Annotated in this window: 57 protein-coding genes and 2 pseudogenes (2 of these 59 cut by a window edge); 23 read left to right on the forward strand and 36 right to left on the reverse strand. The window is 62.6% G+C overall.

What is annotated here, in order from left to right; all coding sequences use genetic code 11:
* The 12 genes from paaZ to paaA form a co-directional block, all read right to left on the reverse strand.
* Nucleotides 1-1,787: the 5' portion of a phenylacetic acid degradation bifunctional protein PaaZ gene (gene paaZ / locus ASE26_RS25045; RefSeq protein WP_057247133.1), read on the reverse strand. Its footprint begins 259 nt before the window's first position; 1,787 of the gene's 2,046 nt are visible here — the first part of the coding sequence; its start codon is at nt 1,785-1,787; its stop codon lies beyond the left edge, outside the window.
* 13 nt (nt 1,788-1,800) lie between these two features.
* Nucleotides 1,801-2,418, reverse strand: a complete 618-nt coding sequence (gene paaY / locus ASE26_RS25050; RefSeq protein ID WP_057247134.1) for a phenylacetic acid degradation protein PaaY — start codon at nt 2,416-2,418, stop codon at nt 1,801-1,803.
* A gap of 2 nt (nt 2,419-2,420) precedes the next feature.
* Nucleotides 2,421-3,626 carry a 3-oxoadipyl-CoA thiolase gene (pcaF, locus tag ASE26_RS25055; protein WP_055929082.1) on the reverse strand — a complete coding sequence of 402 codons (1,206 nt, stop codon included), beginning with the start codon at nt 3,624-3,626 and terminating at the stop codon, nt 2,421-2,423.
* Entirely contained in the window at nt 3,623-4,939 is a 1,317-nt protein-coding gene (gene paaK / locus ASE26_RS25060; protein WP_055929081.1) for a phenylacetate--CoA ligase PaaK, read from the reverse strand. The genes pcaF and paaK overlap by 4 nt, the downstream gene beginning before the upstream one ends.
* Nucleotides 4,940-4,956: 17 nt before the next feature.
* The gene (paaI, locus tag ASE26_RS25065; RefSeq protein ID WP_055929079.1) at nt 4,957-5,403 is read right to left on the reverse strand and encodes a hydroxyphenylacetyl-CoA thioesterase PaaI; all 447 of its coding nucleotides are present in this window, start codon (nt 5,401-5,403) and stop codon (nt 4,957-4,959) included.
* A complete protein-coding gene (gene paaH / locus ASE26_RS25070; protein ID WP_055929077.1) occupies nt 5,396-6,949 on the reverse strand; it encodes a 3-hydroxyacyl-CoA dehydrogenase PaaH in 1,554 nt (517 codons plus the stop codon). Before paaH ends, paaI begins: the two co-directional genes overlap by 8 nt.
* Before the next feature lie 2 nt (nt 6,950-6,951).
* Nucleotides 6,952-7,743, reverse strand: a complete 792-nt coding sequence (paaG, locus tag ASE26_RS25075) for a 2-(1,2-epoxy-1,2-dihydrophenyl)acetyl-CoA isomerase PaaG (RefSeq protein WP_055929074.1) — start codon at nt 7,741-7,743, stop codon at nt 6,952-6,954.
* A 65-nt stretch (nt 7,744-7,808) separates the two neighbouring features.
* Nucleotides 7,809-8,885 carry a 1,2-phenylacetyl-CoA epoxidase subunit PaaE gene (gene paaE / locus ASE26_RS25080; protein WP_055929071.1) on the reverse strand — a complete coding sequence of 359 codons (1,077 nt, stop codon included), beginning with the start codon at nt 8,883-8,885 and terminating at the stop codon, nt 7,809-7,811.
* A gap of 4 nt (nt 8,886-8,889) precedes the next feature.
* Nucleotides 8,890-9,435 carry a 1,2-phenylacetyl-CoA epoxidase subunit PaaD gene (paaD, locus tag ASE26_RS25085; protein WP_055929068.1) on the reverse strand — a complete coding sequence of 182 codons (546 nt, stop codon included), beginning with the start codon at nt 9,433-9,435 and terminating at the stop codon, nt 8,890-8,892.
* On the reverse strand, nt 9,435-10,187 hold the full coding sequence (gene paaC, locus ASE26_RS25090; protein WP_055929065.1) for a 1,2-phenylacetyl-CoA epoxidase subunit PaaC: 753 nt from the start codon (nt 10,185-10,187) through the stop codon (nt 9,435-9,437). The genes paaD and paaC overlap by 1 nt, the downstream gene beginning before the upstream one ends.
* Nucleotides 10,188-10,197: 10 nt before the next feature.
* Complete coding sequence (gene paaB / locus ASE26_RS25095) at nt 10,198-10,482, reverse strand: 1,2-phenylacetyl-CoA epoxidase subunit PaaB (protein WP_055929062.1); 285 nt, start codon at nt 10,480-10,482, stop codon at nt 10,198-10,200.
* A gap of 11 nt (nt 10,483-10,493) precedes the next feature.
* Nucleotides 10,494-11,483: a 1,2-phenylacetyl-CoA epoxidase subunit PaaA gene (gene paaA / locus ASE26_RS25100; protein ID WP_055929059.1), complete on the reverse strand. Its 990-nt coding sequence runs from the start codon at nt 11,481-11,483 to the stop codon at nt 10,494-10,496.
* Between the two features lie 122 nt (nt 11,484-11,605).
* Between paaA and paaX the strand changes: the two genes are divergently transcribed.
* Together paaX and ASE26_RS25110 are read left to right on the forward strand one after the other, a co-directional pair.
* Nucleotides 11,606-12,529 (forward strand): phenylacetic acid degradation operon negative regulatory protein PaaX, encoded by a 924-nt coding sequence (gene paaX, locus ASE26_RS25105; RefSeq protein WP_055929057.1) that lies wholly within the window; start codon nt 11,606-11,608, stop codon nt 12,527-12,529.
* 191 nt (nt 12,530-12,720) lie between these two features.
* Nucleotides 12,721-13,848: a M14-type cytosolic carboxypeptidase gene (locus tag ASE26_RS25110; RefSeq protein ID WP_055929054.1), complete on the forward strand. Its 1,128-nt coding sequence runs from the start codon at nt 12,721-12,723 to the stop codon at nt 13,846-13,848.
* A 3-nt stretch (nt 13,849-13,851) separates the two neighbouring features.
* Here ASE26_RS25110 and ASE26_RS25115 read toward each other — a convergent pair whose 3' ends face one another.
* Nucleotides 13,852-14,586, reverse strand: a complete 735-nt coding sequence (locus tag ASE26_RS25115) for a helix-turn-helix transcriptional regulator (protein WP_055929051.1) — start codon at nt 14,584-14,586, stop codon at nt 13,852-13,854.
* A 132-nt stretch (nt 14,587-14,718) separates the two neighbouring features.
* Between ASE26_RS25115 and ASE26_RS25120 the strand changes: the two genes are divergently transcribed.
* Both ASE26_RS25120 and ASE26_RS25125 read left to right on the forward strand, forming a co-directional pair.
* Entirely contained in the window at nt 14,719-15,117 is a 399-nt protein-coding gene (locus ASE26_RS25120) for a hypothetical protein (protein ID WP_057247135.1), read from the forward strand.
* 3 nt (nt 15,118-15,120) lie between these two features.
* Entirely contained in the window at nt 15,121-15,900 is a 780-nt protein-coding gene (locus tag ASE26_RS25125; protein ID WP_057247136.1) for a DUF2145 domain-containing protein, read from the forward strand.
* On the opposite strand, the gene ASE26_RS30940 is transcribed toward ASE26_RS25125, so the two are convergent.
* Nucleotides 15,901-16,074: a hypothetical protein gene (locus tag ASE26_RS30940; RefSeq protein ID WP_156410006.1), complete on the reverse strand. Its 174-nt coding sequence runs from the start codon at nt 16,072-16,074 to the stop codon at nt 15,901-15,903.
* Nucleotides 16,075-16,173: 99 nt separating this feature from the next.
* Here ASE26_RS30940 and ASE26_RS25130 point away from each other — a divergent pair, with 99 nt between their 5' ends.
* Nucleotides 16,174-17,223 carry a hypothetical protein gene (locus ASE26_RS25130; RefSeq protein WP_057247137.1) on the forward strand — a complete coding sequence of 350 codons (1,050 nt, stop codon included), beginning with the start codon at nt 16,174-16,176 and terminating at the stop codon, nt 17,221-17,223.
* Here the strand turns inward: ASE26_RS25130 and ASE26_RS25135 are convergent.
* From ASE26_RS25135 to ASE26_RS25145, 3 genes are read right to left on the reverse strand one after another with little or no spacing between them, the layout of a single operon-like run.
* The gene (locus tag ASE26_RS25135) at nt 17,162-17,719 is read right to left on the reverse strand and encodes a PH domain-containing protein (RefSeq protein WP_055929037.1); all 558 of its coding nucleotides are present in this window, start codon (nt 17,717-17,719) and stop codon (nt 17,162-17,164) included. The genes ASE26_RS25130 and ASE26_RS25135 overlap by 62 nt on opposite strands.
* 45 nt (nt 17,720-17,764) lie before the next feature.
* Nucleotides 17,765-18,343: a DUF4241 domain-containing protein gene (locus ASE26_RS25140; RefSeq protein WP_057247138.1), complete on the reverse strand. Its 579-nt coding sequence runs from the start codon at nt 18,341-18,343 to the stop codon at nt 17,765-17,767.
* Nucleotides 18,344-18,355: 12 nt separating this feature from the next.
* Nucleotides 18,356-19,186: a type 1 glutamine amidotransferase domain-containing protein gene (locus ASE26_RS25145; RefSeq protein WP_057247139.1), complete on the reverse strand. Its 831-nt coding sequence runs from the start codon at nt 19,184-19,186 to the stop codon at nt 18,356-18,358.
* 98 nt (nt 19,187-19,284) lie between these two features.
* Between ASE26_RS25145 and ASE26_RS25150 the strand changes: the two genes are divergently transcribed.
* Both ASE26_RS25150 and ASE26_RS32210 read left to right on the forward strand, forming a co-directional pair.
* A complete protein-coding gene (locus ASE26_RS25150; protein WP_057247140.1) occupies nt 19,285-20,184 on the forward strand; it encodes a LysR family transcriptional regulator in 900 nt (299 codons plus the stop codon).
* A 35-nt stretch (nt 20,185-20,219) separates the two neighbouring features.
* A pseudogene (locus ASE26_RS32210) lies at nt 20,220-20,330 on the forward strand (hypothetical protein); the annotation flags it as partial.
* Nucleotides 20,331-20,374: 44 nt separating this feature from the next.
* Here the strand turns inward: ASE26_RS32210 and ASE26_RS31735 are convergent.
* A complete protein-coding gene (locus ASE26_RS31735) occupies nt 20,375-20,617 on the reverse strand; it encodes a hypothetical protein (protein WP_057247141.1) in 243 nt (80 codons plus the stop codon).
* An 89-nt stretch (nt 20,618-20,706) separates the two neighbouring features.
* Here ASE26_RS31735 and ASE26_RS25160 point away from each other — a divergent pair, with 89 nt between their 5' ends.
* A complete protein-coding gene (locus tag ASE26_RS25160) occupies nt 20,707-22,107 on the forward strand; it encodes a PLP-dependent aminotransferase family protein (RefSeq protein ID WP_200960842.1) in 1,401 nt (466 codons plus the stop codon).
* Nucleotides 22,108-22,872: 765 nt separating this feature from the next.
* On the opposite strand, the gene ASE26_RS25165 is transcribed toward ASE26_RS25160, so the two are convergent.
* Nucleotides 22,873-23,964, reverse strand: a complete 1,092-nt coding sequence (locus ASE26_RS25165) for a TRAP transporter substrate-binding protein (protein WP_055929021.1) — start codon at nt 23,962-23,964, stop codon at nt 22,873-22,875.
* A 51-nt stretch (nt 23,965-24,015) separates the two neighbouring features.
* Nucleotides 24,016-25,368: a metalloprotease PmbA gene (gene pmbA / locus ASE26_RS25170; protein ID WP_055929018.1), complete on the reverse strand. Its 1,353-nt coding sequence runs from the start codon at nt 25,366-25,368 to the stop codon at nt 24,016-24,018.
* Between the two features lie 94 nt (nt 25,369-25,462).
* On the opposite strand from pmbA, the gene yjgA reads away from it, so the two are divergent.
* The 3 genes from yjgA to ASE26_RS25185 are packed head-to-tail and all read left to right on the forward strand — an operon-like array spanning nt 25,463 to nt 27,337.
* A complete protein-coding gene (gene yjgA, locus ASE26_RS25175; RefSeq protein ID WP_055929016.1) occupies nt 25,463-26,071 on the forward strand; it encodes a ribosome biogenesis factor YjgA in 609 nt (202 codons plus the stop codon).
* Entirely contained in the window at nt 26,064-26,672 is a 609-nt protein-coding gene (gene mog / locus ASE26_RS25180; RefSeq protein ID WP_057247142.1) for a molybdopterin adenylyltransferase, read from the forward strand. Before yjgA ends, mog begins: the two co-directional genes overlap by 8 nt.
* Entirely contained in the window at nt 26,669-27,337 is a 669-nt protein-coding gene (locus ASE26_RS25185) for an alpha/beta hydrolase (RefSeq protein WP_055929009.1), read from the forward strand. Before mog ends, ASE26_RS25185 begins: the two co-directional genes overlap by 4 nt.
* Before the next feature lie 102 nt (nt 27,338-27,439).
* On the opposite strand, the gene ASE26_RS25190 is transcribed toward ASE26_RS25185, so the two are convergent.
* The 3 genes from ASE26_RS25190 to ASE26_RS25200 are packed head-to-tail and all read right to left on the reverse strand — an operon-like array spanning nt 27,440 to nt 29,230.
* The gene (locus tag ASE26_RS25190) at nt 27,440-27,994 is read right to left on the reverse strand and encodes a nucleotidyltransferase family protein (protein WP_057247143.1); all 555 of its coding nucleotides are present in this window, start codon (nt 27,992-27,994) and stop codon (nt 27,440-27,442) included.
* Entirely contained in the window at nt 27,995-28,441 is a 447-nt protein-coding gene (locus tag ASE26_RS25195; protein WP_057247144.1) for a MarR family winged helix-turn-helix transcriptional regulator, read from the reverse strand.
* A gap of 33 nt (nt 28,442-28,474) precedes the next feature.
* Nucleotides 28,475-29,230, reverse strand: coding sequence for an alpha/beta fold hydrolase (locus tag ASE26_RS25200; RefSeq protein WP_200953785.1), 756 nt, complete (start codon nt 29,228-29,230; stop codon nt 28,475-28,477).
* 251 nt (nt 29,231-29,481) lie between these two features.
* Here ASE26_RS25200 and ASE26_RS31285 point away from each other — a divergent pair, with 251 nt between their 5' ends.
* Nucleotides 29,482-30,048, forward strand: a complete 567-nt coding sequence (locus ASE26_RS31285; protein WP_055929001.1) for a hypothetical protein — start codon at nt 29,482-29,484, stop codon at nt 30,046-30,048.
* Here ASE26_RS31285 and ASE26_RS25210 read toward each other — a convergent pair.
* The 4 genes from ASE26_RS25210 to ASE26_RS25225 form a co-directional block, all read right to left on the reverse strand.
* Nucleotides 30,040-32,250 carry a xanthine dehydrogenase family protein molybdopterin-binding subunit gene (locus tag ASE26_RS25210; protein WP_055928998.1) on the reverse strand — a complete coding sequence of 737 codons (2,211 nt, stop codon included), beginning with the start codon at nt 32,248-32,250 and terminating at the stop codon, nt 30,040-30,042. The two genes, ASE26_RS31285 and ASE26_RS25210, sit on opposite strands and share 9 nt — an antisense overlap.
* Nucleotides 32,247-33,233: a xanthine dehydrogenase family protein subunit M gene (locus ASE26_RS25215; RefSeq protein WP_055928995.1), complete on the reverse strand. Its 987-nt coding sequence runs from the start codon at nt 33,231-33,233 to the stop codon at nt 32,247-32,249. Before ASE26_RS25215 ends, ASE26_RS25210 begins: the two co-directional genes overlap by 4 nt.
* 11 nt (nt 33,234-33,244) lie before the next feature.
* Nucleotides 33,245-33,835 (reverse strand): (2Fe-2S)-binding protein, encoded by a 591-nt coding sequence (locus tag ASE26_RS25220; protein ID WP_057247145.1) that lies wholly within the window; start codon nt 33,833-33,835, stop codon nt 33,245-33,247.
* A gap of 80 nt (nt 33,836-33,915) precedes the next feature.
* Nucleotides 33,916-34,470 carry a carboxymuconolactone decarboxylase family protein gene (locus ASE26_RS25225; protein WP_055928988.1) on the reverse strand — a complete coding sequence of 185 codons (555 nt, stop codon included), beginning with the start codon at nt 34,468-34,470 and terminating at the stop codon, nt 33,916-33,918.
* Nucleotides 34,471-34,566: 96 nt separating this feature from the next.
* On the opposite strand from ASE26_RS25225, the gene ASE26_RS25230 reads away from it, so the two are divergent.
* Nucleotides 34,567-35,904 carry an aspartate aminotransferase family protein gene (locus ASE26_RS25230; protein ID WP_055928985.1) on the forward strand — a complete coding sequence of 446 codons (1,338 nt, stop codon included), beginning with the start codon at nt 34,567-34,569 and terminating at the stop codon, nt 35,902-35,904.
* 29 nt (nt 35,905-35,933) lie between these two features.
* On the opposite strand, the gene ASE26_RS25235 is transcribed toward ASE26_RS25230, so the two are convergent.
* Genes ASE26_RS25235 through ASE26_RS25245 form a run of 3 tightly spaced genes read right to left on the reverse strand, consistent with a single transcriptional unit; the run spans nt 35,934 to nt 39,488 of the window.
* Nucleotides 35,934-36,779, reverse strand: coding sequence for a fumarylacetoacetate hydrolase family protein (locus tag ASE26_RS25235; protein ID WP_055928982.1), 846 nt, complete (start codon nt 36,777-36,779; stop codon nt 35,934-35,936).
* Between the two features lie 30 nt (nt 36,780-36,809).
* Complete coding sequence (locus ASE26_RS25240; RefSeq protein WP_229207114.1) at nt 36,810-38,102, reverse strand: MFS transporter; 1,293 nt, start codon at nt 38,100-38,102, stop codon at nt 36,810-36,812.
* Between the two features lie 9 nt (nt 38,103-38,111).
* Nucleotides 38,112-39,488, reverse strand: coding sequence for a KamA family radical SAM protein (locus tag ASE26_RS25245; protein WP_057247146.1), 1,377 nt, complete (start codon nt 39,486-39,488; stop codon nt 38,112-38,114).
* A gap of 171 nt (nt 39,489-39,659) precedes the next feature.
* Between ASE26_RS25245 and ASE26_RS25250 the strand changes: the two genes are divergently transcribed.
* Both ASE26_RS25250 and ASE26_RS25255 read left to right on the forward strand, forming a co-directional pair.
* A complete protein-coding gene (locus tag ASE26_RS25250; protein ID WP_055928975.1) occupies nt 39,660-40,109 on the forward strand; it encodes a cache domain-containing protein in 450 nt (149 codons plus the stop codon).
* 9 nt (nt 40,110-40,118) lie between these two features.
* A complete protein-coding gene (locus ASE26_RS25255; protein WP_057247147.1) occupies nt 40,119-41,843 on the forward strand; it encodes a methyl-accepting chemotaxis protein in 1,725 nt (574 codons plus the stop codon).
* Here ASE26_RS25255 and ASE26_RS25260 read toward each other — a convergent pair.
* Nucleotides 41,772-42,341: a DNA-3-methyladenine glycosylase gene (locus tag ASE26_RS25260; protein ID WP_057247148.1), complete on the reverse strand. Its 570-nt coding sequence runs from the start codon at nt 42,339-42,341 to the stop codon at nt 41,772-41,774. The genes ASE26_RS25255 and ASE26_RS25260 overlap by 72 nt on opposite strands.
* Before the next feature lie 122 nt (nt 42,342-42,463).
* Between ASE26_RS25260 and ASE26_RS25265 the strand changes: the two genes are divergently transcribed.
* From ASE26_RS25265 to ASE26_RS25280, 4 genes are all read left to right on the forward strand, one after another.
* On the forward strand, nt 42,464-43,330 hold the full coding sequence (locus ASE26_RS25265; RefSeq protein WP_057247149.1) for an HDOD domain-containing protein: 867 nt from the start codon (nt 42,464-42,466) through the stop codon (nt 43,328-43,330).
* A gap of 5 nt (nt 43,331-43,335) precedes the next feature.
* Entirely contained in the window at nt 43,336-44,451 is a 1,116-nt protein-coding gene (locus ASE26_RS25270) for a hypothetical protein (protein WP_057247150.1), read from the forward strand.
* 42 nt (nt 44,452-44,493) lie between these two features.
* Nucleotides 44,494-45,672, forward strand: a complete 1,179-nt coding sequence (locus ASE26_RS25275; protein ID WP_057247151.1) for a tetratricopeptide repeat protein — start codon at nt 44,494-44,496, stop codon at nt 45,670-45,672.
* Between the two features lie 123 nt (nt 45,673-45,795).
* Nucleotides 45,796-47,712 carry a CocE/NonD family hydrolase gene (locus ASE26_RS25280; RefSeq protein ID WP_057247152.1) on the forward strand — a complete coding sequence of 639 codons (1,917 nt, stop codon included), beginning with the start codon at nt 45,796-45,798 and terminating at the stop codon, nt 47,710-47,712.
* 8 nt (nt 47,713-47,720) lie between these two features.
* On the opposite strand, the gene ASE26_RS25285 is transcribed toward ASE26_RS25280, so the two are convergent.
* Nucleotides 47,721-48,320: a YdeI family protein gene (locus ASE26_RS25285; protein ID WP_057247169.1), complete on the reverse strand. Its 600-nt coding sequence runs from the start codon at nt 48,318-48,320 to the stop codon at nt 47,721-47,723.
* Nucleotides 48,321-48,407: 87 nt separating this feature from the next.
* Between ASE26_RS25285 and ASE26_RS25290 the strand changes: the two genes are divergently transcribed.
* Nucleotides 48,408-49,268 (forward strand): alpha/beta hydrolase, encoded by an 861-nt coding sequence (locus ASE26_RS25290; RefSeq protein WP_057247153.1) that lies wholly within the window; start codon nt 48,408-48,410, stop codon nt 49,266-49,268.
* Nucleotides 49,269-49,316: 48 nt separating this feature from the next.
* Nucleotides 49,317-49,562 carry a DUF3297 family protein gene (locus tag ASE26_RS25295; protein WP_055928946.1) on the forward strand — a complete coding sequence of 82 codons (246 nt, stop codon included), beginning with the start codon at nt 49,317-49,319 and terminating at the stop codon, nt 49,560-49,562.
* Here ASE26_RS25295 and ASE26_RS25300 read toward each other — a convergent pair.
* The 3 genes and pseudogenes from ASE26_RS25300 to ASE26_RS31740 form a co-directional block, all read right to left on the reverse strand.
* Nucleotides 49,553-49,888 carry a carboxymuconolactone decarboxylase family protein gene (locus ASE26_RS25300; protein WP_055928944.1) on the reverse strand — a complete coding sequence of 112 codons (336 nt, stop codon included), beginning with the start codon at nt 49,886-49,888 and terminating at the stop codon, nt 49,553-49,555. The two genes, ASE26_RS25295 and ASE26_RS25300, sit on opposite strands and share 10 nt — an antisense overlap.
* A gap of 48 nt (nt 49,889-49,936) precedes the next feature.
* Nucleotides 49,937-51,208, reverse strand: a complete 1,272-nt coding sequence (locus tag ASE26_RS25305) for a glycosyltransferase (protein ID WP_057247154.1) — start codon at nt 51,206-51,208, stop codon at nt 49,937-49,939.
* A gap of 384 nt (nt 51,209-51,592) precedes the next feature.
* A pseudogene (locus ASE26_RS31740) lies at nt 51,593-52,159 on the reverse strand (NUDIX domain-containing protein); the annotation flags it as partial.
* Nucleotides 52,160-52,216: 57 nt separating this feature from the next.
* On the opposite strand from ASE26_RS31740, the gene ASE26_RS25315 reads away from it, so the two are divergent.
* The gene (locus ASE26_RS25315; RefSeq protein ID WP_229208210.1) at nt 52,217-53,005 is read left to right on the forward strand and encodes a YebB family permuted papain-like enzyme; all 789 of its coding nucleotides are present in this window, start codon (nt 52,217-52,219) and stop codon (nt 53,003-53,005) included.
* On the opposite strand, the gene ASE26_RS25320 is transcribed toward ASE26_RS25315, so the two are convergent.
* Nucleotides 53,002-53,526: a DNA-deoxyinosine glycosylase gene (locus ASE26_RS25320; protein WP_057247156.1), complete on the reverse strand. Its 525-nt coding sequence runs from the start codon at nt 53,524-53,526 to the stop codon at nt 53,002-53,004. The genes ASE26_RS25315 and ASE26_RS25320 overlap by 4 nt on opposite strands.
* Nucleotides 53,527-53,603: 77 nt before the next feature.
* Here ASE26_RS25320 and ASE26_RS25325 point away from each other — a divergent pair, with 77 nt between their 5' ends.
* Nucleotides 53,604-53,888 carry the 5' portion of a DUF962 domain-containing protein gene (locus tag ASE26_RS25325; RefSeq protein WP_057247157.1) on the forward strand. It continues 153 nt past the right edge of the window, so 285 of the gene's 438 nt are visible here — the first part of the coding sequence; the start codon lies at nt 53,604-53,606; its stop codon lies off the right edge, out of view.

Genomic DNA, 53,888 nt, shown 5'->3' on the forward strand with positions numbered 1-53,888 from the left:
GCCGCCGACAGCACGAAGTAGCCGTGGGCGATGCGCTTGCCGAACTGGGTATCCCTGGCCGCGATCTCGTCGAAATGCATGTAGAAGTAGTCGCCCGAAATGCCGCCGAAGTTGACGATGTCAGCCTCGCTCACGGTGCGGCGATGGGTCAGCAGCGAATCGCAGATTTCCAGGTCTTCAAAGCACTTGCGGAACGGATGGATATCGCCTTCCCTGACTGCGCCGCCGCGCACGTACTCGCCGGTGATGGCAGTCAGCATGGTCGGCGAGCCCTGCACAGCAGCGCGCTGCAGGAAGTGGCGCACTGCGCGGATGCCGCCCAGTTCTTCACCGCCGCCGGCACGGCCAGGACCGCCGTGTTTCAGCTGCGGCAGCGGCGAGCCGTGTCCGGTGGAATCGACAGCGGATTCACGGTCCAGCACATGCACGCGGCCGTGCGATGCGGCAGCAATCGGCACCGCGTAAGCAGCGATAGCAGGGTCCTTGGTAATCAGCGAAGACACCAGGGAACCTTTGCCGCGCGCCGCCAGTTCCAGCGCTTCATCGATGGATTCGTAGGTCATCATGGTGCTGACCGGGCCGAAGGCTTCCACCTCATGTACCGCGTCGTTGCTTAGGGCGTTGCGGCACAACAGCAGGGTTGGCGGGAAGAAGGCCCCATTCTCGACTCCCTCGCCGACCAGCTTCAGCGCGCCAGCACCGCCGAACAGGATCTCATTGCCCTTCGCCAGTTGCGTCACGCGCTCAGCGACGTCGCGCTGCTGGTCTTTCGAAGCCAATGCGCCCATGCGCACGCCTTCCACCGACGGATCTCCCACCACGACTTTGGCCAGGCGCTCGCGCAGCTTCTCCGCCACCGCGTCCGCATGCTGGCGCGGCACGATGATACGGCGTACTGCGGTACATTTCTGGCCCGCCTTGGTGGTCATTTCACGCTGTACTTCCTTCACGAACAGGTCGAACTCCGGATCGTCCGGCGTGACGTCCGGCGCCAGGATGGCGCAGTTCAGCGAATCGGCTTCGGCGGTGAACGGCACCGAATTGGCAATCAGGTTGCGGTTGGAGCGCAGCTTGGCAGCCGTATCGGCGGAACCGGTGAAGGTGACTGCGTCCGCGCCGCCCAGGCGGTCCAGCAGGTCGCCGGTGCTGCCGATCACCAGTTGCAGCGAGCCTTCCGGCAGCAGGCCGGAATCGTTGATCATGCGGATCAGGGCTTCGGTCAGATAGGAAGTCGCGCTGGCAGGCTTGCCGATGCACGGCATGGCCGCCAGGAAGGATGGCGCGAACTTTTCCAGCAAGCCCCAGATCGGGAAGTTGAAAGCGTTGATGTGCACGGCAATGCCGCCGCGCGGCACCAGGATGTGGGTGCCGGAGAAGCCGCCGCGCTTGCCCAGCGCCATGGCCGGGCCTTCGTGCAGCACGTTCGACGACGGCAGCTCGCGGCTGCCCATGCTGGCATAGGCGAACAGGGTGCCGATGCCGCCTTCCACGTCGACCCAGCTATCCGGGCGGGTGGCGCCGGTCAGGTGCGAGATCGCGTACAGTTCCTCCTTGCGCTCCATCAGGTACATCGCCAGGGCTTTCAGGCGCTGGGCGCGGGTCTGGAAGTCCAGCTTCATCAGGGCCGGGATACCGGTCTTGCGGCCGTAATGTACGGCTTCGGCGAAATCCAGCTGTTCGGCGTGGGTGTGGTAGATGACGCGGTTGTCCAGGGCGCTGTGCAGCGCGGTTGCCGCTTCCTTGCCTTGCCAGCGGCCGCCGATGAAGCTTTGCAGGGTGTGTACCATTTGTAGTCTCCGATTACTGTTTATTGTCGAATGCTTGCTTGTGCAGGTGCATTGGCAGCGAAGTGTCCCATTGCATGCGCTGGCGGCCAGGCGCCGCCTCGGTGTGGGGCTGGCACTCCACCATCGTCTGCATCGAGCGCACGGCCAGCTCGTGGTACTGGCCGGTGCCCAGCGTCTTCCACGCGATCTCGCTGTCGCTGACCTGGCGCAGGATCCGGGCCGGTGCGCCGACTACCAGGCTGCGTGGCGGGATATCCATGCCTGCCTTGACGAAGGCCGCGGCGCCCACAATGCTCTCGGCGCCGACCACTGCGTTATCCATCACCACCGCGTTCATGCCCACCAGTGCATTGCGGCCGATGCGGCAACCATGCAGCACGGCGCCGTGGCCGATATGGCCATCCTGCTCGACCACCGTGTCGCCGCCCGGGAAGCCGTGCATCACGCAGGTGTCCTGCACATTGGCGCCCTCTTCCAGGATCAGGCGCCCAAAGTCGCCGCGCAGCGACGCCAGCGGCGCTACATAGCAGCGCGGACCGACGATCACGTCGCCGATCAGCACCGCGGTCGGGTGCACGTAGGCCGTCGGATGCACAACCGGCCGCACGCCATTGATTTCGTAGCAAGGCATGGTCAGACCCGCTCGATCACCAGCGCGATGCCCTGGCCGACGCCGATGCACATGGTGCACAGTGCGTAGCGGCCGCCGGTGCGCTCCAGCTGGTTCAACGCCGTGGTCACCAGGCGTGCGCCCGACGCGCCCAGCGGGTGGCCGATGGCAATGGCGCCGCCATTCGGGTTGACGCGGGCATCGTCGTCTTTCAGTCCCAGGTCGCGCGTCACGGCCAGGCCCTGCGCGGCAAAGGCTTCATTCAACTCAATCACATCCATCTGCTCGATGGTCATGCCCAGTTGCGCCAGCAGCTTCTTGCTGGCCGGCGATGGGCCGAAACCCATGATGCGCGGCGCCAGGCCGGCAGTCGCCATGCCAAGCACCTTGGCACGCGGCTTCAAGCCGAACTTGTCGACTGCCGCGGCCGACGCCAGCAACAGCGCGCAGGCGCCGTCGTTGACGCCGGAGGCGTTGCCGGCGGTGACCGTGCCGTCCGGCTTGACCACGCCCTTCAGCTTGGCCAGTGCCTCGATGGTGGTGTCGGGACGCGGGTGTTCGTCAGTGTCGATGACTTTTGGATCGCCTTTCTTTTGCGGAATGGTGACCGGCACGATCTCGCCTTTGAAGAAACCTGCCGCGTGGGCGGCTGCCCAGCGCTGCTGGCTGCGGATGGCGAAAGCATCCTGGTCGGCGCGTGCAACCGCCCATTGCTCGGCCACGTTCTCCGCCGTCTCCGGCATGGAGTCGATGCCATACTGCGCCTTCATCAGCGGATTGACGAAGCGCCAGCCGATGGTGGTGTCCTCGATTTTTGCACTGCGCGAGAAGGCGCTATCGGCCTTGCCCATCACGAAGGGCGCGCGGGTCATGCTCTCGACGCCAGCGGCGATCAACAGCTGTGCTTCGCCTGACTTGATGGCGCGCGCCGCGATGCCCACGGCATCCAGCGAAGAGCCGCACAGGCGGTTGATGGTATTACCGGGCACTTCCACCGGCAAACCCGCCAGCAGGCCAGCCATGCGGCCCACATTGCGATTGTCTTCGCCGGCGCCGTTGGCGCAGCCGCAGTACACGTCGTCCACCTGCTTCCAGTCGACGGAAGGGTTGCGCGCCATCAGGGCAGCGATCGGAATTGCAGCCAGGTCGTCGGCGCGTACGCCAGCCAGCGCGCCGCCGTAGCGGCCGAATGGTGTGCGAACGGCGTCGCAGATGAATGCTTCGGTCATTGTTGTTCCTTAGGTCGTTTATCGATTACTCGTTTGGCCTTGCCGGTCGCGGTGCGCTCGATGCCGCCCACGCCTACCAGTGTAACGGTCGTACTCACGCCGACATTGGTCTTGATACGTTGCTCCAGTTCGCGCGCCACGTCGCCGGCATCGGCGCGGGCCAGCCCGGCGCGCAGCTCCACCAGCACTTCCAGCTTGTCGAGGTGGCCGTCGCGGGTCACGACGAGCTGGTATTGCGGCTCGAGCTTGGGCAGCTTGCAGATCTGTTCTTCGATCTGGGTCGGGAAGACGTTCACGCCGCGGATGATCAGCATGTCGTCCGAACGGCCGGTGATCTTGCCGATACGGCGCATGGAGCGCGAAGTCGGCGGCAGCAGGCGGGTAAGGTCGCGCGTGCGGTAGCGGACTACCGGCATGGCTTCCTTGCTCAGGGAAGTGAATACCAGTTCGCCCTCCTCGCCGTCCGGCAGCACTTCGCCGGTTTCCGGGTCGATGATCTCGGGATAGAAATGGTCTTCCCATATCACCGGGCCGTCTTTCGATTCGATGCATTCGCTGGCCACGCCCGGCCCGATCACTTCCGACAGCCCGTAAATGTCCACCGCGTCGATGCCGGCACGGCGTTCGATCTCGCCGCGCATGGCGTTGGTCCACGGCTCGGCGCCGAAGATGCCGACCCGCAGCGAGGATTCGGCGCAATCGAGTCCCTGGCGCTGGTATTCCTCGACGATATTCAGCATGTAGGACGGCGTCACCATGATGATCGATGGCTTGAAGTCCTGGATCAGCTGCACCTGCTTTTCAGTCTGGCCGCCGGACATCGGGATCACCGTGCAGCCGAGGCGTTCGGCGCCGTAGTGCGCCCCCAGGCCGCCGGTAAACAGGCCATAGCCGTAGGAGATGTGCACCATATCGCCGGCGCGGCCGCCGGCGGCGCGGATGGACCGCGCCACGACGTCGGCCCACATGTCGACATCGCGCTGGGTGTAGCCAACCACGGTCGGCCTGCCGGTAGTGCCGCTGGACGCATGCACCCGCACGACTTTTTCGCGCGGCACGGCAAACAGGCCGAAGGGATAGTTGTCGCGCAGGACCTTCTTGTCCGTGAACGGGAACCTGGCCAGGTCGGACAGCGACTTCAGGTCGTTCGGATGCACACCCTTCTCGTCAAAGGCCTTGCGGTAGTGCGGCACGTTTTCATAAGCGTGCATCAGCGACCATTTCAGGCGTTCCAGCTGGAGCGACTGCAATTCATCACGGCTGGCGCGCTCGATCGGCTCCAGGTCGGAAGGGGCGGGAATGCGTTGGACCACGGTGCTACCTCCATCAACTAGCTACGGGTTGGAACCACCTCTCCGGACACGCGGTGAGATTTTCCGCGGAAGGTGGCGATCATCTTGCCCTCCTGGTTGCAGACGGTGACATCGTAGATGCCGGTCTTGCCCACCAGCGTGCGCTCAACCGCCTCCGCCGTGAGCAAGTCATCCATCCGCCCCGGGGCGAGGTAGTCGATCGTGCAGCCCGCGCCAACCGTCGTGTGGTTATGGCTGTTGCACGCGAATGCGAAAGCACTATCGGCCAACGCAAAGATAAAACCGCCATGGCAAGTCTGGTGCCCGTTCAGCATATCGCTCCGCACCGGCATGGTCATGCGCGCATATCCGGGGCGGATTTCTACCAACTTCATACCCAGGGCCTGGCTGGCGGCGTCGCGCGCGAACATTGCCGCGCCGGCCGCTTCGGCCAGGGCCTGCGGGTGCATCTTGGGGTTATGCATGGATCCTGGCTCCGCTTTGCTCACGGCGGCGCAACAGCGGCGACACGCGGTAGCGGTCTTCGCCGTAGCTGCTTGCCAGGTTCTCCAGCACTGTCACAATATGCTTGACGCCCACCATGTCCGCCCAGGCCAGCGGGCCGCGCGGATAGTTGACACCCTTTTGCATCGCCACGTCGGCCGCCTGTGCACTGCACACGCCCTGGTTGACAGCGTCGGCGGCTTCGTTGGCCAGCATGGCGACCGTACGCATCACGGCCAGCCCCGGCACATCGTCCAGGCGGGTAACGGTGAAGCCGGCGGCCTGGAACATGCCGATGGCAGAATCCATGGCGCGCGGGTTGCATTGGTCGCTGCAAGCGATGGCGATGCGCGGCGACGCATTGAAGTCGAACACCAGGTCATACACCACCATGTCATCGTGCTTGTCGTCGCGTGCGCGCCGGGTGGCGGAGCGCCCATCGGTCAGGTAGATGGCGGCGCCGTTACAGTGGAAGGCCGGTGCTTCCGACGAACGGTGGCCTTCAGCGGAATTGCGCTTGGTTACGCTGATGCCGCGCGCCTTCAGGCGTTCGATCAGCATCGTCGCGATGGCGGTATGATCGCCCGGCTCGAAACTGTAGCCGATGTATTCGGGCAGCGGCTGCGGCGCTTCAGAGCACGGCTGCGGTGCGACCGCGCCTTCGCCGTAGTCGTAAAAGCCGCGACCGGATTTACGGCCGAGGAAGCCGGCATTCACCATCTCCAGCTGCATCACGGACGGGGTAAAGCGCGGATCATTGTAATAGGCACGGAAGACGGATTCGGTGACGGAGTAATTCACGTCGTGGCCGATCAGGTCCATCAGTTCGAATGGCCCCATGCGGAAACCGCCGCCCTCGCGCATTACGGCGTCGATCGTAGCGGCATCGGAGGCCTGCTCGTTCAGCAGGCGCCAGCCTTCAGCATAGTAAGGGCGCGCCACGCGGTTGACGATAAAGCCGGGCGTGGACTTGGCATGCACCGGGTTCTTGCCCCAAGCGATAGAAGTGTCATATACAGTCCCGGCGACAGCGGCATCGGTCGCCAGGCCGCTGATCACCTCCACCAGCGCCATCAGCGGCACGGGGTTGAAGAAGTGCATGCCGACCAGGCGCTGCGGCTTGCGCAGTTTGGCGGCAATGGCGGTAACGGAGATCGAGGAGGTATTGGTGGCGAGGATGGCGTCGTCGCCGACGATGGCTTCCAGCTCAGCGAACAGGCTGCGCTTGACGTCCAGGTTTTCAACGATGGCTTCGACTACCAGCCTGGCGTCGGCCACTTCGGCCAAGCCGGCAACGCCATGCAGGCGGCTGCGGGCGGCATCTGCATCGGCGCCGGACATCCTGCCTTTTTCAACCAGCTTGCCGTACACCTTGCCGATATCGGCAATCGCCTTGTCGACCGCTTCCGCACGGGTATCGAACAGCTTGACCGTATAGCCGGAAGCCGCAGCGACCTGCGCGATGCCGGAACCCATTGCCCCGCTGCCGATCACGGCAACAACACTGCCTTTCGCCAGAGCCGCCATGCTTATTCCCCCTTGAAGTTTGGAGCGCGCTTGTTGATGAAGGCGTCCACGCCCTCGCGGTAATCATGGCTGTAGCCAAGCTCGCGCATCATTTCACCTTCCAGCTTCAGCTGGTCGGCCAGGGTGTTGCCGTAGCTGGCTTGCAGCGCGTGCTTGGTGAACGCCAGGCCCTTGGTTGGTGCGGTGGCGAAGTGCTTGGCCATGGCCATGGTTTCGTTCATCAGTTCTTCATCGGGAACCGCTTTCCAGATCAGGCCCCATTGTTCGGCGCGTTCCGCGGAGAGCTTTTCGCCCAGCATGGCGAGGCCGGTGGCGCGGGCGTGGCCGATCAGGCGCGGCAAGTGCCAGGTGCCGCCAGTGTCGGGGATCAGGCCCAGTTTGCAGAAAGCTTCGATGAAGCTGGCGGATTTGGCGGCCAGCACGATGTCGCAGGCCAGGGCCAGGTTGGCGCCAGCGCCGGCGGCGACGCCGTTCACGGCGCAGATGACCGGCATTGGCAGTTCGCGCAGCGCCAGCACCAGCGGGGCATAGAATTTTTCGACGGATTCGCCCAGGTCCACGCAGGCGCCGCCCGGTGCGACTGCGCGGTCGCCCAGGTCCTGGCCGGCGCAGAAGCCGCGGCCGGCGCCGGTCAGCACCAGCACGCGCACGGACTTGTCGGCGCGCAGCTGCCCGAGCGCTTCGCGCACTTCCAGGTGCATGGCCTGCGTGAAGCTGTTCAACTTGTCGGGACGGTTCAGGGTCAGGGTTGCGACGCCTGCTTCGATTTCAAATTTGATGTTTTGGTAGGTCACTCTTGTCTCCTTTTGAACCGGTAACCCGGTGTCTGACCCGCAGGGTCAGACACTGCAGTGCCGGATTATTCAGCCTGGTCGAAATCGACAACCACTTTATCAGTGACCGGGAAAGCCTGGCAGCTCAACACGAACCCACGTGCAATCTCGTAGTCTTCCAGCGCATAGTTGACGTCCATATCCACTTTTCCTTCCACCATCTTGCAGCGGCAGGTGGAGCATACGCCGCCTTTGCAGGAATAGCGCATGTCCAGCCCCGCGCGCAGGCCGGCATCGAGGATCGATTCCTTGTCCTTCTCCATGGTGAACGAAGCCGCATTGCCGTCCATGATCACGGTAACTTCGGTCAGGTGCGGCGCCGCGTCGGCCTGCACGCGCGGCTTGTGCTGGTGCTTTGGAATGCTGGCCGCGAACAGCTCGATCTTGATATTCGGCTTCGGCATGCCCGCTTCCTGCAGCGCGGCGGAAACGCCAAGCATCATGTCTTCCGGGCCGCAGATAAATGCGGTGTCGTAATCCTTGATATCGATCCAGTGCTGCAGGAACTGCTCGGTTTTCTCCTTGGTGATGCGGCCGTTGAACAGCTCAATATCCTGCTGCTCGCGCGACATCACGTAGACGATGTTCAAGCGTTCGAGATAAGCATCCTTCAGCTCCATCAGCTCCGTCTTGAAGATGACCGACGACGAAGCGCGGTTACCGTAGAACAGGGTAAAGCGGCTGGTCGGCTCCGTCAGCAGGGTGGTCTTGATGATCGACAGGATAGGCGTGATGCCGCTGCCGGCAGCGAATGCCAGGTAATTTTTGCTCTGGCCGGCATCCAGCGGCACATTGAAATGGCCCATTGGCGGCATCACTTCAATAGTGGCGCCAGGTTTGAGCGACTCGTTGGCCCAGGTCGAGAACATGCCGCCCGGGGTCCGCTTGATCGCCACGCGCAAGGACCCGTCCTGCACGGCGGAGCAAATCGAGTAGGAGCGGCGCACGTCTTCGTTATCGATATTCGTGCGCAGGGTCAGGTGCTGGCCTTGCTGGTATTTGAAGCTTTCCTGCAGTTCGGCAGGCACGGCGAAGGTGACGGCGATACAGTCGCGGGTCTCCTGCTGCACCTTGGCGACGGACAGTGGATAGAATTTGCTCATGGTGTCAGTGGCACTTGAAGTAGTCAAAGGGCTCGCGGCAATCGAGGCACTTGTACAGCGCCTTGCAGGGCGTGGAGCCGAACTGGCTGGTGATTTCGGTATGGCTGGAGCCGCAGTGCGGGCAGATCACTGTCGGCGCAGGCACCGCGCCGCGCGCAATACCGGCCTTCAGCGGATCGAGCGGCGCGACAGCGGGACGCGGGGTGCGCAGGCCGCTGATATCGACCACCTTCTGCGCCGGCGGGGCGATGCCGTAGCCCTTCAGCTTGGCCTTGCCGGAATCGCTCATCCAGTCCGTGGTCCAGGCAGGCGACAGGCGGGTGATGATGTCGACCTGCCTGATACCCGCATCGTGCAGCGCGCCTTGTACCGCATCGGCGATGACTTGCATGGCCGGGCAGCCGGAATACGTCGGCGTGATCGTGACCGCGCAAGACGATGTCCCGGTAACCTGGACATCGCGCACGATGCCAAGATCGACCACGGAGATCACAGGGATTTCCGGATCGGAGACCTGCTCCAGCAACGACCAGACACGCGCTGCGTCCATCACCACTCCGAACCAGGGTAAGCGCGCTGCAGGAACTGCATCTCGGCCAACAAGTAGCCCAGGTGCTCGGAGTGGCGGCCTTGCTTGCCGCCTTTCTGCATCCACGCATCGGCTGGCGGCATGGTGAGCGTCGCTTCGCCGAGGATATCGGACACGTGCGACAGCCACTGTTCGCGCAGCATCGACGCCGCTGGCGCAACGCCTTCCGCCACCATGGCCTCATCCACCGCGTCGTAGTTGAATACCTCGCCGCTATACATCCACAGTTCATCGACGGCAGTCTGCGTGAACTGATGCGAGACATCGGTGCCGTCGCCCAAGCGCACAATCAGGTCGCCGCTGCGGCGCAGGTGATAGGTCACCTCCTTCAGCGATTTTTCGGCGATTTCCGCAATGCGCGCATCGCTGCACTTGGTCAGCGCCCCGATCAGGAAGTAATGCCAGGTATCGAAGAAGAACTGGCGCACCAGAGTGTGGGCGTAGTTGCCGTTCGGCTGTTCAACCAGCAGCACGTTCTTGTAGTCTTGCGCATCGCGCAGGTAAGCCAGCTTGTCCTCGTCGCGGCCAGCGCCCTCCAGTTCGGAGGCGTAGGTGTACCACATGCGGGTCTGGCCCAGCAGGTCCAGCGACACATTCGACAGCGCCATATCCTCTTCCAGCGCCGGACCCTTGCCGCACAATTCGCACAGGCGCTGGCTCAGCACCATGGCGTTATCGCCCAGGCGCAGCAGGTAATTGACCTTGTTATCCATGTCGGGAGCCTTACAGGTTCTTCACTTCTTCCGGCATCGGGAAGAAGGTCGGGTGGCGATACACCTTGCTGTTGGATGGCTCGAACAGCGGGCCCTTGTCGGCCGGCGCGCTGGCGACGATATCGGCGGCGCGCACCACCCAGATGCTGACGCCTTCATTGCGGCGCGTGTAGACATCGCGCGCGTTGTTGATTGCCATCTCCGCATCCGGAGCATGCAGGCTGCCCACATGCTTGTGCGCCAGGCCATGCTGGCTGCGAATGAAGACTTCCCACAGTGGCCATTCTTTGCTCATCTTGTCTCCTCTCAGGCCGCAGCCTGCTCCTTATTGTGTTTGTCGGCGTAGGCAACCAGCGCGTCGCGGAACCACTCGCCATCATCGTAGGCTTTGACGCGGGTGCGCAGGCGCTCGCGGTTGCAAGGGCCGTTGCCCTTCAAGACCTGGTGGAATTCATCCCAATCGATTTCGCCGAAATCGTAGGAGCCGCGCTCCTCGTTCCACTTCAGGTCCGGGTCGGGCACCGTCAGGCCCAGGAACTCGGCCTGCGGCACGGTCTGGTCGACCATGCGCTGGCGCAGTTCATCGTTGGAGAACAGCTTGATGCGCCACGCGCTCGATTGCGCGCTGTTGACGGAAGCAGCGTCGGACGGGCCGAACATCATCAGCGACGGCCACCACCAGCGGTTCAGCGCATCCTGCGCCATCGCCTTCTGTTCCGGCGTGCCTTTAGCCAGCGACATCATGATGTCGTAGCCCTGGCGCGCGTGAAAGGACTCCTCCTTGCAGACGCGGATCATGGCGCGCGAGTACGGGCCGTACGAGCAGCGGCACAGCGGGATCTGGTTGATGATGGCCGAGCCATCCACCAGCCAGCCGATGGCGCCCATGTCGGCCCAGCTCAGGGTCGGGTAGTTGAAGATGGACGAGTACTTTGCTTTGCCGCTGTGCAGGGCCGCCAGCAGTTCGTCACGCGATACGCCCAGGGTTTCGGCCGCGCTGTACAGGTAGAGGCCATGGCCCGCTTCGTCCTGGATCTTGGCCAGCAGGATCGATTTGCGCTTCAGCGTCGGCGCACGGGTCACCCAGTTACCTTCAGGCAACTGACCGACGATTTCAGAGTGGGCGTGCTGGGAAATCTGGCGGATCAAGGTCTTGCGGTAAGCCTCCGGCATCCAATCCTTAGGCTCGATCTTGATGCCGGCGTCGATGCGCGCCTGGAATTCGCGCTCCTGCGCGTCCATATCTTCTGCGGTCTGGACCTTTTTCAGGCCAGTTTCCACCATTTGTGCGTACATAAGCAGGGCCTCCTGGTTCGGGATAGACTCATAATACGATACAAAAACTGCTTTGCAAACGAATTTTATGTGTCATTTAAAAAATCTGTATCCAGATCAATGACAGGGTATAAACTCGGTCTATGCAAAAAAACCAGAAAATCAATGGCTGGATTGAAGAAATCCTGGCCAGCGACCCGCCGCGCTCCAAATCGCTGGTGATGACCATCTTCGGCGACGCCATCGTCCCGCATGGCGGCATGGTGTGGACTGGCAGCCTGATCGAATTGCTGGCTCCCTTTGGCGTCAATGACCGCCTGCTGCGCACCTCCGTTTTCCGCCTGGCGCAGGAAGGCTGGCTGGGCGCCCAGCGCGACGGCCGCCGCAGCAGCTACGCGATCACGCCCGACGCCATGCGCCGCTTCAGCCGCGCCTTCCGTCGCATCTACGCGCCGCTGAACGTGCACTGGAACGGCCAGTGGACCCTGGTGCTGGCCGCCGACGGCCTCGATGCCCCCGCGCGCAGCCAGTTGCGCAAGGAGCTGCTGTGGGAAGGCTACAGCGTGATTGCCCCTGGCATTGCGGGCCACCCCGCCGGCGATATGGAAGCACTGGAAGCGCTGCTGTCGCGCCTCGGCCTGCTGCAAAAAGTGTATGTGGTGCAGGCCAGCGAAGTACCCGGCCTGCACGCACGGCCGCTGGGCGAGATGGTGGCAGAGGGCTGGGACCTGAGCGAGGTGGCCGCCGGCTACCAGAAGTTCGTGGCCGCCTTCGGCGCCCTGCCTGGCCTGCTGGCCGAGGCAGGCGAGATCGACCCCGAGCAAGCATTCGTGCTGCGCACCCTGCTGATCCACGCCTACCGCCGCGTGCAACTGCACGACCCGCAGCTGCCGATCGAACTGTTGCCCGAGCCCTGGCCCGGCGCCCGCGCCTACGACTTGGCCAGCCAGCTCTACCGCCAGCTCACAATCCCCGCCGAACAGCACATCCTCACCGCCCTGCGCCGCGAAGACCCCAGCGCCCCGCAACCCGAAACCAGCTTCCACCAACGCTTCGGCAGCCTATAGCAGAGCCCGTGTCACACCTTGGGGTCACCTTGGGGTCACACCCCAGGTGTGACACGGACACATCCGCAGTCACGGTCGCGCTCGTGTCACACTTAGGGTGTGACCCCATGGTGTGACACGGGCGCGGCTGTAGGGGCTGGTGTATCATGTCGGGCTTCGCGCGTAGCGCTTCATTTCCGACAGGACACACAATGTCTATCAAGATCAGCAGCCAGTTCGATGCCGGCGCCATCGATGTGGTCAGCGTTACCACCGCTGGCGACATCGACGTCAATATCCGCAAGGACTCCCACGCGGATATCATCCAGTGGTTCTATTTCCGTGTGCAGGGCGCGCAGGCGGTGCCGCTGTCCATCCGTTTCCTGAACGCTGGCAAGGCTGCTTATGCTGAGGGCTGGAAGGGCTACAACGCTGTAGCTTCTTACGACCGTGATCACTGGTTCCGCGTCCCGACCTCCTTCGATGGCGAAGTGATGACCATCGAGCACGCGCCGGAACATGACTCGGTCTACTACGCCTACTTCGAGCCGTATTCGTGGGAGCGCCACCTGTCCCTGCTGGATTCCGCACAAATGCACCCGCTGGCCGAACTGGTCGACCTGGGCAGCTCGGTCGAAGGCCGCGACATGAACATGCTGGTCATCGGCGACCAGCAAGCCGAGAAAAAGGTGTGGGTCATCGCGCGCCAGCACCCGGGCGAGACCATGGCTGAATGGTTTGTGGAAGGGATGGTCGAAGCCCTGCTCGACGCGTCCAACCCGTACGCCCGCCAGTGCCTGCAGGATGCCTGCTTCTACATCGTGCCGAACATGAACCCGGACGGCTCCGTGCGCGGCAACCTGCGCACCAACGCTGCCGGCGCGAACCTGAACCGCGAGTGGAACGAGCCGACCATGGAACGTTCGCCGGAAGTCTTCCTGGTCCGCGAGAAGATGAAGGAAATCGGCTGCGACCTGTTCCTGGACGTGCACGGCGACGAAGGCCTGCCTTACGTCTTCGTGGCCGGCAGCGACGCCCTGCCGACTTTCACCAAGGAGCACAAGGCCGCGCAGGACAAGTTCATCGCCGACTTCAAGCTGGCGTCGCCGGACTTCCAGTCCGAGCATGGCTATCCTGACTCGCCATACACTCCGGAAGTGCTGACCATGGGTTCGCCGCACATCTCCCACCTGTTCGGCTGCCTGTCGCTGACCCTGGAACTGCCGTTCAAGGACAATGCCAACGATCCGGACGAACTGGTTGGCTGGAACGGCGCCCGTTCCGCCAAGCTGGGTGCGGACGTGCTGCAGCCGGTGCTGCGCACCCTGCGCAACTTCTAATCCTTATCCGCGCAGCAGCGCCCGGAATGCCTTCGGTATCCACGGGCGTGCTGCCAGCATGATGGTCACGGCGCGGCGCTGTTCCCACGGCAGCCGCGCATCATCCTGGTGCTGCAGCGAGAATTCGTCTGCCACCTGCTTCAAACGATCCAGCAAGAGACGCGTCGATTGCTGCGACAGCATCACGCTCACCAGCCGCTGCACCTCATGATGGCCGTCGAAGCGGCTGTCGAAATAGTCGCTGTACGCCTCGTCGCGGAAGAAGCCCTGGATCGGGCCATTCGGCAGCCAGCTGAAGGTGCGCGACACCAGCAGCTTGACCTTGTTGTTCGGCTTCAGCATCAGGAAGCCGATCTTGTCCAGCCTTAGCAGGCAGGCCGTCGCTTCGGCGGCGCTGATCTTGTAGTTGGCCACCACTTCCTCGATCGGAACCTGGTTCAGCGCCAGCACGGCTACCACCAGCAGCTTGGTATCGCTGATGATTTCCTTTTCCTGCGCGTAGGTGAGCTGCGAGACCAGGTGCGGCGTGTCGGCGCTGGCTTGCGCCAGTTCGGCGAAGTCCATTTCAAGCACGGCCAGTACCTGCTCCAGCCGGTCAAGCGTGAAATTGCGGGCTGCGAACATGCGTTTGATGCTGGGTTCGGAGAGGCCGATCTTCTGCCCGAGGACAGCGTAGGTGATGCCGCGCGCCTTGAGTTGGCGTTTGAGCGCGTCGACCAGGCGGATAACGTTGGACATGCTTGAAATTCCTGCAATAAGTATCGAATAATGATACCACCAGCACGGGTTGGCGCTACAGTGCGCACCGGCGATTGCCGCGGACCGGTGGCCGCAGCAAGATGGCCACTCCTTTAACCTGTGGAGCAAAAAATGAAACGCACCCTGATCGCCGCACTGCTTGCTGCCGCTTGCGCCAGCAGCCAGGCGGCGGATGGTTCGCAAACTTTGAGCAAGGGTGTTGGCGCCTTGTCCGGCGTCGTCGTGGCGGGTTCCGCGCTGACCGTATTAGCGGGCGGTTCGCTGGTGGTGGAATCCGTCGAGGTGATCGGCGACGGCATGGTCGTCGTGCTGAAGGCCGTTGGCGATGGCAGCAAGGCCACCGTGGAATTCAGCGGCAAGGCGCTGGAAGGCGTCTCCGTGGTTGCCGGCACCGCGGTCAGCGCCGTGGCCATGTCGGCCGGCCATGCGCTGGTAGTATCGGGCAAGGTGATCGCTTTCATCCCGAACGAACTGGGCAAGGCCCTGCTGCACCATAGCCGCGTGAGCTGAATCATGAAACGCATGCTCCTTGCATTCTCGCTGGCCTGTGCGATGGCCGGCGCGGCCCACGCAGGCCAGCACTGTGAAAACAAGCCGATGTCGGTGAACGAAGTGGAACGTTCGCTGGACCTGGCCCAGCGCAGCATGAAAAAGCTCGATGACAGCGGCGCCCAGGTTGCGATCATCGCCCGCGCCGGACAGGACCTGTCGAAGTTCGGCCTGCGCTACTCCCACGTCGGCCTGGCGTGGCGCGACCATCCGGCGGGCCGCTGGGTGGTGGTCCAGCTGCTGAACGATTGCGGCACGGCGAATTCGGCGCTGTACAACGACGGCCTGGGTAACTTCTTCCTTAGCGGCCTGTATCAATACAAGTCGCAACTGATCCTGCCGTCGCCCGAGGTGCAGGAACGGCTGGCGCAGGTACTGGCTTCACGTACGCCGGTGCGCATGCATGAACCGAAATACAGCATGCTGTCTTATGCCTGGTCGACGCGCTACCAGAATTCCAACCAATGGGCGCTGGAGACGCTGGCCGCCGCCAGTGCCGCCCCGGGCAAAGTGGAAACCCGCGCCGAGGCGCAGAAGTGGCTGAACGACGCGGGCTTTCGCCCCTCCGGGATCGATATCGGCCTCGGTTCGCGCGTTGGAGCGCGCCTGTTCCGCGCCAACGTCGCCTTTGACGACCACCCGACCGGACCGCGCATCCGCGGCCACTTCGACACCATCACGGTGGATGAGATCGAGAAGTTCGTGCGCAGCTACGATCGCGGCGCGCGTGTGATCGAACTGTGATTACTTACGGCTGAGCTTACGAACGCGCGTCACGTGCTTGCGGCGCAGCCGTTCAAGCTCGCGCGCCTGCGGGTAGCCCGGCTGGCCAGGCGCGCGCAGGTGCGGTGGGAGATTGGGCGCCTCCGGCTCGAAATACAGCGCAGGCAGGCGCTCGATTTGGCGTTTGCTGGTCATGCTTCATGTTAGGCTCGGACCCCGGAAGTTGCCAGTTTTGTGCTGGCGCAAAGACGGTGCTGCGATCTGCGCCGATCATGGGCCTTTATGGAGGCGAACATGAAGCTATTTTTCCCCCTGTTGGCTTGCGCCTTGCTCGTCGGCTGCACGGCGCTGCCCTACCGCCCGGCACAATCGGACGGCGCCTTCCCTGGCCTGGTGGACTTTGCCGCCACCGCGCCTGGGCAAAGCGTCGATGTACTACTGGTACATGGCATGTGCACCCACGACGTCCGCTGGGCTGATGAAACGGTAGCGCAATTGGGCGATGCGCTCAATGCCCAACCGCTGCGCGCAGCAGGCGCGGCGCCAGCTGCTGATATGGATGGCATAGAAATAGTCGAGCGCACCATCAAGCTGCGTCAGGGCCAGTTGCGCATCAAGGCCCTGGTCTGGTCGCCGCTGACGACGCCCCTCAAGCGTCAGCTGGACTATGACCTCAGCGCGCACCTGAGGACCACGCGCGCGAAGCTGAACGCGCAGGCAAAAGACAAGCTGCTGGACGATTGCATCCCGGACGCCCTGATCTACCAGGGCATAGCGCGCGACGCCATCCAGCGGCACATGGCGCAGGCGATCCTGCGTGCGACCGGAGATGGACCGCCGGACGCGCCGCTGCTGGTGCTATCGTCCAGCCTTGGCAGCAAGATCCTGTTCGATACCCTGCTGCGTATGGACAGCGCCGCGCAAGGCACCATTGACCGCATGGCCTACCTGGTGATGGCTGCCAACCAGATCCCCCTGCTCGCGCTGGCCGACCAGCAGGTGCCAGCTACCGCGCCGGGCATGTCGGAGACCGTCGCCCGTCCGCTGGACAGCCTGCACGCAGTCTTGCGCAAACGCCGTGCAGGCGTCACGCCGCGCAGCACCAACACCGGTAGCTTAAGCCTGGTAGCGTTCAGCGACCCGAATGACCTGCTGACCTATACGCTGGAAAGAGAACGCTATGCGGGCTTCGGGGTGAATGTAGTGAATGTACTGGTATCAAATGCGGCCACCTGGTTTGGCCTGTTGGAGCGCCCCGATCACGCGCACACCAACTACCTGCTCAACCCAGACGTTGCCCGAATGGTCGCGTGTGGTGAGCCGCGGAGTGCGCGTTGCGAATGATCGCGTAGACCTTGCGCGCTTCAGCGATGGTGTCGAAGCGCGGCAGCTCTTCAACGCCAGGCCAGGAGGCCAGTCCGCTGAACATATTGCCTGCCGGTGAAACGCCAAAGGCAATGGTGCCCTCGCCCTTGCCGTTCTCCGTCAGCGAAAACTCGCCCATTGCGCGCAAGTTCAGGCTTTTCATCCTGCGCTTGAAAACTCCGGAGCGGATGATGATGCGTTCATTGGTGACCGCGTAGTCGGTATAAGCGCGTTGCCAAGCTTCGACCGCAAAGCGGCCTGCAGCCATGTACAGCCCCACCAGCACGAAAGGTATGCCCCACAGGCGAAATACCAGCGGCGCATCGGAGCTGAAGACGGAGTATTCCCAGAACAGGGCAAAGCCGCCCCACATCAAGCTGAATGGGACCATCAACAAATCGGAAGCGCGCAGCATCAGACCCTGGCGCGGGGCGCCGCTCCATAAGACGCGTTCATTGATCGACAAATTGTCCATGCCGCCATCTTACCCGGCAGTAGCGCCTTTAATTCTGGCAGATTGTCACTTCCAGAAGAACAGTAAGCGTTTCCACCAGCTTCGACCGCTTGGCGCTGCATCGTGAATGGCGGGAACGACAGCGAAGTCGCTTACCAGGCTGGCTACGCGGCCATCCGCGCCGTAGCCAAAGTAGGAGGCATACGGGCCGCCATTAGCGGCGGCAAATGAGATGGCGCTTTCCGGCCCGGCTTGCGGGTCCATGAAGCAGGCGGCGCCCGACTCCACGCCGTAGCCGAAGATATCGCCCGGCTTGAGCGTGCGGGCGTCTTGCGTGGCGACCAATGCGGGATACCAGTGTGCGACCGGCGTGTCGGCTAGCTGCACGCTGGCATAGGCAAGGCGCTCGTCGCCATTTTCAAACCGTGCAATCAGCAGCGTGACGGGATATTCTCCATTCGGCACGCATTGCGTGAAGGGCTGCGGTCCCACTTCGGCCGCTGCATCGCCGGCGGCAATCCTGCCGGAGGTGACTGACAGCCGGCCGGTTTCGACCAGCGAGAATTGAACAGAGGTCTCTTCAAACGTAAAGCGCTCCGCAGCAAAGGCGGAGCGCAGTCCTTCGGGATTGGGCGCATAACTCATGCACCAATCATATTACTTTTGAAGGCGTGCCAGCAATTCCTTGCCTACCAGCGGTGCCGAAGCAGGATTCTGGCCGGTGATCAGTTCACGGTCGATCACCATATTGCCCTGCCAGTTGGCGGCCTTGGAGAACTGCAGGCCGGCCTTCTGCAACGCGGTCTGCGGGTAGAACTTCATTTCGCCGCCGCCCAGCTGTCCTTTGGAGGCCTCCTCTTCATCGTTGGTGAAGACGGTGACCTTGTAGCCGGAGTAGATCCATTTCGGCTGGGTTGGCGTGGCGCCTTGCGCCAGCTTCATGCTGAAGCCCTTGGCATCCGGCATGGCCGACAGCAGTGCGATCGGGCCGTGGCATACCAGTGCGGTCGGCTTGCCATCATGGTGGAAGGCGGCCAGCACCTTGCCCAATGCGGGACTGGCCAGCAAGTCCTGCATCGGCGCGTGGCCGCCGGGTACATAGACCGCATCGTATTTGCCGTAGCCCTGCTGCTCAACGCGCGCCAGGCTCACTACCGGTGAATTGGTGCTGTCAGTCAGTCGCAGTTGTTCCAGCAGCTTGTGGTGCGCGTCCAGTGCGGCCTGGTCGCCGCCAAAGAACATCGGGTTGACCGAGTCTTTGTCCAGCGTCGGCGCCTTGCCGTTCGGGGTGGCGAATGTGATGGTGTGCCCGGCGTCCAGCAGCATTTTCACCGGCTGCATCAGTTCATTCAGGTAAAAGCCGGTCTGAAAGGTCTTGCCGGCCTTCAGGTCCAGCGTGGCTTCGTCGGACAGCACGACCAGCACGTTGCCGGCGCTGGCGTTCATTGCGGCGGCGGCGAGGGCGATGGCGGTAAGGTTCTTGATCATGGTTTGCTCCTTGTGGAAGTTGATGGTGCTACTTTATTCAAACCTTAAACGGCGATAAACTACCGCCAGACCAAACCATTTTTCCCTTAAAGGCAATAATGAGCCGTAAGTACGACCACCTGAGCGACGTCGAAACCTTCGTCACCGTCGTCGAGCGCGGCTCACTGACAGCGGCAGCCGTCGCCATGTCGACCACGCCCTCGGTCATCAGCCGCGCGCTGGCCAGGCTGGAAGCGCGCCTCGGCACCCAGCTCCTGCGCCGGACCACGCGCAGTCTTGGCCTGACCGATGCCGGCCGCCTGTACCTGGAACAGACGCGCGCCGCGCTGTCCCTGATCGACGACGCCGAGCGCGCCGTGCAGGCTGACGGCGGCGAAGTTACCGGACGACTTCGCATCAGCGCCCCCACCACGTTCGGCCATTACCGGCTGCCGGCCCTGCTGCGACAGTTTGCCGAGCGCTATCCGGCGGTGCGCGTGGAACTGAACATCACCAACCGCAACGTCGACCTGGCGGCGGAGAACTTCGACTTCGCCATCCGCCAGGGCGTCCTGAAAGACAGCGGCATGATCGCCCGCAAGCTGGAAGACGCACAGCTTGTGCTGGTGTGCTCGCCGGAGTATGTGCAGCGGCGCGGCTTACCACGCGACATTGATGCGCTGTCGACGCATGACTGCCTGACCTTCCTGCTACCCAGCACGGGTCGCTCCTTCCCCTGGCAATTCATGCGCGCCGACGAAGAGCTGGACTGGCCGCCTGAATCGGCGCTGCAGGTGACGGATGATGCTTTGGGAACGGTAACGCTGGCGGAGGCTGGCCTGGGCATATGCCAGACCTTCCGCTTCATCGCACAGGATCGTCTTGAACGCGGCGTACTGGTGGAAGTGCTACCCGAATTGAAGGGCCGCAGCCGGCCCTTCTCCTTGATCTACACGCCGCAGCGCCGGATGACGGCTGCGGCGCGTGCCTTTATTACCTGCGTCCTCGCGCCGGCATAGGTGGGAGAATATGATCCTGTCTCACACGTGCCTGGATTGCCTATCGTGATGCCACATGGGCCTTTGAAGGAGAAATGGGGGCAGGTGATGGCACGGCCGAGGGGTTGTATAACCTCTCGTGCAAGGAAGGCCTCACAAAAGAACGAGCAGATCGCCTCCAGGCTGCGTCACGGAATAGGGATCCTGACCATCATGATATGTTCAAGTCCAAACCGAGCATCCTGCATAGGACAATGGTGACGAATCCCAAGCCCAGAAGCGATAGCATGAAAACTGCGGCCACCTTGCCGCTCGCGCGTAGCACCGCGCGCCGCTCCTTCCCCGTCTCTTTCTCCTTCTTCCCTTGATCGTAATGCCACTTGACGGCGTAGAACATGCCCGTGCCAAGCACGAGAAATTTGAACGTAACTAAAACTACAGGGATCCAATCCATCTTTTTGAGTATTTCCAGGCCATTTAATTGGTATTGCTACATGCTCTAACGCATACTACTTGAAAGCAATTTCCATACATTGAGACAAAATGTCCCAGGTAAAAACCATACAAGATGAAAATTTGCCAAACTGGTTGCCGCAGTTGACCGCGCAAGGCGGGCCACGCTTCTTGCAGATTGCGGATGCGTTGCAGGCAGCGGTAGCGGAAGGATCGCTGAAACCGGGTGAGCGCCTACCTCCGCAGCGCCGGTTGGCGGCACAGCTGGACGTCGACCTGACGACGGTCACGCGCGCATACGACGAGGCGCGGCGCCGCAACTTGTTGGAAGGCCGCGGCGCTCGCGGCACATATGTTGCGGCACCGAAAGTCGAATTGACCTCGATCCTCGACCTGAGCATGAATACCCCGCCACCGCCCGATGGCGCGGACTTCGGCGACATGCTGAAGCAAGGTTTGTCCCAAGTCCTGATGCGGGCAGATAGCGACTTGTTGATGACTTACCACCTGGCCGGAGGAAGCGAATCCGACCGTCAGGCTGGAGCCAAATGGCTCGAACCAATGTTTGAACGCCTGGATTCGCGACAGCTTGTTGTCTGTCCCGGAGCGCAGGCGGCAATCGCCGCATTGATCCTCGCGCTGACGGAGCCTGGTGACGTTATCCTGGCAGAGCCAATGAATTATCCCGGCTTGCGTGCCGCAGCGTCCCAATTCGGTCGACGCCTCATTACGGTGGAGGCGGACAAGCACGGAATGGTGCCAGGGATGCTTGAGGCAGCGTGCCGCAAGCACAAGCCTAAGCTGGTCTACCTCAATCCGACCTTACAGAACCCGACCGCCATCACGATGCCGGAACGCCGGCGCAGGGAGCTCGCCAGCATCGCGAAGCGCTGCAAGCTACGCATCGTCGAGGATGATCCATACTGGCTCCTTGCCGATGCCCCGCCACCACCTATTGCCACGCTTGCCCCCGAACAGGTGTACTACATCTCGACCCTGTCGAAATGCCTGACGCCCGGCTTGCGTGTCGCCTTCGTGCTAATACGCGACCCGCAAGAACGCGAACGTTTCCTGGTCGCGCTAAGATCATTTGCGCTGATGGCCGCACCCCTGACGGCCGCACTGGCCACCCAGTGGATATTCGACGGTTCGGCCGACGCGTTGATGGCCGGCGTGCGCAAAGAGGCGCGCCTGCGCCACCGGATTGCTCGGGATATTCTTGCAGGGCGCTACAGCGGCGCCGGAGACGGCCTGCATGTCTGGCTCGAGTTGCCGGCGTATTGGAACTCCTTGCAGCTTGCGCGTGCAGCCGACAGCGAGGGTATCGCAGTCACGCCGGCGGAGGCATTCGCAGCTGGCAGCGGTTCCGCGAATGCGATTCGGATCTGTTTGGGGAGCATTAAGGACCGTGGACGACTGCAGGCGGGACTTCAACGTCTGTCTCACCTGCTTGCACGGCGCCCCGAGTCGTTCAGCGCTGCCGTGGTTTAACTGCCCAGGAAACACTGTACGTCATCCGGAAGTCTTCTTGATTCGGTCGTAAGAAAACATTGGTGCAACATGGCTGGCGATCGGTAGTTCGTGCCGATTGGAGCGAACGAGGCGATCTTCTTTATAATTTGGCAAACGCGTTTCCAGATCAGTGGAAAGAAGTCCATTGGCGCGAATTTACGCACGCGGGCGGGGAGGCCCAGTTGTTTAGGCCTATAGGATTGCACGAGAAGCTATTTGTCTGCTCCGCAGTGGATCCGCTTCAGCACCCAAGATGGCCGGCATTTACAATATAGGCATGTCATCCAAGCCCCCAATTTTTCCCGGCCCTCGTACCATGCGCGGTGCTGTACTAGCGGTACTACTATCCAACGCGGACCAAACCGGTAGTGAGCCGCTGCGAGGACGGGTAACACTAGCTGCCATCGTAAAAGCCCTGAAACGCAAATACCACTGGCCAATTGAAACCATCAGTTTCCCCTCCACTGCCGCTGATGGCCGCGCGACCTGGGCTACTGTTTACAGTTTGCCTCCGGAAGTCATCGATGCTGCTATGGATGCACGAGGCCACGACTGGCTCAAGAGCACTGGGTATGCTCCAGTTGTGTCTTCAATCGGCAGCTAGAAAGTAAATGTTTGTTGGCCATCCGACGCCACTGGCGGCCAATGGCACTCCCCATGACTGGCTGATTGCGCGTAACGGGGCGTTAGCGGACGCTGTTCACACGCCGCAGCGCCTCAGGGCGGCTGCGGCGCGTACCTTGCCTACTTGTTTCCTCGGCCAGCCTTGATCAGGAAGTTCTGCATGGTGGATTCCGCCACCGACGCCCACTGGTTCTGGTCGTTGCGGAAGCGCTTCCACGGTTCGTAGATCTTGGCGAACTTGGCATTCTTCGCCGCTTCTTCCGCCATCAGCTCATTGGATGCCTTGTAAGCCGCTTCCATGATGTCGTTGGAGTAGTTGCGCAGCTTGACGCCGTTCTTCATCAGGCGGCCCAGCGCGGTCGGGTTCTTGAAGTCGTACTCGGCCTGCATCACCACGTGGGCTTCGTAGGAAGCGCATTCCAGCGCGGCCTGGTATTCCTTCGGCAGCTTTTCCCACTCCTTGATGTTCACGTACAGCGTGAACGATGCGCCCGGCTCCCACCAGCCCGGGTAGTAGTAGTAAGGGGCGACCTTGTAGAAGCCCAGCTTCTCGTCGTCGTATGGGCCAACCCATTCCGCCGCATCGATGGTGCCTTTTTCCAGTGCGGGATAGATGTCGCCGCCAGCCAGCTGCTGCGGCACCGCGCCCAGGCGCTCCATCACCTTGCCGGCCAGGCCGGCGATGCGCATCTTGGTGCCTTTCAGGTCGGCCACGGATTTGACTTCCTTGCGGAACCAGCCGCCCATCTGGGTGCCCGAGTTGCCGGCGATGAAGTTCATCACGCCATAGTCTTTGTAAAAGGCGCGCAGCAGCTCCTTGCCGCCGCCCTGGTCATACCAGGCGGTGTGCTGGCGCGAGGTCAGGCCGAACGGCACCGCGCAGTCGAGGGAGAACGTCGCATCCTTGCCGTAGTAGTAGTACGAAGCGCTATGGCCGCATTCCACCGTACCCGCTTGCACCGCGTCCAGCACCTGCAGGCCGGGCACGATTTCACCGGCGGCGAATACGCGGATATTGAATTTGCCACCAGTCAGCTGCGCGACGCGTTTGGTGAACGTGTCGGCAGCGCCGTAAATGGTGTCGAGGGATTTGGGGAAGCTGGATGCCAGGCGCCAGGTGATGGCAGGCGATTCGGCTGCGATAGCCGGTGCGGCGATAACTCCTGCGCCCGCACCTGCTGCGGCCTTCTTGATAAAGGAACGACGTTCCATACGTACTGTCTCCTTATGAGGGTTTTATCTCGGGACAGTGTATGGAAATATTTAGTTCCCGGCAACCACCATCTTTTCGATCAGGATCGAGCCGGTTTGCTTGGTCCCGCGCACCAGGGTATCAGTGCCGATGCCGACGATGTCCTTGAACATATCCTTCATATTGCCGGCGATGGTGATTTCCTCCACCGGGTACTGGATCACACCATTCTCCACCCAGTAACCGGACGCGCCGCGGCTGTAATCGCCGGTGACATAGTTGGTGCCCTGGCCCATCAACTCAGTGACCAGCAGGCCGGTGCCCATCTTGCGCAGCATGCCGGCGAAGTCGTCGTCCTTCCTGGTCTGCGAAGAGCTGATGGTGAGGTTGTGCGAGCCGCCGGCATTGCCGGTGGTCTTCATGCCCAACTTGCGCGCCGAGTAGGTCGACAGGAAGTAGCCCTGCAGCACGCCATTCTTGACCACCTCGCGCTTTTGGGTACGCACGCCTTCTTCGTCGAAAGGAGCGGAGCCGATGGCGCCCACCACATGCGGGTCTTCCTTGACCTGGATATGCGACGGGAAGATGTCCTTGCCCAGCGAGTCGACCAGGAAGGACGATTTGCGGTACAGCGCGCCACCCGAAGTCGCCTGGACAAAGGCGCCCAGCAGGCCGGCAGCCAGAGGCGCCTCGAACAGCACCGGGCAGGTGCGGGTGGCCAGCTTGCGCGCATTCAGGCGCGCCAGCGAACGTTCCGCGGCATAGCGGCCGACAGCTTCGGCGCTGGCCATTTTCTTTGGATCGCGCACCGAGGTATACCAGTCGTCGCGCTGCATCTTGGCGCCCTTGCCGGCGATCGGGGTCACCGACAGCGTGTGGCGCGAGTAAGGATAACCGCCGATGAAACCGCGCGAGTTGGCCGACACGAAATGCGACTGCTGCACGTGCACGCCGGCGCCTTCGCTATTGGTCACGCGCGGGTCGACCGCGAAGGCCGCTGCTTCGGCGCGCTGCGCCAGGGCCACGGCTTCTTCCGTGGAAATCGTCCATGGATAGAACAGTTGCAGGTCTTGCGGGTTCTTTTCCAGCAGCTCTTCTTCCGCCAGTCCGGCGCAATCGTCTTCCGCCGTGAAGCGGGCGATGTTGTAGGCCGCTTCCACGGTCGCCTTCAGCGAGGACTGCGAGAAATCGGAAGTGCTGGCGTTGCCGCGTTTCTGGCCGATGAACACCGTAACGCCGATGCCCTTGTCGCGGTTTTGCTCGATCGTCTCGATCTTGCTCTTGCGGACCGAGACCGAAAGACCGCTGCCTTCGCTGATTTCGACGGCAGCGTCGCTACCGCCCTGCTGGCGCGCGTACTGCAAAACGTCGCGTGCCAGCTGTTTCAGCTGGTCCTGGGAATAGGAGAAGGCGGATTCGCTCATGGGGTCTTTTTGGGGGGCTGGGCGTTAAAACAGTTATCATAGCAGCCGTTTACCGTTTTTACAGGTAGGGTGTGTAACCCCTGCCGTCCATATCATGCCAAATCCAAACCGTGGCTCGGTGGGCTTCCAGTCCAGCGAGTTCGAACAAGAATACGAACGCCCATCCAAAACCGAGCTGAAACGCCTGTCCGACGCCCTGCAGGCGCTGGGCAAGGAACTCGTTGAAGCACCGCGCGACCGCGTCAAGCGCGTACCGATGCCGGAAGATGTGCGAGATGTTATTTTGGAATGCCAAAATATCAACAACCACGAAGGCCGCCGCCGCCAGATGCAATTCATCGGCAAGAAGATGCGCACCCTGTCCGAAGAGGAAGTGGCTGCCATCAAGCGCACCATCGAGGGCTGGAAAGGCGCCTCCAAAGCCGATACCGCCGCCTTGCACGCGCTGGAACGCCGCCGCGACAAGCTGCTGGCCGACGACAAGGCACTGACCGTGCTGCTGGCAGAAGCGCCGCACCTGGACGTGCAGCACCTGCGCACCCTGATCCGCAACGCCCGCAAGGAACAGGCCGAGAACAAGCCGCCGAAAGCCTACCGCGAGATCTTCCAGATCCTGAAGGACCTGGACAAGTCGGCAGCCAAGGCTCCGTCCCCAGGCGAGGAAGTTGACGTCGACGCGCCTGAAGGCGAAGAAGATGAGTGACGAGACGCTCGTCGTCGGCCTGGTATCGATTTCCGACCGCGCCAGCGGCGGTGTGTACCAGGACCAGGGCATTCCGGCGCTGGAAGAGTGGCTGCGCAGTGCGCTGACCACTCCGCTGCGCTTCGAAACGCGCCTGATTCCCGACGAGCGAGCACAGATCGAATCGACCCTGGTGGACCTGGTCGACCAAGTGCGCTGCCACCTGGTGCTGACCACCGGCGGCACCGGCCCGGCGCGCCGCGACGTGACGCCGGAAGCGACTTTATCCATCGGCACCAGGGAAATGCCGGGCTTCGGCGAGCAGATGCGCCAGGTCAGCCTGGCCTTCGTGCCGACCGCCATCCTGTCGCGCCAGGTCGCCGTGATCCGCGAAACCGCGGACCACGCAGCCCTGGTGATCAACCTGCCGGGCCAGCCGAAAGCCATCAAGGAAACGCTGGAAGGCCTGAAAGATGCCGATGGCAAGCAATTAATTGGCGGCGTGTTTGCAGCCGTCCCTTACTGCATCGACCTGATCGGCGGCCCTTACGCTGAAACCAACGACGCCGTGTGCAAGGCATTCCGCCCCAAATCCGCCATTCGCAAGAAGGACAACGCATGACCCACCTGCTGGATTCCATCGTCATCGACAGCAAGCCCAATCCTGGAGTCTCCGTGATCTGGATGCACGGACTGGGCGACAGCGGTGAAGGCTGGGCGCCGATCGTCAATGAACTGAACCTGAGCGACCTGCCGGGCATCCGCTTCATCTTCCCGCATGCGAACACGATGCCGGTGACGATCAATGGCGGCTACGTCATGCGCTCGTGGTACGACATCGTGCATACCGACCTGGGTCGCCAGGAAGATGAAAAAGGCCTGCGCGAGTCGCAGATCCTGGTCGACGCGCTGATCGAACGCGAAATCGCGCGCGGAATTCCGGCGAACCGCATCGTGCTGGGCGGCTTCTCGCAAGGCTGTGCAATGACATTGCAGGCCGGCCTGCGCTATCCGCAAAAGCTGGCTGGCCTGATGTGCCTCTCCGGCTATGTGCCGCTGGCCGACAAGGTAGCCGCCGAACGCCAGGCTGCCAACCAGGAGACGCCGATCTTCATGGTGCACGGCCGCATGGACCCTGTGATCCCGATCGAGCGCGCGGTCGCATCGCGCGACCTGCTGGCAACGCTGGGCTACCAGATCGAATGGCATGATTACCCGATGCAGCACTCGGCTTGCGCCGAAGAACTTGCGCATATCTCGGCATGGCTGAAGAAAGTGCTCGCCTAAAACAGCATCCCACACGCGCCAGCCGGGCCTTGTGCGCCGGGCTGGCCGCGTGCCTTCCCACCGTTGGAACCCCGGTTGCAGACATGCTGGAATGGATTAACGTCAAGGCCGGTTGCCGGCCACGCGCAGCCATGGCCAGCGTGCGCTATACGATGCTGCTTTCTGTTCGAACAGGTCGAGATAGGGCGTCAACGGGTTAGAACTCAGTACGCCCTCGTAGAGTATTTCGAGACCGTTTGGCGCGTAAATCGCTTCCGGGCAAATGCCGACGCAAGTGGCCGGCATCAGGAAACGGTCGATCCCATCGCTCGCGCTTTGCAGCGGCGGGTATGGATGGCCAAAGTAGGACTCGTACCATGTATGAACCCGGGCCTGGTTTGCAACTTCGATAGGAACGCCCAGGTCGGACAATATTTCGTCGGCACGTGCCTGTACATCCTGCTCGCCTTTCTCGCTAGGATCGGCTGGATCGAAGTAGAACAGGTCATAGTCCTTGATATCGGCCTCGGGCGCGCGCCCGGACTGAAGATTCCATACCGTCTGGAACAAGCAGCCGGCCACCAGCCAGCTGTCAGGAAGATTCAGGTCAGCCCATCGCTCGAGAATGGCGCGGTTGTTACGGTTGGCCAGTACGTCGGTGCGAAAACGGTCGATCACTCAGCCTCCATCCCTGGCGCCGAGGTTGCTGCTCAATTTGTCGAGGCCTGCCGCCAGCCGTTCCACGTCGCCCGCCGTGATGGCGCAAGCCTCGGCAATCTGCTGGCTCACCTTCAAACCCGCGGCACGCAGCTTGCGGCCTTGATCGGTCAGCGTCAGCACGCGGTTGCGTTCATCATTCGGATCGCGGTCGCGCAGCAGATAGCCTTCCGTCTCCAATCGTTTGACCAGCGGCGTGATCGAGCCCGGATCCTGCTGCAAACGCTCGGCCAGCCCCTTGATGCCCAAGCCCTCTTCCTCCCACAACACAACCATTACCAGGTATTGGGGATAGGTCAGGTTGAGCGGGGCCAGGATGGGCTTGTAAAGCTGCGTCATCTTCAGTGAAGTCGAATACAGCTTGAAGCAGAGGTGCTGGTCCAGCGTAGGGGGCGTGCGTTTTTCCATGGCGCGTACTGTAGCACAGCCCCCTTTGGTGGATTAGCGTTTGACCGCAGCCAGGATCACCTTGGCCACAGCTTCCGGTTGCGATGCCATCGGCACGTGGCTGGTGGGCAGCGTGGTGGTGGTCGCATTGATCTTCGCAGCGAAGGATTTCTGCAGGCCTGGATCGATCATGCGGTCCTTGGAAGCGACGATGTAGTAGCTTGGTTTGGTCTTCCACGCCGCCACGTCGACCTTGTCGCCAAAGGCGCTGGCCTTGATCGGGCCCTGGGTGACGGTCATCAGACGGTGTTCGGCAGGCGTCAGGTCTTGCGCAAAGTTGACCGCCATCGATTCTGCGGACAAGTAGATAAAACCGTTGCTGTCAGGCTTCAGGGTCGCGATACCCGGTGGCAGCGGGAAGTCCTTACCCAGTTCGCCAACCACTTCGCCTTCCGACGGCGCGAAAGCCGCGACGTAGACCAGCGATTTCACCTTGTCGCTGGCGCCAGCCTGGGTGATCACGGCACCGCCCCAGGAGTGCCCCACCAGCACCACCTTGCCGCTTTGCGCATCGATCACGCGCTGGGCAAAGGCTACGTCGTCCGCCAGGGAAGTCAGCGGGTTCTGCACCGACACCACTTTCACACCTTGCTTCTGCAGGATCGGGATCACCTTGTTCCAGGCGGAACCGTCGGCGAAGGCGCCATGCACCAGCACGACAGTGGTGTCTTCGGCAGCGTGGGCAGGAACCAGGGCGGCGCCGGCAACCAGGGAAGCAGCGATCAGGGCGGATTTGATGGACGATTTCATGGCAAAGCTCCTTATGTTTAGTGTATTAATGATTAGCGCGCTCAGCGCATGGACTGAAATATAGCGCACTAATCGTTAGTGCGCAAATTATTTTTACGAAACGACCGTTCGATGGTGCTTAGCGGGCCGCTCAGATCGCATGATTGTGGCGATTTCCGCATCATTTCCCGTTTTCTTGCTCAATTACATTTTAAGACCTGACTTCACATGTGATAATCACTGATTATCTTTTTAGCTACACAATCTTCATTATGGCAACATCGATCAACGGCATCGGCACTACTTTCTACGGTCAAGCGGGTTTCGAACCGGATGGATCGTTCATCACGACCAAATGGGTCATTTTCGCTTACCTGCCAATCATCCCCACAGCCAGCATGCGCGTCAGGTATGCGGGCGAAGAAAACGGATTCTTCTCGTCCGGCACAAGTTACCAGGTGATCATGGATTACCCGATCGACATCGGCCAGGTGCTGCGGACCTGGGCATACGTCATCAGCTTTATCACGCTGCTCACCTTGCTGGATAAAGGCGAGGGCTCGGGCTGGAAAGCTGCACTGTTATGCGCCATGGCCCTGCTCCCCCACACGCTGCGCTGGTTCGCCAGGCGCTGGGCGATGGACGATTACAGGAACGCTTCGCAACGAACATCACAACGAGCGAATGCCAACGCGAAACCGGCACCGAACACGCGGCTCGAAGACCTGCCGCGCGTGTCGACATGTCCCAAGTGCCGGTACACACGCAAAGCCGACGATTACGCGCCAGCCTGGCAATGCCCGAGCTGCAAGGTCGCCTACAACAAAGTCTCAAACTAGCTTGTCGAGGGTAAGCGGCAGGTCGCGCAGGCGCTTGCCGGTGGCGTGGTAGACCGCATTCGCTACGGCAGCGGCCACGCCAACGATGCCGATTTCACCGATGCCGCGCGCACCCAGTTCGTTGAAATGGGTGTCATTGCCAGGCAACGCCACCACGTCGATGTCGCCAATGTCCGCGTTCACCGGCACGTGGTAGTCGGCCAGGTTGGCGTTGGTGGCTCGGCCATAGCGCCAATCCATTTCGGTCTTTTCCATCAGGGCCATGCCCAGCCCCCATACAATGCCGCCGATGAACTGGCTGCGCGCGGTTTTCGCATTCAGTACCGTGCCCACGTCATAGCAGGCCACGATGCGCGGCACCCGCACCGTGCCAAGGTCTGGGTCCACATTGACCTCCACGAAGACCGCGCCGAAGGAGTGCATGGAGTACTGCTTCTTCTCCTCGCCCGGCTTGGCTTCGGCGTCGCCGGTTATGGCCTGCCCGCCATTACGCGCAATGACTGCCGCTACCGGCTCGCCGCGTTCCGGCGTGGCTCGCAGGCGCAGCCAGCCACCTGCCGCTTCCACTTCCGCAGCATTGAAGCCGTGCAGGGGCGAAGCCTGGTCGGCCACCGCCATCGCCACCAGTTTTTCGCGTGCAGCTGTACAGGCGCGGTGGACAGCCGGCCCCACGCTGGCAGCGGTCATCGAACCGCCCGATACGGGCGCTTCGGGCATCTCCGTATCACCCAGCTCAAAGTGTACTTTCTCCAGCGGCAGGCCGAGCGCGTCCGCCGCCACCTGGGTCATGATGGTGTAGGTACCGGTGCCGATATCCTGCGAGCCGCAGCGCACCTGCGCCGTGCCGTCGGGCGCGATGCTGGCCCAGGCTTTCGCCGGCATGCGGTTGGCCGGGTAGGTGGCGGTGGCCATGCCCCAGCCAACCAGCGTGCGGCCGGCCTTCATCGAGCGCGGCGTTGAAGTGCGCCTGGCCCAGCCGAAGCGTTCCGCCGCCACCTTGTAGCACTCGCGCAGCTGCTTGGCCGAAAAGGGGATGTTCTTCTCAGGATCCTGCTCGGCGTAGTTGCGCAGCCGCAGGGCAACCGGGTCCATGTCGAGTGCATATGCCATTTCATCGATGGCGCATTCGAGGGCAAAGCTGCCCGTTGCCTCTCCCGGTGCGCGCATATAGGTCGGAACGCCGACGTTCAGCGTGGCCAGTTGCTGCGTGGTCTGCAGGCTGTCGCTGGCGTACAGGATGCGGGTCGGCGAACTGCATGGCTCGGTGAAATCGTCCTGCACGGAAGTATGCGAAATGGTGTCATGCGCCACCGCCAGCAGCCGGCCATCGGCGCTGGCGCCAAGGCGGAAGCGCTGCTCCGTCATCGGCCGCGCGCCGACCGGTGCAAACATCTGCGGCCGCTCGAGCGCCAGCTTGACCGGGCGACCTGCCATGCGCGCAGCCATGGCGGCCAGCACCACGTGCGACCACATATTGCCCTTGCAGCCAAAGCCGCCGCCGACATAGGGCGACACCACCCTCACCTTTTCCGGCGGGATGCCGAGCGCACGGGCGCAGTTCTTTTTCACGCCGGTGACATACTGCGTGGCGTCGTACAGCGTGAGGCGGTCGCCGTCCCAGGCAGCGATGGTGGCATGCGGCTCCATCGGGTTATGGTTCTCGACTGGCGTGGTGTACAAAACGTCGATGCGCTGGGCTGCTTGCGACAGGTTCGCCTGCACATTGCCGCGCTGCGTCTGCATGGGGCGGTCTGGTTGCTCCTTCGGCTTGCGCAGCTTTCCTTTCGCAGCCTGGATATCCAGGAGCGCCGGCTGCGGTGCATAACGCACCTTGAGTGCGCGCGCCGCGTCCTGCGCTTGCTCCAGTGTTTCGGCTACCACGACCGCAATCGGCTGGCCGTTGTATTTGATTTCGTCATCCTGCAGCAGGTTCAGTTTCGGCGGCGGCGGCTTCTGCTCCTCGCCACCCGGCTTCTCGCGCGGCAGTCGCGGGGCGTTCCTGTGCGTCATGACTGCCAACACACCGCGCATGCTGCCGGCGCGCACCGTATCGATCACGCTGATACGTCCCTTGGCGATCGTACTGAGCACCAGCACGGCGTGCGCCATACGCGGCAAGGGATGCTCGGCGGCGAACGTGGCGGCACCGGTGACTTTCAGGCGGCCGTCGGTGCGGGGAATTGCTTGTCCAACCTGTTTCATGCGCCCTCCCCGGCTATGCGCAGGGCACGCATGATTGCGCGCTGCGCGAGATCGACTTTGAAGCGGTTTCCTTCCAGCGGCTGCGCACCTTCCAAAAGCTGCTGGGCGGCGGCGCGGCATTGCGCGTCATCGAGCGGCCGGCCTTTCAGTAGAGCCTCGGCCTCCGGGCGGCGCCATGGCTTGTGCGCCACGCCGCCCAGCGCAAGGCGCGCTTCGCGCACGGTGCCGCCATCCATCTCCAGTGCTGCCGCCACCGACACCAGAGCAAAGGCATAGCTGGCGCGATCGCGCAGCTTGAGGTAATGGCTGTGACGCGCCATGCGCGATGGCGGCAGGTCAATGGCGATGATCAGTTCACCGGGCTGCAACACCGTGTCGCGCTGCGGCGTATCGCCCGGCAGCCGATGGAAGTCGCCCAGCGCAACTTCGCGATTTCCTTGCGGGCCGCGCAACAGCACCACAGCGTCCAGCGCCGCCAGCGCAACGCTCATGTCGGAGGGATTGACAGCCACACAGGCCGGGCTGGCGCCGAGGATCGCATGCATGCGCTGGATTCCCTCGCGCGCATCGCAGCCGGAGCCGGGCTGGCGTTTGTTGCAATGACTGAAGGCCGTATCGGTGAAATAAGGACAGCGCGTGCGCTGCATCAGGTTGCCGCCCATGGTCGCCATATTGCGCAACTGCGCCGAGGCGCCTGACAGCATGGCTTGCGCCAGCAAGGGATAGCGCTCGCGTACCAGCCCATGTCGCGCGGCATCGGCGTTGCGCACGCCAGCGCCGATACGCAGGCCGCCGCCGGGCAATTCTTCGATCCGGTCAAGGCCCGCGTGAGTGATGTCGACCAGCCGCAACGGATGCTCGACGTCGCCTTTCATCAAGTCCAGCAGGTTGGTGCCGCCGCCGATGAAGCGCGCGCCGCCCTGTTGCGCAAGGCGCAAGGCATCGGCCGCATCGCTGGCACGTTCGTAATAGATGGATTGCATGGCGCGCTCGCTTAGCTGCGCCGCAGCGCCACTTCGCGGATGGCGGCGACGATATTGGGATAGGCGCCGCAGCGGCAGATATTGCCGCTCATGCGCTCGCGGATTTCGTCGTCGGTGAAGCCGGCGCCGTCGGCACGCACCTCCTCCAGCAGCGCCGTCGCCGAGCAAATCTGCCCCGGCGTACAGTAGCCGCACTGGAAAGCGTCGTGCTCGAGGAAGGCTTGCTGCAGCGGCGACAGCGTGTCGCCCTGGGCCAGCCCTTCGATAGTGGTGACGCGCTGGCCCTCGTGCATGATCGCCAATGTCAGGCAAGCGTTGATGCGGCGTCCATCCACCAGCACGGTGCAGGCGCCGCACTGGCCGCGGTCGCAGCCCTTCTTGGTCCCGGCCAGGCCGATATGCTCGCGCAGGGCATCGAGCAGCGTTACGCGCGGTTCCAGCGACAGGCTGTAATCGCGGCCATTGATGTTCAGGTGTACGGGCCGCGCTGGTGCGGCGGGAGCCGCCGGTGCAGCGGGCGCAGGGGCGCTGTCAGCGTTTGGCACTTGGGTGGCGCCGACAACAGCCAGCGCGGATTGCAGGAAACTTCTGCGGTCAGGCATCGTTCGCTCTCCGGAAAAAGCAGCGCTATCGATGGTGCCGCGTCGCGCGCCGGGCTTCCGTTAGCCCGCGCACACAAACGTTATTCAGTGAGGGGAGTTGCGGTTGTGGGCGGTACTGCCGAGCGAGCGCCATTCATGACCATGGCCAGCAAAGTGTAATAGCCGTTGATGCCCATCAGGTCGGTCACGCCCTTTTCGCCGAATTGCAGCATGGCCGCCGCCCAGGTGGCGTCGCTCACTTGTTTTGTGGTGTGCAGTTCGTGGCAGAAATCGTAGACGGCCTGCTCGTCCGGCTTCAGATCCCGCGGCGCCTGGCGGGCTGCGATGGCGTCGATGACAGGCTGCGGGATTCCTTCCTGCGCCGCGATGGGCGCATGGATTGCCCATTCAACTTGCTGGTTCCACTGCCGCGACGTGACCAGGATGGCCAGTTCGGTCAGCCGCGTTCCGATCGCACTGCGGTAACGCAGGTATTCGCCCAGCCGCTGGGTACAGGCCATCAGTTCAGGGCTGTGCAGCAAAGGCACGAAAGGGCCGTACAACGCGCCGCGCGGTCCATCGATGACTGCCTGTGCGGCGGCGCGCTGCTCGGCTGTCATATCGGAAGGGGAAATAGGTCCTAGTCGTTCGCTCATAGCGGCAAATGGTCGCACAGGACAGGAGAAAAATCAAAACGCCGCCGCCGCACGCGCGCTAATGTCCTTGCACGACCAACCAAGCAAGGAGCTGCCATGACCCACCTGATCCACCGTGACCTGCGCCGCACCCCACCCGTCGCCGCCGCCGCTTTCGGCATGCAAGTGCGCGACAGCGATGGCAAAACCTATATCGATGCCAGCGGCGGCGCTGCGGTGTCCTCGCTGGGGCATAGCCATCCGGATGTGCTGGCGGCGATGCAGTCGCAGCTCAAGGTGGCGGCTTACGCGCATACCTCCTTTTTTACTACCGAGGCGGCCGAAGAGTTGGGTGAGCGGCTGGCACAGGATGCGCCGGGCGATTTGAATTATGCCTACCTGGTATCGGGCGGGTCGGAAGCCATCGAGGCCGCGCTGAAACTGGCGCGCCAGTATTTCGTCGAGCATGGCGAAACAGAGCGGCGCGTTTTCATCGCGCGGCGCCAGAGTTATCACGGCAACACGCTAGGCGCGCTGGCCCTGGGCGGCAACGAGTATCGCCGGCGCCATTTCGAGCCTCTGCTGATGGACGTGGCGCGCGTGTCGCCCTGCTTCGAATACCGCGAGCGGCGCGCCGGGCAGGATGTCCACGAATACACGGCCAACCTGTTGCAGGAACTGGAGGCCAGGATCCTCGACCTGGGGCCGCAGCATGTGATCGGCTTCTGCGCCGAGACGGTGGTGGGCGCCACCAGCGGCGCGGTACCGCCGACGCCGGGCTATTTCAAGGGCGTGCGTTCGCTGTGCGACAAGTATGGCATTTTGATGATCGCCGATGAGGTGATGTGCGGCATGGGGCGTACCGGGACGCTGTATGCGATCGAGCAGGAAGGCGTGGTGCCCGATATCGTTGCGCTGGGCAAGGGACTGGGTGCGGGCTACCAGCCGATCGGCGCGGTGCTTGCACGCGACCATATCGTGCAGCGGCTGCGCTCAGGCAGCGGGGTGTTCCAGCATGGGCATACTTATGTCGGGCATCCGGTGGCGGCGGCGGCGGCGCTGGCGGTGCAGAAGGTGATCCGGCGCGATTCGCTGCTGGGGGCGGTGACCGTGCGCGGTGCTTCGTTCAAGCGCATGCTGCGCGATGCATTTTCGATGCATCCGAATGTGGGGGATATCCGGGGGCGCGGGATGCTGCTGGCGTTGGAGCTGGTGCAGGACAGGGAGGCCAAGCGGCCGTTTGACCCGGACTTGCGGCTCCATGCGGCGGTGAAGGATGCCTGCATGGAGTGCGGCTTGATGGTGTATCCGATGGGTGGGACCATCGATGGCAGGCGCGGAGATCATGTGCTGCTGGCGCCTCCGTTTATTGCGACGGAGGCGGACCTGCAACAGATTGTGGGGCGCTTGAGTGATGGCTTGGAGCGGGCGTTGCTGCGGGTGCGGCCGGCCTGACAGTGACGTGCGGCGGCCGCGGGCCAGGATTAGAACTCCTGGTAGCCGATCACGTCCTGCTGCTGCTCGCCCAGGCCGGCAATACCCAGCCGCACAAAATCCCCCTTCTTCAGGAACCGTTTGCGCGCCAGCCCCACACCGGGCGGCGTGCCGGTGGCGATGATATCGCCCGGCTCCAGCGTCATGAAGCGCGAGATATATGCAATCAGCTGCGGTACCTTGAAAATCATGGTCTCGGTGCAGCCGGTCTGCATGCGCTTGTCGTTCACCTCAAGGTAGAGGTCCAGCTTGTCCAGGTCCCACACTTCGTCGCGTGTCACCAGCCACGGGCCAACCGGGCCGAAAGTATCGCAACCCTTGCCCTTGTCCCAGGTGCCGCCGTTCTCCAGCTGGAATTCGCGTTCCGACACATCATTCACCACGCAGTAGCCGGCGATATGCTTTTCCGCGTCTTCCTCGCTGACGTTGCGCGCGCGGGTGCCGATCACCACGCCCAGCTCCACTTCCCAATCGGTCTTCTTCGAGCCTTTGGGCAGCATGATCGGATCGTCCGCGCCGGACAGGCAGGTGATCGCCTTCATGAAAATAATCGGTTCACTCGGAATCGGCAGGCCGGCTTCCTTCGCGTGGTCGGCGTAGTTCAGGCCTACACCGATAAATTTTCCCACCTTGGCAACCGGTACGCCGAACCGCGGGTTGCCGCGCACTACCGGCAGCGTTTCGGGATCGATCTTGGCCAGCTTGCGCAGCACCTTGTCGGACAGGTTGGCGCCAGCGAAGTCGCTGATTTCGCCGGACAGGTCGCGCAGTTTGCCGAATTCATCGATCAGGCCAGGTTTTTCTTTGCCTATACGGCCGTAACGAACCAGTTTCATACTATCTTCCTTCTTGTTGAAGGCGACATTTTACCGGAAGCGCCGGAGCAGGTAGCGGCACAGGCCCGGCAACTGGATCAGCACCAGCAAAGCGAAGGCGTATTGATAGGCGGCGATGGGGTAATGCCCGAGGGGCGATGGCTGCCACAGGCCGATCACCTGGCCGAAGCCGGCCTGCACCACGAAGGCGCCAACGAAGATCAGCAAGTTCAGGCAAGTCGAAGCGCGGCCCGTCAATGCTGGCGGCATGGCCTGCGAAACAATTGAATATTCCATGCCGGTGACGCAGCCCACCAGCATGAACAGCACCGGCAGCACCTGTTGCGCTGGCCGCCATCCGGATACAAAAACGCATTGCAGCAGCAAGAACAACAGCACGCCGGCCGCCGCCACATCCAGCGTGCGCCAGCCCCGCTTCGTCGCGAACTCGGTCAACTGACCGACCGCGATCGAGCCGAAGATCACGGCCGCCATGCCGAGGTAAAGCAGCCAGGCGATCGCTTGTTCACCGTAGCGCGGCACGTCGGCCAGCCAACGGGCGATCCACAGCCCCTGCACGCCGAAGAATACAGTGTGCGGCAGCAGTACCAGCATTGCCGTCTCGCGAAACACCGGGTGGCCGAATATCTCCACCAGCGCGTTGCGGGTGAATGGACGCGGCGGCGCGGCTGGCGGCGTCGGCGCAAGAAGGAGGATCAGCAGCGCGACGAGAATACAGGCGCCGGCCAATCCGATCATCAGCCATTGCCAGCTCATATGCTGCAAGGCCAGGCGCACCGGCAAGGTGGCGGTTGCGGCGCCAAGCCCGCCGGCAGCGATCAGGTAGCCCTGTACCGACGGAACTTTGTGCGCGGGCAGCCAGGTGGTGAGGGCCTTGATGGCGGACATGAAGCACGCCCCGAGCCCGAACCCCATCAGCGCGCGGGCAATCGCCAGGCCCGCGAAGTCCCGGCCGCCTGCAAAGGCAAGCGTGCCGACTGCGGCAACCAGCAGCAGCACGAATTGCACGCGGCGCGGCCCATACCGGTCCAGGGCAATGCCGATCGGGATCTGGGCAAATGCGAAGGCGAGGAAATAGGTGCTGGTCAGCATGCCGAGCTGCGCGGACGTCAGGTTCGCCTGCGCCACGAGCTGCGGCGCCAGCATGGCGTTCACACTGCGCAGCAGCCATGAGACGTAGTGCCCCAGCGCGAAGGGAATGAACACCAGGAACAGCGTGGCGGGACCTGACAGGGTGCCCGGCATACGCTCGCGCCCGCGCCACCAGCGCACTGGCGCCACCGCTGCTGCAGGAGTATCGGGAGCGGCGGCGGGCGAGCGCATCGCATGCTCCTAGGCGACCAGCGGAATCACGCGGCGCGGCAGTACCGGCACGGTCGCCGCACCCGGCACATGCCCGGGTCCCTGCCCGCCCTCCTCAAAGAAGAATTTATCGCGGCCGAATGCCGGACGAAGCTGGTCGAACCAGGTCGCGGTCGGGTCGTACTTGGCGTAGAACGGCTTGCGTACCCAATCCGCGTTGCGCGCCTGAAGGAACTGCAGCGCGAACACCTTTTCGCCGCCGACCTGCGCCACGCCGTCAATCACCACCTTGCCGGGGAAGGCGCTCATGGAGGGCCCACGCACGGTGCGCGCCAGGCCGGAGACCATCTGGTAAGCCTGCTGGAACACTTCGTGCGCACGCGCCAGCGGCAACTGGAAATACTCGCGCGGCCCGGTATCGCGTTCCACGAACATGTAGTAGGGGATCGCCCCCAGCCTCACCCCGGTGCGCCACAGTTCGGCCCAGCTGGCCGGGTCCTCGTTGATATGCCTGATCAAGGGCCCTTGCATGCGCAGGGTGGCGCCGGTGCCGACGATCCGCTTGACGGCCTGCTGCGCCACTTCCTGCCTCAACTCCACCGCATGGCTGTAATGCCCCATGATCGCCATGTTCTTGCCCGACGCAACGACACGCTCGAACAGGCGCAGCAAATCGTCGGCATCGCGGTCGCTGACATAGCGCTGCGGCCAGTACGATACGGACTTGGTGCCGACGCGGATATTCTGGATATGCTCCAGTCCCGGCCCAAGCAGCGGCGTGATGATCTCCTCCATCGAGCGCGTATTCATGATCATCGGGTCGCCGCCCGTGATCAGCACGTCCGTCACATCCTTGTGCGTCTTCAGGTATTCCACCAGCTGCGTGGTTTCGCGCGCATCGAACTTCATATCGTCCATGCCGACGAACTGCGGCCAGCGGAAGCAGAAGGTGCAGTAAGCGTGGCAGGTCTGGCCGGCGCTGGGGAAGAACAGCACTGTTTCCTTGTATTTGTGCTGCAAGCCGCGCAACGGGGCATCGTTCACACGCGGCACGTTGTGCGTCATCTGCCCCGCCGGATGGGGATTCATGCGCAGGCGGATCTGCCGCGCCAACTGTTGCGCGGCCGCGTCATCCTGCTTCACCAGCACCAGGTCGCGCAGCTGCCAGTACTCGTGCGCGGGCAGCATGTCGCGGTGCGGGAATACCAGGCGGTAGATCGGATCGTCCGGGATATTGTCCCAGTCGATCAGCTGCTCCAGCACATACTGGTTGGTGCGGAACGGCAGCACATGCGAGATGACCTGCACTGCCTCCTGCTGCTCGGGCGTCAGCAACTCCCACTGCGGCGCCTGGCGGATGGTTTGGCGGGTGTATGGCTTGAACTTGGGCAGGGCATCGGCGGTCATGACGTACTCCTGGGTGGGTGGGCTAGGACTTCATGATGGTCCGCTTAAGAAACGGCCTATTGCCGTAGCTCAATACCCAGCCGGAAAAATCCTACGAGCTTGCGTTTGCGCAACTCCCGACCAGGTGCGCAGACGTACAGTTGGGCTTCCATCCCACCCAAGGAGCCCGGCATGAAACGCATCCTGACCGCATCACTGCTCTTCCTCTCCGTGGCGGCGGCCGACGCCAGCGAACCGACCGAGAAGGACGCCATCGCCATGGTGGAAAAAGGCGCTAGCTTCATCAAGCAGCATGGCAAGGACAAATTCATCGAGAAGATCTCCGCCAAGGATCCCGAATTCATCCAGGGCGCTTTGTACGTCGATATCCGCGACCTGCAGTCGGGCATCGTGCTGGCGCATCCGGTCAATCCCACCATCGTCGGCAAGGACCTGACCGACGTGCCGGATGCCAGCGGCAAGAAATACCGGCGCGAGATCATCGAGCTGGCCGCAAAAAAGGGCAAGGGCTGGGTCGACTACATGTACAAGAATCCCACCACCGGCAAGATCGAGCCGAAGACCACCTATATCCAGCGCGTCGGCGATGCGGTGCTGGAAGCAGGCATCTACAAAAAGTAGGAGACGGCCATGCTGAACCGACTGCGGATTGGACCCAAGCTGCTGCTGGCGCCGGGCGTGGTACTGGCGCTGCTGCTGGCGACAGCGGCATGCGCCTGGTTCGGCATGGTGCGGCAGAACGCATCAATGGAAAACCTGGTGCAGTTGCGGGCGGCGCGGCTGCAGGCGGTGGCGGATGTGGCGGGCGAGGCGCGCATGGCGCACGCCAATATTTACCAGCTCCTGGCCTGGATCAACGGCAGCTTTGCGCAGGCGCGGCTCGATGCGCTGACGGCGCAAATCCGCAACCGGCATGGCGCAGTCGGCACGCGGCTGCAGCACCTTGCGCGCGCGGCGGCGGCCGACGAGCGCGCTTTGCTGGCTGTTTCGCAAGAAGCGCTGGCAAGCTACCGCAAGGCGGTGCAGGAGACCATCGAGCTGGCGCAAGTGGACCAGTCGATTGCGACCAACGCCATGGCGAAGGCGGAGCGCCAGTTCGCGGCCCTGGATATGCAGTTGTCGCAACTGGCTGCCCTGGAGAAGTCGCTGAGCGAGGCGGCCTACGCAGGGGCGCGGCAGGAGTTCCGCTTGCTGGGGATGACGATGGCGGGCTTGCTGGCGCTATCGGTAGCCTTGTCGCTGGCAGTGTCGATGCTGGTGAGGCGCGCGCTGCTGCGGGATATCCAGTCCATCGGCGACGGCGTGCGCAGCCTGGCATCGGGACAGTTGGCGCCAAGGCCGCCGGCAAAGGGACGCGACGAGATCGGCGATACGGCGCGCGCGCTGGACGGCAGCGTAGCCCAGTTGAACGGCACCATCCGCGCGATTCGCGGCGCGGTGCAGCAGATCGACCTTGCCGCGCGCGAGATCGCGACCGGAAATATGGATCTGTCGGCACGCACCGAATTGCAGGCAAGCTCGCTGGAGGAAACCGCCAGCGCGGTCGACAGCCTGGCGGCGGCGGTGCGCAGCAATGCGGAACATGCGCGCGAGGCTTGCCAGGTAGCCGCCAACGCCAACGAACTCGCGGCGCGCGGCGGCGCAGCGGTGTCCGATGCGGTGCAGACCATGGAAGCGATTCGCGCCTCTTCCCGCAAGATCGTCGAAATCATCGGGGTAATTGACGGGATCGCGTTCCAGACCAATATCCTGGCTTTGAATGCCGCAGTGGAAGCGGCGCGGGCCGGCGAACAGGGGCGCGGGTTTGCTGTCGTTGCGGCTGAAGTGCGGACGCTGGCACAGCGCAGTGGGACTGCGGCGCATGAAATCAAGGCGCTGATCAATGCATCGGTGGCGACGATCGACCGCGGCGCGGAGTCGGTTGGCGAGGCTGGCGGCAGCATGGGCGATATCGTGGCCTCGGTACGGCAAGTTGGCAGCATCATCCAGCGCATCAGCGATGCCAGCGCGGAGCAGGCACGCGGGATTACTGAGGTCAACCAGGCAGTGGGGCAGATTGATGATGTCACCCAGCAGAATGCCGCCTTGGTCGAACAGGCAGCAGCGGCGGCAGCGAGCTTGCAGGAGCAGGCCGCCGGGCTGGCGCAGGCGGTTGCCGTGTTTGAACTCGGAGATGAAGCGTCACCGCAAGCGGATACGAACCTGGCCGCCGTCGATCATGGTAAGACAGCGCCGAAAGGCGACCGGCGCACCGCTAACAGCCCGATGCGCGCGCGGCAGGGCTTAGCGAAATGGGCGGCTGACAAACGGCGAGCCGGCCAGGCCGAAGCGCCACGGCACGTCCACCGCCTTTGAAATCCCGATGCGCGGCCCGACCACGACCTGCACCCGCCCCTTGCGCGGCAGCAGTTCGAACGGCGCCGCGCCGAGCGACATGGCATTCAGTTCGCGCGTCACGCCCATCGCCTGCGCCAGCCGCCCCGGTCCTGAGCACAGCAGCCGCACATCCTCGATGCCGCGCCGCGCCTGCATCTGCGCGATGCCCTCCAGCGGCTCGATGGCCCGGATCAGCACCCCGGCCCCATGCCCCTCCTCCTGGCAGACAAAGTTCATGCACCAGTGGATGCCGTGCGACAGGTAGACATAAGCATGGGCCGGCGGCCCGAACATGGCGAAATTGCGCGCCGTCCTGCCGGCAAAGGCGTGCGAAGCCGGATCTTCGCGGTCATACGCCTCCACCTCGACAATACGGCCGCCCACGCCATTGACGAGCACTGTCACGCCGATCAGGCGGCGCGCCACTTGCTGTGCAGGAGCACTGAAATCGATACCGGCCAAAATGTGGGGAGACATGCTATCGATTGTAGCAATCCTGCCATTTCGGCATGAAAAAAAACCCATTCGTGCCCCGGGTTGCAGGCAAAAAACAGGCGATAATGGCGTTGCCCGCCCAGCAGCACAACCCTCGAAGCAAAATGACAACAGCAGCAACCCGGCTCCCGGCCCACAATACGACCGCAGAAGACGCGCTGTTGCGCTCCATCCGCATCCCGCCGCGTCCCAGCCTGTTGGTCGACCTGCAGCGCGAACTGGCGCAACCAGATCCGTCGCCGCGCGCCATCGCGCGCATCATCGGCAACGACGTGGGCATGTCGGGCGCCCTGCTGAAGTTGGCCAATTCGCCGTTCTACGGCGCGGCACGCAAGGCCAAATCGGTTGAGCAGGCCATTAACTTCCTCGGCATTAACCAGTGCGCCGCCATGTTGACCGGCATCCTGGCGCGCGACGCGGTCGGCGCCAACAACCCGGCCCTGAACCAGTTCTGGGAAGTGTCGTCCTGCCGCGCCCAGGCCCTGGTCTTCATTGCGCGCAAGCTGCGCCTGGCGCCGCCCGATATCGCCCACACGTTCGGCCTGTTCTGCGACATCGGCATCCCGATCCTGATGGCGCGCTTTGACGATTACGGCCAGACGCTGGACATCTGCAACGGCGCCGCCACCCGCAAGTTCACCGAGATCGAAGATGCGCGCCACACCACCAACCACGCCGCCATCGGCTGCCTGCTGGCGCGCAACTGGGGCCTGTCGCCGGACGTATCCTGGGCCATCCTGCACCATCACGATTACGAAGTGCTGGGCGACGACGCCACCGCCGACGCGATCCGCGCCCTGGTCGCCGGTGCGGTGCTGGCCGAACGCGCCATCCAGCGCTATCACGGCAACAGCGATTCGCTGGAATGGGAAAAGGGCGGCGAGGCCGCCTGCCGCCACCTCGGCATGAACGAGGACGAATCCGCCGACCTGCTGGACGAACTACACGAAACCTTCCACATTGAACACTGAGCCGCATGCAAAAGACAAAGAACAAGCGTCCAGCACCACGCAAGCCGAATAATCCTCCCGCCGACAAAGATGAAATCCTGAGCCAGGAACTGTTCAGCCTCGCGCTGGCACAGGAAGACGACCTGCGCCACGCCGTGCGGCGCTACCTGCGCCAGGGCAAGGACGCCGTCCTGTATGGCGCCATCGAACTGGCCCGCGGTGAAGACGCCGATGCCTACCGCACGCTGAAGGACGCCGTCGAAGAAGACGCCGGCACCGTGGTGCTGCGCAAGGGCGATGGCCCGGAAATGGAAATCAACGCCTTCGCCATCCCGCTCTTCGTGCACAGCCAGGGGGGGCTGCGCGAAGCGGAAGGCTTCCAGGACGAAGCAGCCTACGCTGCCCTGCTGGACAGCTTTACCACTGCCGGGCTGGAAGGCCCCAAAGCCAAGGTAGTGCTGGTGCAGCACGCCTACGACCTAGCCGAAATGGAGCGCATCAGCGCCAGCCAGTTGAACGCCATGGTGCATGAAGCGGCAGCCGCCTTGATGGACAAGAAAGTGGCCGACGCCCCCGCCCTGCTGCGCAGCATCGCCGGCTGGCAGCCATCGGCGTTCGGCGCCGAGGACGAGGCAGTCGAACTGCGCTTCCTGCTCGGTTTCGCCCTGAAACGCGCCGACGACCCGTTCTACACCGTGCCTGCCGCCGGCAAGAAGCAGGATGCCTGGTTCGAAGCGCGCATGCAGCGTTACCAGGACTGGACCGTTTCCGCCACCCCGCAGGTGCAGCGCTGCCTGGCAGGTGCCGGCCGCGCCGGCGACCTGCGCCTGAACTTCCTGTACCAGGACCTGTTCTACGGCGCCCTGCAGCAAGGCAAGGCCGAACACTGGATGCTGGCCATGATGGCCGAATTCGGCGCAGCCCTGGACAGCCATGGACCTGCCCGCGCCGTCATTACCCTGGTGGAAACTGATGAAGATGCCGCCCTTGGCGTGCAACTGATCGGCGCCACCGGCGAGCTGGCGCACGCCGATCGCCGCCTCGATGTCGGCGACGACGTGGAAGCGGAGATCGACGACCTGCGCGACGCCCTGGCGACCCTTGGAATCGACGACATCAGCGTTGAATTGACAGCCCCCTGAGACGCGCACATACTAGTTTCATAGAGGTGAGGAGACGCCACCATGAAACTACTGTCAACATTGATGTTCGCTGCATTGCTGGCCGGCTGCGCAAGCGGTCCGCCGGCAGTTACAGCGCCTGAAAGGGCACTCTTTACCGATGCCGCCTTCCGCAAACCGGCCGACCTGATCACGCCGGAACAGGTCTTCGAACTGTCGCCGGAAATGAAGGCCTATGCGGGCAAGCTCCGTTCATCGCTAGCCGGAAAGTCGAAGCACCAGGCGCTGTATGAAGCGCTGTACCAGCGCGACCAGCTTCGCCTGGAATACGATTCCGAGACAACGCGCACCGCCGCCGAGGCCTTTGCCGCCCGCGCCGGCAACTGCATGTCGCTGGTGATCATGACTGCCGCCTTTGCCCAGGAACTGGGACTGGAGGTGCAATTCCAGCGCATCACCAGTGAAGACACCTGGAGCCGAGCCGGTTCGCTGTACTTCAGCAGCGGCCACGTCAACCTGGTGTTGAGCAAGCCCAATCCCGTATCAGAGCGCACCTACGATACCATGCGCTCGATCGTCATCGACTTCCTGCCGCCGCCGGATGCCGAGTTGATGCCGACCGAGATCATTTCGCAGCGCACCGTGGTGGCCATGTACATGAACAACCGCGCCGCCGAGACGCTGGTACAGGGCAAGCTGGATGATGCTTACTGGTGGGCCCGCGCCGCCATCGAATACGAGCCCAATTTCCTCATGGGGTACAACACCCTGTCCACCGTCTACCAGCGCCATGGCGACATCAAGATGGCCGAAAGCACGCTACGCTTCGCCCACCAGCATGAGCCGCTCAATACGGTCATCCTGTTCAACCTGTCCGAAGTGACCAACGCGCTGGGCAAGAAGGACGAATCGGCCAGGTACAAAGCCGAACTGGAACGCCTTGAACCCTACCCGCCGTTCTACTTCTTCCACATCGGCCAGAAAGCAATGGCCGCAGGCGACTACCAGAAAGCGCGCTCGATGTTCGTGCGCGAGGTACAGCGCGCACCGTATTACCACGAGTTCCACTTCTGGCTGGCCAAGGCGTCTTTCGAACTGGGCAACCTGAAGGAAGCCGACAAGCATATGGCGCTGGCCCTGATGAATAGCACCACGCGCGGCGACAGCGCCATCTACGCCGGCAAACTGGCCAACCTGCGCCTTTACGAAACGCGAGCCCGTCTTCGACCGGGAGAAATCTAGATAACCTACGGTGCCAGCTCCTGACACGCGCAGCGTGTTAGGACTTGGCATCGCCCGATAACCCCGGTGCCAGCTCCTGACACGCGCAGCGTGTTGGGACCTGGCATCGCCGTATAAAGACCCATGCAATCCAAAATCAGCCCCATCACTCTTTCCCTTGCACTGGCCTTTGCAGGCGCCGCCCACGCAGCGCCTGATGAAAAGCCGGAGCTTCGCTCCTCTTACACCAAATACGAATTCCGCATCCCGATGCGCGATGGCGTGCGCCTGTTCACGGCCGTCTACGTGCCGAAGGATGCCAGCAAAGCCTATCCCTTCCTGGTCGAACGTACGCCTTACAGTGCGGGCGTGAACGTCGACGGCCAGCTCCGGTACGGGCCGGACTTCTTCCCGCGCCGCCTGGGCCCGTCCGCCGACTTCAGCGACGCCGGCTACATCTTCGTCAAGCAGGACGTGCGCGGCCGCTATATGTCAGAGGGCAAATGGCAGGAAATGACGCCGCATTCCAAGACCGCGCTGGAAGCAGGCGAAGGCAACGAGAGCCGCGACATGCACGATACCGTCGACTGGCTGCTCAAGCACGTGGCCAACAATAACGGCAAGGTCGGCATCTACGGTATCAGCTATCCCGGCTTCTACACCTCGGCCAGCATCATCGATTCGCACCCTGCGATCAAGGCTGCCTCGCCGCAGGCGCCGGCCACCGACCTGTTCATGGGCGACGATTCCTATCATGGCGGCGCCTTCATGCTGGCGGCGAACTTCGACTTCTACGCCGCCTTCACCGAAGAAAAGAACCCATCGCCCCTGCCCAAGAGCTGGAGCGAATTCGATTACGGCACCACCAGCGGCTACGACTACTTCCTGCAGCGCCTGACGCTGTCGAACATCCTGGCCGATATGCAGCCCAAGCAGCTCGCCTACCTGAAGCCGACCATCGACCACGACACCTACGACGAATTCTGGAAGTCGCGCAACCTGGCGCCGCACATCAAGAACGTCAAAGCCGCCGTGATGACCGTCGGCGGCTGGTTCGATGCGGAAGATCCGGCCGGGCCATTCTCGATCTACCGCGCCGTGGGCAAGAACAATCCCGGCGTCTTCAACGGCCTGGTGATGGGCCCATGGGCGCACGGCGGCTGGGCCAGCGGCGAAGGCAAGCGCCTGGGGCACGTCAAGTTCGACAGCAAGACCAGCGAACACTTCAACAAGAAGCTGCTGTTCCCCTTCTTCGAGGAGCGGCTGAAAGGCGTCAAACCAGCGCAGCCGATTGCAGCGGTCAACATCTTCGAAACCGGCACCAACGTCTGGCGCCAATACACCGCCTGGCCGCCGGTGCAAGCCAAGGCGAAGATGCTGTACCTGGGGCCGAACGGTACCCTGGTCTGGACCCAACCCGCCGCCAGCGCTGGTTTCGACGAATATGTCAGCGACCCGCGCAAACCGGTGCCGTACATCGGCTACCCGGCAACCGGCGTGCCTCGCGAATACATGGTGTCCGACCAGCGCTTCGCTTCCAGCCGCCCGGATGTCCTGGTATACCAGAGCGAAGTGCTGGAAGAAGACGTGACCATCGCCGGCCCCGTGACGCCCAAGCTGTTCGTCTCCACCAGCGGCACCGACAGCGACTTCGTGGTCAAGCTGATCGACGTCTACCCAAGCGACTACCCGCAGGACAAGGAAGAAGAAAATCACAAGGACGTGGCGCCGCCATCAATGAAGATGGGCGGTTACCAGCAGCTGGTGCGCGGCAATCCGCTGCGCGGCAAGTTCCGCAACAGCTTCGAAAAGCCTGAGCCATTCGTGCCGGGCAAGGTGGAGCCGCTCAGCTACCAGCTGGGCGACGTGCAGCACACCTTCCGCCGCGGCCACCGCATCATGGTGCATGTGCAGAGCAGCTGGTTCCCGCTGGTCGACCTGAACCCGCAGACCTTCACCAACATCCCGAACGCGAAGCCGGAAGACTTCGTGAAGGCCACCCAGCGCGTCTACCACGCGCATGGAACCGCGTCGGGCCTGCAACTGATGGTAATGCCTTAAGCGGCGGCTTAGCAGCTCTGGTGCTTCCAATGCCGCTTCTTGCCCTCGGCAATCCATTCGACCGCCTGGGCCATGCGCTTGTCGCGCGTGGCCTCGGTCTTGGCTTCCGTCAGCCAGTCGCAGTAATCGCGCTTGGCGCTGGTTGAGAATTCGTTGAAGACTTCGTATGCGGCCGGGTTCTCTTCCAGCGCCGCGATGAAGTAATCCGGCACCAGCAATTCGCGCGGCGCTGCTTTCTGCCGCGTCACCTTCACACCCTGCTCATTGAGCTTCATGGCCTTCTTGATGTACGCGGTCAGCTCTTTCTTCGGTGGCAAGTCCTTGATGGAGGCGATACGGCCGAACTGGCCCATGGCCTCCTTGCTTTTGTCACTCTCCGCCGCAATCAGCAACTCAGCCTTCCAGAAATTCAGCGCGCAATGCTGCTTGAAGGCGGCGAAGCTGCACACGATTCCGTGGTACTCGAAGTTCGGCATGCTCCACTTGATGGTTTCCTTCACCTCCGGGCAAGCCGCATGAATCACCTCGCGCAGGTAATTGAGGATAGGCTGAGCGAATTCGGCCGCGTTGGCGATGTATTCGTCGACGCGCGGATCAGTTGTGGGCATGGCCATCCTCATAAATGTGTTGCCGCAATCTGACATTGGTGCGTTGCATAACGCAGTTTGCTCAGCATTAGGAGCATACTAATTCACATGAACAATTCACGCAAAGTAGCCGCCGCTGCTGGCGCCGTGGGCTTCGTATGGGCCGGATTGACTGCCCTCCTCATGGCCGGCCAGCGCAAGCTGCTGTTCAACCCAACCGTCAAGCGCGAGGTGCAAAGCCCGCGCAGCAGCGGCCATCGCACACGTGCGATCGTATTGCGCGGCGGCGACGGGACGCGGCTGGCAGGCTGGCTGATGACGCCGCGCGAACCGGGCGTGCGGCCTGCCGTGGTGTATTTCGGCGGACGCTCGGAAGAAGTGTCCTGGCTCGTGCGCGATGCCGGCACCCTGTTCCCCGGCATGACGGTATTGACGCTGAATTACCGCGGCTATGGCGAGTCGCACGGCGAGCCGGGCGAAGAAATGATGGTGGCTGATGCCTGCATGCAGCTCGACTGGCTATGCAAGCACCACAAGGTCGACCCGACCCGCATTGCCGTGGTTGGGCGCAGCCTTGGGTCCGGCGTGGCGGTGCAGTTGTCGATGCAGCGCCGGGTGCAGGCTACGGTCCTGATCACGCCATACGATTCGATCCTGGCGCTGGCGCAGCGCAAATTCCCTGCCCTGCCGGTGTCCATGCTGCTGCAGCATCGCTTCGAGTCAGTCAAGCACGCGACGCAATTGGCGGCGCCGACCTACGTTCTGCGCGCGGCCAGCGACGATATCGTGCCGCATTCGCACACCAATGAACTGGTGAGCAAACTGGCCTGCCTGCACCACGACGAAATCATTCCGGATTCGGACCACCTGAATATTCCCTACCTGCCGGCTACACAGCAGAAGATCGCCAGCTTCCTCCACGCACAGTTCACCGCAGCGCCTGGACGGGAAAACCGTGTGCAGGCCTGATCCTGCAACGTGGGGGAATGCGGACGACATCCGGTATAATCCTGCCCCATGAACGATACTACCCGCCCAGAACTCCCGGACCACCTGTCGATCGACCCACGCAGCCCGCACCACGTGGCTGCCGTGTTCGAACACGACATTGGCATCAGTTTCAACGACAAAGAGCGCTTTGACGTTGAGGAATACTGCATCAGCGAAGGCTGGATCAAAGTCCAGCACGCGACGGCCAAAGACCGCCGCGGCCAGCCGATGCTGATCAAGCTGAAAGGCAAGGTAGACGCGTTCTACCGCTGATACTCCTCCCCAGGCCAGCCTTCGCTGGCCTTTTTCATGGCCAGCAGGCCATGTCCTACTGCCGCGCCAGCCCTTAGCGCAGCGGCGATAAAGACCACTTCCGCGATTTCCTGCCGTGTGGCGCCTGCCGTGAGAGCGTTTTTCGTGTGCGCGTCAATACAGTATGCGCACTGCGTGGTCAACGCCACCCCGATCGATACCAGCTCACGGTATTTGGCCGGGATAACCCCGTCTGCGCGCTCTGCCGCGGCCTTCAGGTCCAGGAAAGCTTTCGCCTCCTGCGGCGCGCACTGGATCAGGTCTTTTGCGTACTTCAGGTCATCCATCTCGTCTCCTACACTGGTTGAAATTACCAGCTAAGAGGTGGCGGGATGTCAAAATGATTCGCGGCCGCTACGAATTTCTATTTGCCGCACCGCTTGTGCGACGCCATCCTCCTGCCGCATGGCCTCGCCTACGCGGCGCGCCCGCTCGCCCATTGCTGGAGTGCCGAGCAACTGCCGGATCTGCCCAGCCAGGCTGCGCGCCGTCACGTCGCGGCGTTTGGCAGGCTTGCCTGCAACACCGATACGTTGCAGCTCACGGCCCCAATGTTCCTGCTCACTGAGATTGGCGATTACAATCGAAGGCTTGCCGGCCAGCGTTGCGGACTGGGTCGTCCCCGCGCCGCCATGGTGAACAATCGCCAGGCAATGGGGGAAGATCTGGTGGTGCGGCGCCGCGGCAACATACAGGATCCGCTCGTCGGAGCTGAAACCGCACGCTTGCCAATCACTGCACTGGATGATCGCGCGGCAATTCGCCTGGCGCGCCGCATCGGTCAGCAAACGCAACGCGACCTCCTGCCCCTTGAGGTCCTTGGGCATCCAGCTGCCAAACGTCATGTAAACGGGCGCCTCCCCGGCCGCCAGGAAGCCGGCTAACGATGGCGGCAATTCTCCTTCCAGTTCGCAGTTAGGGCGGTCAAGGAAACCGCAGACCTGGATCGACTCCGGCCAATCCGGCTGCCTGGGGCAAAGCTGTGGACTGACCGCCACCAACGAAAGGTGGCGCGAGACCCAGACCTCCGACACGATGTCGCGCATCGGCGCCATGCCCAATTGCCTGCGCAGCCGGTCGGGGTAATGTCGCAGCGTACGATTCAGGAGGATGCGGGTCAGCCACCACAACAGGCGGTTGCCGCTTCGCCCCAGCATCGACAAGCCGAGTGGATTGACGTAATCGCTTGGCACGCCCGCATGGGACAACAACACGCTGACATACGGCAAGCCGGCATGTTCCGCAGCGATCTGCAAAGGATGCATGAAGTAATGCCCAACCAGCAAATCCGATTCGGCGCACAGGCGCTGGGCCGCTTCAAACATTGCGTCTTCGGCCGGGGCAAATGCAAGGCGCAAGATTGCCGCCATCTGCTTCATGGGGTCACGGATGCTATACGCGGTCTGGCCGACGGCCTCCGCCTGCTCGGGAGTGAACGTGTGCGGCGTGAGGACGGTGATTCTTGCACCCGCCGCAGAGCGCACCTTGTCGTAAGTTCCGGCTTCCAGGCTGGTGATCACCAGGTGGACTTCATGGCCGGCCAACTGCAGGCCATCGGCCAGGGCGAGGAAAGGGCGGATGTCGCCGTGGCTACCCCAGGTCAGCATTCCAATCTTCATAAGCTATACGGCAGGTATCTCGTTGATGTCGTGGTACACCAGCAGGCCGCGCTTACGCGCCTCGGCCACCATGGCGTCGGCGCCGGCGGAGGCGCCGCCTATGCGCAGGACGGCATTGCAATGGGCGAGTAAGCGCTCACAATGCGGATGGAAGATCTCCTCATACACGGCATCGCCGACAGCTTGCGAGCCGGCGGCGTGCAGCACGGGCAGCGCCAGCCACTCGCCCAGTACCGGCGTATGGCCCTTTTTGTACAACGGCAGGACATAGGCCTCCATCGCCGCCACGTTAGCCGCCATGCGCGCCGGGTCGTCGCCGGTGCCGGAGCGGTACGGACCGGCGACCAGGATCATCATGCTGCGCGGCGGCAGCAAGTGCAGGTGCAGGTACTGCAGCAGCATGACTGTCTTGGCGTCCTTGATTTCGCCGCTGGCCGTCATCGCCAGCGCCTTGTCGGCATCCAGTTCGAGGACCTCGATATCCTCGCCTTCCTGCTCCAGACCGCCACCGCTGCTGATTTTCGAGCCAGCATCGTACTCGCCGACGAAAAAGTGCAGCCGCTCGGTGACGGAGCCGGGACTCATGAAGACATCAAATATCTCGCGCAACTGTTCGACCTTGTAGCCAGTCTCCTCTTCCAACTCGGCATGCATGCGCTCTTCCGGACGCGCCTCATCGAGCAAGCCGGCGGGGGCTTCGATCAGGTAGCCGTCGTGCTGATTGACGTAGGCGGGAAAACGGAACTGGCGCGTCAGCAGAACAGTGCGACGGGCGCGGTTATACAGCAGGGCCACAGCACCGTTGCCACGGTCATAGGTTTCCCTGCTCATGGTCTGCCAGCGGCCATCGCGCCGCTTCAAATCGAAGGTGGTGGTCTTGAGCACGTACCAATTGTCTGACAGCAGTTGGACCGATTTGATGCGGACGTATTCTTGCATTGAACTTCCCTCATAAGTATCGCTTAGTGATACCAAGCCAGTGCAGGCGATAATAACTTGGAAATAAAACTTCTGCTTTCCACACCTTTTGGCCAAACTCCGCGCCATGTTCGAATTCCATCACCACCATCAAAGGAGATCACCATGTGGGGAACAAAATTGGCGCGGCGCTGTCGCAATACTATCGCCATCCTATCAATCGGAATGCTTACGCTGCACGCGTCTGCGGCATCGGACCTGCCTTCGATTTCCAAAGCGGCATTGGAGCAGCAATTGCAGGTCGGCGACCTGCTCTTCATCCGCGTGCCAGCCCTTCCCTTCCGCAAGGTCGCTTCAACCACGAATAGCTGGACCAACCATGTCGGCATCATCGTCTCAATTGATGGTCCCGAACCCGTGATCGCAGAAAGCACCTTTCCCGTATCAAAGCGCGGCGGCCTTGAACGCTTCCTGGCACGTTCCGAAGGCGGCCGGGTCGAAGTGAGCCGTCTCAATACGCCGTTAACGGCAGAACAACAGCGCGTGCTGATCCAGGCGACGCAAGCGCGCATGGGAGTCTTTTACGACACAGGCTTCGACCTGCACTCCAGGCGTCAATTCTGTTCGCGCTTCGTGCACGAAGTGCTGCGCGAGGCGAGCGGCATCGAAGTCGGCGAGGCCGAAACCTTCGCCACCCTGCTGGCGCGCAATCCGGAAGCAGATCAGGACTTTTGGAAGTACTGGTACTTCGGGCAGATTCCATGGGACCGCCAGACGGTGACGCCGGCCAGTGTCATGAACAGCGCACAAGTGCATGCTGTCTTCGACGGCTTTGTCACCACCGGCAAACCGCCCGCCCGGATTTAGCGCTGGGCTCCCGTCGCCTGCTTGTCGGCGGCCAGGTGAAGCCGCAAGTCCAACCAGGCCGCCGCCTTGTCGGCGTATCGCAATGTGTGTGCAGGGCTGCTCGATGGCAGTATGACGATTTGATAATCACCCGCCATTTCCCCAAGTACCTTGAGTCCTAGCTGTCCAGCCGTCCCACCGTTAAACGCAATCGCCCTGATGTTGGGCAAGCTCTTGAGCAGAACTCGCAAATCGTTCTCTCGACGATTTTTGATATTGCTGTCCAGGCTTCCCTTACGATGCGCCTCCGCGACGACATCCCAAAGCCCGACGCCATGCTTCAGCAACACGTCGAGTCTCGCCGGATAAGCAAGGGGCACGAGTTCCTGTCCAATCACTTCCGACATCAGCGCCCAGAACTTGTTTTGCCGGTTACCGTAATACTCTTGTACCGCCAACGATTTATCGCCCGGCAGGCTGCCCAGCACCAGCAAGCGGGTGTTCTGGTCGACGACGGGATCAAAGCAACGTTTCAGTTCCATTCACGCATTTTAACGGGAGTTCGGGTGTAGAATCGAACGGTAGTGCTAAACAAATAATCACACCGGAGACCACAACCATGTCTGAGCAGCGTGCCATTGTTACCCTGCTGTTGAAATACAGTGAGAGTCACCTGAATCCCACCAATGAGGCGATCCACTGCGTGTGTGTGCCGCTGATCGTGTTCAGCCTGCTGGGACTGATCTGGGCCATCCACCCGCTGCTGGCGGTGGCGCTTGTCGTGGCTGCGATGGTGTACTACTTCAAACTGTCACGCAATTTCGCGTTGGGGATGCTGGTGATGGCCGGATTCATGCTGGCCGTGCTGAGCGCACTGCCGCCGGCAGCGGTACTGCCGCTGAGT

Source organism: Duganella sp. Root198D2 (assembly GCF_001428585.1).
GTDB lineage: Bacteria > Pseudomonadota > Gammaproteobacteria > Burkholderiales > Burkholderiaceae_D > Rugamonas.

Excerpts from the sequence above, each read along its gene's own strand:
- paaH (WP_055929077.1), bottom strand. The coding sequence starts at position 6,949 with ATGGCGGCTCTGGCGAAAGGCAGTGTTGTTGCCGTGATCGGCAGCGGG.
- ASE26_RS25215 (WP_055928995.1), bottom strand. The coding sequence starts at position 33,233 with ATGCAATCCATCTATTACGAACGTGCCAGCGATGCGGCCGATGCCTTG.
- ASE26_RS25160 (WP_200960842.1), top strand. The coding sequence starts at position 20,707 with ATGTCCCAGGTAAAAACCATACAAGATGAAAATTTGCCAAACTGGTTG.
- ASE26_RS25290 (WP_057247153.1), top strand. The coding sequence starts at position 48,408 with ATGAACAATTCACGCAAAGTAGCCGCCGCTGCTGGCGCCGTGGGCTTC.
- ASE26_RS25265 (WP_057247149.1), top strand. The coding sequence starts at position 42,464 with ATGACAACAGCAGCAACCCGGCTCCCGGCCCACAATACGACCGCAGAA.
- ASE26_RS30940 (WP_156410006.1), bottom strand. The coding sequence starts at position 16,074 with ATGACCAGCAAACGCCAAATCGAGCGCCTGCCTGCGCTGTATTTCGAG.
- ASE26_RS25255 (WP_057247147.1), top strand. The coding sequence starts at position 40,119 with ATGCTGAACCGACTGCGGATTGGACCCAAGCTGCTGCTGGCGCCGGGC.
- paaA (WP_055929059.1), bottom strand. The coding sequence starts at position 11,483 with ATGTACGCACAAATGGTGGAAACTGGCCTGAAAAAGGTCCAGACCGCA.
- ASE26_RS25125 (WP_057247136.1), top strand. The coding sequence starts at position 15,121 with ATGAAACGCATGCTCCTTGCATTCTCGCTGGCCTGTGCGATGGCCGGC.
- ASE26_RS25245 (WP_057247146.1), bottom strand. The coding sequence starts at position 39,488 with ATGACCGCCGATGCCCTGCCCAAGTTCAAGCCATACACCCGCCAAACC.
- ASE26_RS25280 (WP_057247152.1), top strand. The coding sequence starts at position 45,796 with ATGCAATCCAAAATCAGCCCCATCACTCTTTCCCTTGCACTGGCCTTT.
- paaE (WP_055929071.1), bottom strand. The coding sequence starts at position 8,885 with ATGAGCAAATTCTATCCACTGTCCGTCGCCAAGGTGCAGCAGGAGACC.
- pcaF (WP_055929082.1), bottom strand. The coding sequence starts at position 3,626 with ATGACCGAAGCATTCATCTGCGACGCCGTTCGCACACCATTCGGCCGC.
- ASE26_RS25120 (WP_057247135.1), top strand. The coding sequence starts at position 14,719 with ATGAAACGCACCCTGATCGCCGCACTGCTTGCTGCCGCTTGCGCCAGC.
- ASE26_RS25220 (WP_057247145.1), bottom strand. The coding sequence starts at position 33,835 with ATGCCTGACCGCAGAAGTTTCCTGCAATCCGCGCTGGCTGTTGTCGGC.
- ASE26_RS25275 (WP_057247151.1), top strand. The coding sequence starts at position 44,494 with ATGAAACTACTGTCAACATTGATGTTCGCTGCATTGCTGGCCGGCTGC.
- ASE26_RS31735 (WP_057247141.1), bottom strand. The coding sequence starts at position 20,617 with ATGGATTGGATCCCTGTAGTTTTAGTTACGTTCAAATTTCTCGTGCTT.
- paaD (WP_055929068.1), bottom strand. The coding sequence starts at position 9,435 with ATGGACGCAGCGCGTGTCTGGTCGTTGCTGGAGCAGGTCTCCGATCCG.
- ASE26_RS25320 (WP_057247156.1), bottom strand. The coding sequence starts at position 53,526 with ATGGAACTGAAACGTTGCTTTGATCCCGTCGTCGACCAGAACACCCGC.
- ASE26_RS25235 (WP_055928982.1), bottom strand. The coding sequence starts at position 36,779 with ATGAAACTGGTTCGTTACGGCCGTATAGGCAAAGAAAAACCTGGCCTG.
- ASE26_RS25145 (WP_057247139.1), bottom strand. The coding sequence starts at position 19,186 with ATGATCAAGAACCTTACCGCCATCGCCCTCGCCGCCGCCGCAATGAAC.
- ASE26_RS25210 (WP_055928998.1), bottom strand. The coding sequence starts at position 32,250 with ATGAAACAGGTTGGACAAGCAATTCCCCGCACCGACGGCCGCCTGAAA.
- ASE26_RS25225 (WP_055928988.1), bottom strand. The coding sequence starts at position 34,470 with ATGAGCGAACGACTAGGACCTATTTCCCCTTCCGATATGACAGCCGAG.
- ASE26_RS25165 (WP_055929021.1), bottom strand. The coding sequence starts at position 23,964 with ATGGAACGTCGTTCCTTTATCAAGAAGGCCGCAGCAGGTGCGGGCGCA.
- pmbA (WP_055929018.1), bottom strand. The coding sequence starts at position 25,368 with ATGAGCGAATCCGCCTTCTCCTATTCCCAGGACCAGCTGAAACAGCTG.
- paaI (WP_055929079.1), bottom strand. The coding sequence starts at position 5,403 with ATGCATAACCCCAAGATGCACCCGCAGGCCCTGGCCGAAGCGGCCGGC.
- ASE26_RS25285 (WP_057247169.1), bottom strand. The coding sequence starts at position 48,320 with ATGCCCACAACTGATCCGCGCGTCGACGAATACATCGCCAACGCGGCC.
- ASE26_RS25130 (WP_057247137.1), top strand. The coding sequence starts at position 16,174 with ATGAAGCTATTTTTCCCCCTGTTGGCTTGCGCCTTGCTCGTCGGCTGC.
- ASE26_RS25230 (WP_055928985.1), top strand. The coding sequence starts at position 34,567 with ATGACCCACCTGATCCACCGTGACCTGCGCCGCACCCCACCCGTCGCC.
- ASE26_RS25135 (WP_055929037.1), bottom strand. The coding sequence starts at position 17,719 with ATGGACAATTTGTCGATCAATGAACGCGTCTTATGGAGCGGCGCCCCG.
- ASE26_RS25115 (WP_055929051.1), bottom strand. The coding sequence starts at position 14,586 with ATGTCCAACGTTATCCGCCTGGTCGACGCGCTCAAACGCCAACTCAAG.
- ASE26_RS25195 (WP_057247144.1), bottom strand. The coding sequence starts at position 28,441 with ATGGAAAAACGCACGCCCCCTACGCTGGACCAGCACCTCTGCTTCAAG.
- ASE26_RS31285 (WP_055929001.1), top strand. The coding sequence starts at position 29,482 with ATGGCAACATCGATCAACGGCATCGGCACTACTTTCTACGGTCAAGCG.
- ASE26_RS25240 (WP_229207114.1), bottom strand. The coding sequence starts at position 38,102 with ATGCGCTCGCCCGCCGCCGCTCCCGATACTCCTGCAGCAGCGGTGGCG.
- ASE26_RS25305 (WP_057247154.1), bottom strand. The coding sequence starts at position 51,208 with ATGCTGACCTGGGGTAGCCACGGCGACATCCGCCCTTTCCTCGCCCTG.
- paaC (WP_055929065.1), bottom strand. The coding sequence starts at position 10,187 with ATGGATAACAAGGTCAATTACCTGCTGCGCCTGGGCGATAACGCCATG.
- ASE26_RS25150 (WP_057247140.1), top strand. The coding sequence starts at position 19,285 with ATGAGCCGTAAGTACGACCACCTGAGCGACGTCGAAACCTTCGTCACC.
- ASE26_RS25200 (WP_200953785.1), bottom strand. The coding sequence starts at position 29,230 with ATGAAATCGTCCATCAAATCCGCCCTGATCGCTGCTTCCCTGGTTGCC.
- ASE26_RS25260 (WP_057247148.1), bottom strand. The coding sequence starts at position 42,341 with ATGTCTCCCCACATTTTGGCCGGTATCGATTTCAGTGCTCCTGCACAG.
- yjgA (WP_055929016.1), top strand. The coding sequence starts at position 25,463 with ATGCCAAATCCAAACCGTGGCTCGGTGGGCTTCCAGTCCAGCGAGTTC.
- ASE26_RS25140 (WP_057247138.1), bottom strand. The coding sequence starts at position 18,343 with ATGAGTTATGCGCCCAATCCCGAAGGACTGCGCTCCGCCTTTGCTGCG.
- ASE26_RS25110 (WP_055929054.1), top strand. The coding sequence starts at position 12,721 with ATGTCTATCAAGATCAGCAGCCAGTTCGATGCCGGCGCCATCGATGTG.
- ASE26_RS25185 (WP_055929009.1), top strand. The coding sequence starts at position 26,669 with ATGACCCACCTGCTGGATTCCATCGTCATCGACAGCAAGCCCAATCCT.
- ASE26_RS25270 (WP_057247150.1), top strand. The coding sequence starts at position 43,336 with ATGCAAAAGACAAAGAACAAGCGTCCAGCACCACGCAAGCCGAATAAT.
- ASE26_RS25250 (WP_055928975.1), top strand. The coding sequence starts at position 39,660 with ATGAAACGCATCCTGACCGCATCACTGCTCTTCCTCTCCGTGGCGGCG.
- paaY (WP_057247134.1), bottom strand. The coding sequence starts at position 2,418 with ATGCCTTGCTACGAAATCAATGGCGTGCGGCCGGTTGTGCATCCGACG.
- paaB (WP_055929062.1), bottom strand. The coding sequence starts at position 10,482 with ATGAGCAAAGAATGGCCACTGTGGGAAGTCTTCATTCGCAGCCAGCAT.
- mog (WP_057247142.1), top strand. The coding sequence starts at position 26,064 with ATGAGTGACGAGACGCTCGTCGTCGGCCTGGTATCGATTTCCGACCGC.
- paaX (WP_055929057.1), top strand. The coding sequence starts at position 11,606 with ATGCAAAAAAACCAGAAAATCAATGGCTGGATTGAAGAAATCCTGGCC.
- ASE26_RS25300 (WP_055928944.1), bottom strand. The coding sequence starts at position 49,888 with ATGGATGACCTGAAGTACGCAAAAGACCTGATCCAGTGCGCGCCGCAG.
- ASE26_RS25295 (WP_055928946.1), top strand. The coding sequence starts at position 49,317 with ATGAACGATACTACCCGCCCAGAACTCCCGGACCACCTGTCGATCGAC.